At 70.7% G+C, this 56778-nt stretch carries 52 protein-coding genes, 1 tRNA gene and 2 pseudogenes (1 of these 55 only partly in view); 36 read left to right on the top strand and 19 right to left on the bottom strand.

Annotation, left to right across the window (positions count from 1 at the left end; translation table 11 throughout):
* Together ACZ5DS_RS29830 and ACZ5DS_RS29825 are read left to right on the top strand one after the other, a co-directional pair.
* Positions 1-333, top strand: the 3' end of a protein-coding gene (locus ACZ5DS_RS29830; protein WP_468244519.1) for a PucR family transcriptional regulator. The gene continues 1179 nt to the left of window position 1, outside the view; 333 of the gene's 1512 nt are visible here — the last part of the coding sequence; the start codon falls outside the window, past its left edge; it ends in the stop codon at positions 331-333.
* Between the two features lie 73 nt (positions 334-406).
* Positions 407-1195, top strand: coding sequence for a phosphatase (locus ACZ5DS_RS29825; protein WP_468244516.1), 789 nt, complete (start codon positions 407-409; stop codon positions 1193-1195).
* A 73-nt stretch (positions 1196-1268) separates the two neighbouring features.
* Here ACZ5DS_RS29825 and ACZ5DS_RS29820 read toward each other — a convergent pair whose 3' ends face one another.
* The 5 genes from ACZ5DS_RS29820 to ACZ5DS_RS29800 all read right to left on the bottom strand — a co-directional run bounded on the left by ACZ5DS_RS29820 (position 1269) and on the right by ACZ5DS_RS29800 (position 5492).
* A complete protein-coding gene (locus ACZ5DS_RS29820; RefSeq protein ID WP_468244513.1) occupies positions 1269-1625 on the bottom strand; it encodes a hypothetical protein in 357 nt (118 codons plus the stop codon).
* Between the two features lie 441 nt (positions 1626-2066).
* Entirely contained in the window at positions 2067-2933 is an 867-nt protein-coding gene (tesB, locus tag ACZ5DS_RS29815; protein ID WP_468244511.1) for an acyl-CoA thioesterase II, read from the bottom strand.
* A 35-nt stretch (positions 2934-2968) separates the two neighbouring features.
* On the bottom strand, positions 2969-4126 hold the full coding sequence (locus ACZ5DS_RS29810) for an acyl-CoA dehydrogenase family protein (RefSeq protein ID WP_468244508.1): 1158 nt from the start codon (positions 4124-4126) through the stop codon (positions 2969-2971).
* 123 nt (positions 4127-4249) lie between these two features.
* Positions 4250-4825, bottom strand: a complete 576-nt coding sequence (locus tag ACZ5DS_RS29805) for a Uma2 family endonuclease (protein ID WP_468244627.1) — start codon at positions 4823-4825, stop codon at positions 4250-4252.
* A 61-nt stretch (positions 4826-4886) separates the two neighbouring features.
* Positions 4887-5492: an SACE_7040 family transcriptional regulator gene (locus ACZ5DS_RS29800; protein WP_468244506.1), complete on the bottom strand. Its 606-nt coding sequence runs from the start codon at positions 5490-5492 to the stop codon at positions 4887-4889.
* A gap of 97 nt (positions 5493-5589) precedes the next feature.
* Between ACZ5DS_RS29800 and ACZ5DS_RS29795 the strand changes: the two genes are divergently transcribed.
* The 4 genes from ACZ5DS_RS29795 to ACZ5DS_RS29780 are packed head-to-tail and all read left to right on the top strand — an operon-like array spanning position 5590 to position 11238.
* Positions 5590-7206, top strand: coding sequence for a carboxyl transferase domain-containing protein (locus tag ACZ5DS_RS29795; RefSeq protein WP_468244503.1), 1617 nt, complete (start codon positions 5590-5592; stop codon positions 7204-7206).
* Positions 7207-7217: 11 nt separating this feature from the next.
* Positions 7218-9134: an acetyl/propionyl/methylcrotonyl-CoA carboxylase subunit alpha gene (locus tag ACZ5DS_RS29790; RefSeq protein WP_468244500.1), complete on the top strand. Its 1917-nt coding sequence runs from the start codon at positions 7218-7220 to the stop codon at positions 9132-9134.
* Positions 9131-10072: a hydroxymethylglutaryl-CoA lyase gene (locus ACZ5DS_RS29785; RefSeq protein ID WP_468244497.1), complete on the top strand. Its 942-nt coding sequence runs from the start codon at positions 9131-9133 to the stop codon at positions 10070-10072. The genes ACZ5DS_RS29790 and ACZ5DS_RS29785 overlap by 4 nt, the downstream gene beginning before the upstream one ends.
* 5 nt (positions 10073-10077) lie before the next feature.
* On the top strand, positions 10078-11238 hold the full coding sequence (locus ACZ5DS_RS29780; protein ID WP_468244494.1) for an acyl-CoA dehydrogenase family protein: 1161 nt from the start codon (positions 10078-10080) through the stop codon (positions 11236-11238).
* 92 nt (positions 11239-11330) lie between these two features.
* Here ACZ5DS_RS29780 and ACZ5DS_RS29775 read toward each other — a convergent pair.
* Positions 11331-11872 (bottom strand): annotated as a pseudogene (locus ACZ5DS_RS29775) (GNAT family N-acetyltransferase).
* Complete coding sequence (locus ACZ5DS_RS29770) at positions 11869-13149, bottom strand: XRE family transcriptional regulator (RefSeq protein ID WP_468244491.1); 1281 nt, start codon at positions 13147-13149, stop codon at positions 11869-11871. The pseudogene ACZ5DS_RS29775 and the gene ACZ5DS_RS29770 overlap by 4 nt, the downstream one beginning before the upstream one ends.
* A 232-nt stretch (positions 13150-13381) precedes the next feature.
* Here ACZ5DS_RS29770 and ACZ5DS_RS29765 point away from each other — a divergent pair, with 232 nt between their 5' ends.
* From ACZ5DS_RS29765 to ACZ5DS_RS29710, 12 genes are all read left to right on the top strand, one after another.
* Positions 13382-13828: an ATP-binding protein gene (locus ACZ5DS_RS29765; protein ID WP_468244488.1), complete on the top strand. Its 447-nt coding sequence runs from the start codon at positions 13382-13384 to the stop codon at positions 13826-13828.
* A 281-nt stretch (positions 13829-14109) separates the two neighbouring features.
* Positions 14110-15126, top strand: coding sequence for a radical SAM protein (locus tag ACZ5DS_RS29760; RefSeq protein ID WP_468244485.1), 1017 nt, complete (start codon positions 14110-14112; stop codon positions 15124-15126).
* 53 nt (positions 15127-15179) lie between these two features.
* Entirely contained in the window at positions 15180-15788 is a 609-nt protein-coding gene (locus ACZ5DS_RS29755; protein WP_468244483.1) for a dTMP kinase, read from the top strand.
* Entirely contained in the window at positions 15751-16248 is a 498-nt protein-coding gene (locus ACZ5DS_RS29750; RefSeq protein ID WP_468244480.1) for a hypothetical protein, read from the top strand. Before ACZ5DS_RS29755 ends, ACZ5DS_RS29750 begins: the two co-directional genes overlap by 38 nt.
* Positions 16245-17093, top strand: coding sequence for an STM4013/SEN3800 family hydrolase (locus ACZ5DS_RS29745; RefSeq protein ID WP_468244477.1), 849 nt, complete (start codon positions 16245-16247; stop codon positions 17091-17093). The genes ACZ5DS_RS29750 and ACZ5DS_RS29745 overlap by 4 nt, the downstream gene beginning before the upstream one ends.
* On the top strand, positions 17059-17505 hold the full coding sequence (locus tag ACZ5DS_RS29740) for an NUDIX hydrolase (protein WP_468244474.1): 447 nt from the start codon (positions 17059-17061) through the stop codon (positions 17503-17505). Before ACZ5DS_RS29745 ends, ACZ5DS_RS29740 begins: the two co-directional genes overlap by 35 nt.
* A 221-nt stretch (positions 17506-17726) precedes the next feature.
* The gene (locus ACZ5DS_RS29735) at positions 17727-18773 is read left to right on the top strand and encodes an ABC transporter substrate-binding protein (protein ID WP_468244471.1); all 1047 of its coding nucleotides are present in this window, start codon (positions 17727-17729) and stop codon (positions 18771-18773) included.
* A 42-nt stretch (positions 18774-18815) separates the two neighbouring features.
* Complete coding sequence (locus ACZ5DS_RS29730; RefSeq protein ID WP_468244468.1) at positions 18816-19658, top strand: siderophore-interacting protein; 843 nt, start codon at positions 18816-18818, stop codon at positions 19656-19658.
* Between the two features lie 114 nt (positions 19659-19772).
* A complete protein-coding gene (gene desA / locus ACZ5DS_RS29725; protein ID WP_468244465.1) occupies positions 19773-21215 on the top strand; it encodes a lysine decarboxylase DesA in 1443 nt (480 codons plus the stop codon).
* Positions 21199-22485: a lysine N(6)-hydroxylase/L-ornithine N(5)-oxygenase family protein gene (locus ACZ5DS_RS29720; RefSeq protein WP_468244462.1), complete on the top strand. Its 1287-nt coding sequence runs from the start codon at positions 21199-21201 to the stop codon at positions 22483-22485. Before desA ends, ACZ5DS_RS29720 begins: the two co-directional genes overlap by 17 nt.
* On the top strand, positions 22482-23012 hold the full coding sequence (locus tag ACZ5DS_RS29715) for a GNAT family N-acetyltransferase (protein WP_468244460.1): 531 nt from the start codon (positions 22482-22484) through the stop codon (positions 23010-23012). The genes ACZ5DS_RS29720 and ACZ5DS_RS29715 overlap by 4 nt, the downstream gene beginning before the upstream one ends.
* On the top strand, positions 23009-24778 hold the full coding sequence (locus tag ACZ5DS_RS29710; RefSeq protein WP_468244457.1) for an IucA/IucC family protein: 1770 nt from the start codon (positions 23009-23011) through the stop codon (positions 24776-24778). The genes ACZ5DS_RS29715 and ACZ5DS_RS29710 overlap by 4 nt, the downstream gene beginning before the upstream one ends.
* A 63-nt stretch (positions 24779-24841) precedes the next feature.
* Here the strand turns inward: ACZ5DS_RS29710 and ACZ5DS_RS29705 are convergent, their stop codons facing one another.
* Positions 24842-26443 (bottom strand): beta-N-acetylhexosaminidase, encoded by a 1602-nt coding sequence (locus ACZ5DS_RS29705; RefSeq protein WP_468244455.1) that lies wholly within the window; start codon positions 26441-26443, stop codon positions 24842-24844.
* A 62-nt stretch (positions 26444-26505) separates the two neighbouring features.
* Between ACZ5DS_RS29705 and ACZ5DS_RS29700 the strand changes: the two genes are divergently transcribed.
* Positions 26506-27387 (top strand): DUF4429 domain-containing protein, encoded by an 882-nt coding sequence (locus ACZ5DS_RS29700; RefSeq protein WP_468244452.1) that lies wholly within the window; start codon positions 26506-26508, stop codon positions 27385-27387.
* Positions 27388-27409: 22 nt separating this feature from the next.
* Here the strand turns inward: ACZ5DS_RS29700 and ACZ5DS_RS29695 are convergent, their stop codons facing one another.
* On the bottom strand, positions 27410-28978 hold the full coding sequence (locus ACZ5DS_RS29695; RefSeq protein WP_468244450.1) for a purple acid phosphatase family protein: 1569 nt from the start codon (positions 28976-28978) through the stop codon (positions 27410-27412).
* A 165-nt stretch (positions 28979-29143) separates the two neighbouring features.
* Between ACZ5DS_RS29695 and ACZ5DS_RS29690 the strand changes: the two genes are divergently transcribed.
* Positions 29144-29401 carry a hypothetical protein gene (locus tag ACZ5DS_RS29690; RefSeq protein WP_468244448.1) on the top strand — a complete coding sequence of 86 codons (258 nt, stop codon included), beginning with the start codon at positions 29144-29146 and terminating at the stop codon, positions 29399-29401.
* A gap of 36 nt (positions 29402-29437) precedes the next feature.
* Positions 29438-31255: a glutamine--fructose-6-phosphate transaminase (isomerizing) gene (glmS, locus tag ACZ5DS_RS29685; protein ID WP_468244445.1), complete on the top strand. Its 1818-nt coding sequence runs from the start codon at positions 29438-29440 to the stop codon at positions 31253-31255.
* Between the two features lie 145 nt (positions 31256-31400).
* Here glmS and ACZ5DS_RS29680 read toward each other — a convergent pair whose 3' ends face one another.
* The gene (locus tag ACZ5DS_RS29680; RefSeq protein ID WP_468244442.1) at positions 31401-31961 is read right to left on the bottom strand and encodes a GPR1/FUN34/YaaH family transporter; all 561 of its coding nucleotides are present in this window, start codon (positions 31959-31961) and stop codon (positions 31401-31403) included.
* Positions 31962-32085: 124 nt separating this feature from the next.
* A complete protein-coding gene (locus tag ACZ5DS_RS29675; RefSeq protein ID WP_468244440.1) occupies positions 32086-32613 on the bottom strand; it encodes a universal stress protein in 528 nt (175 codons plus the stop codon).
* 315 nt (positions 32614-32928) lie between these two features.
* Between ACZ5DS_RS29675 and ACZ5DS_RS29670 the strand changes: the two genes are divergently transcribed.
* The 5 genes and pseudogenes from ACZ5DS_RS29670 to ACZ5DS_RS29650 form a co-directional block, all read left to right on the top strand.
* Positions 32929-33186, top strand: a complete 258-nt coding sequence (locus ACZ5DS_RS29670; protein ID WP_468244437.1) for a hypothetical protein — start codon at positions 32929-32931, stop codon at positions 33184-33186.
* Positions 33187-33563: 377 nt separating this feature from the next.
* The gene (locus ACZ5DS_RS29665) at positions 33564-34781 is read left to right on the top strand and encodes a helix-turn-helix domain-containing protein (protein ID WP_468244434.1); all 1218 of its coding nucleotides are present in this window, start codon (positions 33564-33566) and stop codon (positions 34779-34781) included.
* Positions 34782-34923: 142 nt separating this feature from the next.
* Entirely contained in the window at positions 34924-35526 is a 603-nt protein-coding gene (orn, locus tag ACZ5DS_RS29660) for an oligoribonuclease (RefSeq protein WP_468244431.1), read from the top strand.
* A 115-nt stretch (positions 35527-35641) separates the two neighbouring features.
* Positions 35642-35714, top strand: a tRNA-His gene (locus ACZ5DS_RS29655).
* Between the two features lie 68 nt (positions 35715-35782).
* Positions 35783-36143, top strand: a pseudogene (locus ACZ5DS_RS29650) (Rossmann-fold NAD(P)-binding domain-containing protein); the annotation flags it as partial.
* 1 nt (position 36144) lies between these two features.
* On the opposite strand, the gene ACZ5DS_RS29645 reads toward ACZ5DS_RS29650, so the two are convergent.
* On the bottom strand, positions 36145-37203 hold the full coding sequence (locus ACZ5DS_RS29645) for a LacI family DNA-binding transcriptional regulator (protein ID WP_468244428.1): 1059 nt from the start codon (positions 37201-37203) through the stop codon (positions 36145-36147).
* Positions 37204-37516: 313 nt separating this feature from the next.
* Between ACZ5DS_RS29645 and ACZ5DS_RS29640 the strand changes: the two genes are divergently transcribed.
* From ACZ5DS_RS29640 to ACZ5DS_RS29625, 4 genes are all read left to right on the top strand, one after another.
* Positions 37517-38845: an ABC transporter substrate-binding protein gene (locus ACZ5DS_RS29640; protein ID WP_468244426.1), complete on the top strand. Its 1329-nt coding sequence runs from the start codon at positions 37517-37519 to the stop codon at positions 38843-38845.
* Complete coding sequence (locus ACZ5DS_RS29635; RefSeq protein WP_468244424.1) at positions 38842-39867, top strand: carbohydrate ABC transporter permease; 1026 nt, start codon at positions 38842-38844, stop codon at positions 39865-39867. The genes ACZ5DS_RS29640 and ACZ5DS_RS29635 overlap by 4 nt, the downstream gene beginning before the upstream one ends.
* Positions 39864-40748, top strand: coding sequence for a carbohydrate ABC transporter permease (locus ACZ5DS_RS29630; RefSeq protein ID WP_468244422.1), 885 nt, complete (start codon positions 39864-39866; stop codon positions 40746-40748). Before ACZ5DS_RS29635 ends, ACZ5DS_RS29630 begins: the two co-directional genes overlap by 4 nt.
* A gap of 94 nt (positions 40749-40842) precedes the next feature.
* The gene (locus tag ACZ5DS_RS29625; RefSeq protein ID WP_468244419.1) at positions 40843-42273 is read left to right on the top strand and encodes a GH1 family beta-glucosidase; all 1431 of its coding nucleotides are present in this window, start codon (positions 40843-40845) and stop codon (positions 42271-42273) included.
* A 21-nt stretch (positions 42274-42294) separates the two neighbouring features.
* Here the strand turns inward: ACZ5DS_RS29625 and ACZ5DS_RS29620 are convergent, their stop codons facing one another.
* The 4 genes from ACZ5DS_RS29620 to ACZ5DS_RS29605 all read right to left on the bottom strand — a co-directional run bounded on the left by ACZ5DS_RS29620 (position 42295) and on the right by ACZ5DS_RS29605 (position 47255).
* Positions 42295-43401 (bottom strand): SH3 domain-containing protein, encoded by a 1107-nt coding sequence (locus tag ACZ5DS_RS29620; protein ID WP_468244416.1) that lies wholly within the window; start codon positions 43399-43401, stop codon positions 42295-42297.
* A gap of 169 nt (positions 43402-43570) precedes the next feature.
* Positions 43571-45037, bottom strand: coding sequence for a glycoside hydrolase family 18 protein (locus tag ACZ5DS_RS29615; protein WP_468244413.1), 1467 nt, complete (start codon positions 45035-45037; stop codon positions 43571-43573).
* A gap of 110 nt (positions 45038-45147) precedes the next feature.
* Entirely contained in the window at positions 45148-46551 is a 1404-nt protein-coding gene (locus ACZ5DS_RS29610) for a sensor histidine kinase (protein ID WP_468244412.1), read from the bottom strand.
* Complete coding sequence (locus ACZ5DS_RS29605) at positions 46548-47255, bottom strand: response regulator transcription factor (protein WP_468244410.1); 708 nt, start codon at positions 47253-47255, stop codon at positions 46548-46550. The genes ACZ5DS_RS29610 and ACZ5DS_RS29605 overlap by 4 nt, the downstream gene beginning before the upstream one ends.
* A 99-nt stretch (positions 47256-47354) precedes the next feature.
* Here ACZ5DS_RS29605 and ACZ5DS_RS29600 point away from each other — a divergent pair, with 99 nt between their 5' ends.
* Entirely contained in the window at positions 47355-47861 is a 507-nt protein-coding gene (locus ACZ5DS_RS29600; protein ID WP_468244407.1) for a hypothetical protein, read from the top strand.
* Positions 47862-47877: 16 nt separating this feature from the next.
* Here ACZ5DS_RS29600 and ACZ5DS_RS29595 read toward each other — a convergent pair whose 3' ends face one another.
* Both ACZ5DS_RS29595 and ACZ5DS_RS29590 read right to left on the bottom strand, forming a co-directional pair.
* Positions 47878-48747 carry a spermidine synthase gene (locus ACZ5DS_RS29595; RefSeq protein WP_468244405.1) on the bottom strand — a complete coding sequence of 290 codons (870 nt, stop codon included), beginning with the start codon at positions 48745-48747 and terminating at the stop codon, positions 47878-47880.
* Between the two features lie 34 nt (positions 48748-48781).
* Entirely contained in the window at positions 48782-49195 is a 414-nt protein-coding gene (locus ACZ5DS_RS29590; protein ID WP_468244402.1) for a hypothetical protein, read from the bottom strand.
* A 265-nt stretch (positions 49196-49460) separates the two neighbouring features.
* On the opposite strand from ACZ5DS_RS29590, the gene ACZ5DS_RS29585 reads away from it, so the two are divergent.
* A complete protein-coding gene (locus ACZ5DS_RS29585) occupies positions 49461-50930 on the top strand; it encodes a hypothetical protein (RefSeq protein WP_468244400.1) in 1470 nt (489 codons plus the stop codon).
* Positions 50931-50990: 60 nt separating this feature from the next.
* Here ACZ5DS_RS29585 and ACZ5DS_RS29580 read toward each other — a convergent pair whose 3' ends face one another.
* Positions 50991-51587, bottom strand: coding sequence for a histidine phosphatase family protein (locus ACZ5DS_RS29580; RefSeq protein ID WP_468244397.1), 597 nt, complete (start codon positions 51585-51587; stop codon positions 50991-50993).
* A gap of 173 nt (positions 51588-51760) precedes the next feature.
* On the opposite strand from ACZ5DS_RS29580, the gene ACZ5DS_RS29575 reads away from it, so the two are divergent.
* From ACZ5DS_RS29575 to ACZ5DS_RS29560, 4 genes are read left to right on the top strand one after another with little or no spacing between them, the layout of a single operon-like run.
* Positions 51761-52705: a phosphatase PAP2 family protein gene (locus ACZ5DS_RS29575; protein WP_468244394.1), complete on the top strand. Its 945-nt coding sequence runs from the start codon at positions 51761-51763 to the stop codon at positions 52703-52705.
* Positions 52602-53792, top strand: a complete 1191-nt coding sequence (locus tag ACZ5DS_RS29570; RefSeq protein ID WP_468244391.1) for a hypothetical protein — start codon at positions 52602-52604, stop codon at positions 53790-53792. Before ACZ5DS_RS29575 ends, ACZ5DS_RS29570 begins: the two co-directional genes overlap by 104 nt.
* Positions 53783-55372 carry a hypothetical protein gene (locus tag ACZ5DS_RS29565; RefSeq protein WP_468244389.1) on the top strand — a complete coding sequence of 530 codons (1590 nt, stop codon included), beginning with the start codon at positions 53783-53785 and terminating at the stop codon, positions 55370-55372. Before ACZ5DS_RS29570 ends, ACZ5DS_RS29565 begins: the two co-directional genes overlap by 10 nt.
* Positions 55369-56706: an AAA domain-containing protein gene (locus tag ACZ5DS_RS29560; protein WP_468244387.1), complete on the top strand. Its 1338-nt coding sequence runs from the start codon at positions 55369-55371 to the stop codon at positions 56704-56706. The genes ACZ5DS_RS29565 and ACZ5DS_RS29560 overlap by 4 nt, the downstream gene beginning before the upstream one ends.
* Positions 56707-56778: the final 72 nt, after the last annotated feature.

The raw sequence follows: 56778 nt of genomic DNA, 5'->3' as shown, positions 1-56778 counted from the left end.
GACACCCAGGCGGCCCATGCCCTGGCCCGCGCCCGCGCGACCCGCGCCCCGCTGGTCCGGCACGGCGCCCGGCCGGGCCTGGAGGACCTGGTGCCCCGGGCGGACGCCGAGGCCCACGCCCAGGCGCTGCTCGCCCCGCTCGCCGCGCAGCCCGCGCTCGCCGAGACCCTGCGCACCTGGCTGTCCCTGCACGGCAGTTGGGACCGTACGGCGGTGGCGCTGGACGTGCACCGCAACACCGTGCGGCAGCGGATCGCCCGCTGCGCGGCGCTGCTCGAGGCGGACCTGGACGATCCGGACGTACGGATGGAGCTGTGGTTCGCACTGCGATAAAGGTGAGTGACCCGCGTCCCAGGGTGCGGTATGCCGAGGACGCGCCCAGCCCGCTGCCCTCACAATGGGAGGCATGCCGATATCCGGGACACCCAGCCGCGCCCAGCTCGTCGACCACCTGGTGAGGACCCGTATCGCGGGGGACGTCGCCACACCCCGCGAGAACAACCTCTCCCACTACCGCAAGCTGGCCAACGGCGACCGCCACTACTGGTTCGGTCTGGAGCTGGGCGACCGCTGGTCGGACGAGCAGGACGTGCTCGCGGTCATGGCCGAACGGGTGGGCGTCAACGACGATCCCGAGTACCGGTACGGGCAGGACACCATCGACCCCGAGCTGACGGTGGACGCCCTGGAGCGCCTCGCGCGCAGGCTGCGCAAGGCGGCCGACGCCCAGCAGCGGGTGCTGTTCGCGACCGGTCACCCGGGCGGCCTGCTGGACGTCCACCGGGCCACGGCCGCCGCGTTGCGCGCCGCGGGCTGCGAGATCGTCGTCATCCCGGACGGGCTGCAGACGGACGAGGGTTACGTCATGCAGTTCGCGGACGTGGCCGTGCTGGAGCACGGGGCGACGCTGTGGCACACCCACTCCGGCGAGCCGATGCGGGCGATTCTGACCGGACTTGAGCGCGACGGGCGTCCGCTGCCCGACCTGGTGGTCGCCGACCACGGCTGGGCCGGGTACGCCGGACAGCACGGCGTCGACTCCGTCGGGTACGCCGACTGCAACGACCCCGCGCTGTTCCTCGCCGAGTCCGAGGGCACCCTCCAGGTGGCGGTGCCGCTCGACGACCATGTGCTCAGCCCGCGCTACTACGACCCCCTGACGGCGTATCTGCTGGCGGAGGCGGACCTGGCATAGTGCGCCGACGGGCGCCGCGGGCGATGTGCGGCCCTGCCCGCAGGACCGCACACGCGCTCAGTTCGTGGTCGGGTCAGTAACCTCCGTGGCCTCCTCCGCCGTGGTCACCGCCTCCGCCGTGGTCGCCGCCGCCGCCATGGTCGCCGCCGTAGCCGCCGTGGTCACCACCGTGGTCGCCATGGTCGCCGTGGTCACCGTTGTCGTGGTCGCCGTAGCCGCCATGGTCGCCGTAGCCGCCGTGGTCGCCGTTGTCGCAGTCGTCGTCGTTCCACCAGCCGTGGTCGTCGTCGCAGTCTCTGCTGTAGGAGCCGTGATCGTCGTGGGACGAGCCCGCGAAGGCGGTGCCCGCCGTGCCCACGGCGGCTCCGCCGGCCAGCAGCACCCCGGCTGCGGACATCGCGACAAGACGCCTCGTGCGCTGTGATCGCATGGGATATACCTTCCATCTCCATCGTCTCTCGCGGCTCCTGGGTGGAGCGCGAGGTGATGGCCGTCGCCGCGACCGAGTGGGAAGAAAGCGGCGCGGTCTTCGGGTGTCACCGCATTGAGTTGAGCGGCACGGCGCATGCCAACGATGTCGACGCCTGCAGCCACCCGGGCGCGGTCGCGCGAGCGGGTGCTGCGGCTGCGGCCCGAGGGGTACGGATCCTCGCCGGCCGGGCATGCCGTGCGCTGCGGCTTTTCACTCAAAGAGCCTAGTACCCCATGCGTCACTCGTCATTTCGAGCGAGGATGCGCTGCGCGGGCCCCGGAGGGGAGCTTCGGAGGCACCCGGCCCGGGGCCGCGGACACGGCTCGCCGCCGGGTGCTCAACTCCGTTGAAACCTCGATGTGTTGAGGCTTCAACGGTTCCTTGCGGAGGTGCCCGGCCTCACCGGGGGACGCGGACCACGCCCTCCTGGATGACCGAGATGGCGAGCTGTCCGTCCCGTGTGTAGATGCGGGCCTGGCCGAGGCCGCGGCCGCCGTGCGCGGACGGCGACTCCTGGTCGTACAGCAGCCATTCGTCGGCGCGGAAGGGGCGGTGGAACCACATCGCGTGGTCCAGGGACGCCCCGACGACGTCCCCGACGGCCCAGCCGCCGCGCCCGTGCGCGAGCAGTACGGCGTCGAGGAGGGTCATGTCGGAGACGTAGGTGGCGAGGACGACATGGAGCAGGGGGTCGTCGTCGAGCTTGCCGTTGGCGCGGAACCACACCTGGCTGTGCGGTTCGCGCGGCTCGCCGAACTGCCCGTACGGCGGCTCGTCCACGTACCGCAGGTCGATCGCCTCGCGGGCCTCCAGGAACTTCTCCACGACCGCCGGGTCCAGGTGGTCGTAGCCGCGCAGCCGCTCCTGGGAGGTGGGCAGGGTCTCCGGGTCCGGGGCGGGCGGCATGGGGGTCTGGTGGTCGAGGCCCTCCTCGTACGTCTGGAAGGACGCCGAGAGGTGGAAGATCGGCTTGCCGTGCTGGACGGCGACGACGCGACGGGTGGTGAAGGACCGCCCGTCGCGGATGCGGTCGACGCTGTAGACGATGGGCACGCCCGGGTCCCCGGGGCGCAGGAAGTAGGCGTGCAGGGAGTGGGCGGGCCGGTCCGCGGGGACCGTGCGCCCGGCGGCGACCAGCGCCTGCGCCGCGACCTGCCCGCCGAAGACGCGGGGTACGACGGCGGAGCGGGACTGGCCGCGGAAGATGTCCTCCTCGATCTGCTCGAGGTCGAGCAGATCGAGGAGGTCCTGGAGTGCCTGGCTCATGGCGTTAGTTGTACCGGCCAGTGATTGCGGGGACCTTACAGACCCATGTCCTTGGCGATGATCGTCTTCATGATCTCGCTGGTGCCGCCGTAGATGCGGTTGACGCGGTTGTCCGCGTACAGGCGGGCGATCGGGTACTCGTTCATGAAGCCGTAGCCGCCGTGCAGCTGCAGGCAGCGGTCGATCACGCGGTGGGCGACCTCGGTGCAGAACAGCTTCGCAGAAGCGGCCTCGGCGGGGGTCAGCTCGCCGGCGTCGAGGGCCTCCGTGGCGCGGTCGGCTACGGCCTCGGCGGCGTCCACCTCGGCCTGGCAGGCGGCCAGCTCGAACTTGGTGTTCTGGAAGGCGGCGACGGGCTGGCCGAAGACGACGCGGTCCTGGACGTACTGCTTGGCGAACCGGATGGCGGCCTTGGCCTGCGCGTAGGCGCCGAAGGCGATGCCCCAGCGCTCGGAGGCCAGGTTGTGGCCGAGGTAGTAGAAGCCCTTGTTCTCCTCGCCGAGGAGGTCCTCGACGGGGACCTTGACGTCGACGAACGCCAGCTCGGCGGTGTCGGAGGTCTTCAGGCCCAGCTTGTCGAGCTTGCGGCCGACGGAGTAGCCCTCGGCCTTGGTGTCCACGACGAAGAGGGAGATGCCGTGGCGGCGGTCCTCGGCGGTGGGCGCTGCGGTACGGGCGCAGACGATCATGCGATCGGCGTGCACACCGCCGGTGATGAAGGTCTTGGCGCCGTTGAGGACGTAGTGCGTGCCGTCCTCGGACAGCTTGGCGGTGGTCTTCATGCCCGCGAGGTCGGAGCCGGTGCCCGGCTCGGTCATCGCGATGGCCCACATCTCCTCGCCGGAGACGAACTTCGGCAGGTACCGCTTCTTCTGCTCGTCGCTGGCGAGCAGCTTGATGTACGGCAGGCCGAGCAGGACGTGCACGCCCGAGCCGCCGAAGGTGACGCCGGCACGGGCGGTCTCCTCGTACAGGACGGCCTCGAACTTGTACGAGTCGATGCCGGCGCCGCCGTACTCCTCGTCGACACGGATGCCGAAGACGCCCAGCTCGGCGAGCTTGTAGTAGAACTCCCGCGGGGCCTGGCCGGCGGCGAACCACTCGTCGTACACGGGCACGACCTCGGCCTCGATGAAGGCGCGGATGGTCTCCCGGAACGCCTCGTGATCCTCGTTGAACAGCGTGCGGCGCACTCCGCCACCTCCACGGACTTCGGCATGTCTAAGCGCTTGCTCAGACCCGAAGATACCGGCGAGTACGTTGCGGCGTCCAGGGTGACCTTGGCCACCCGTGCGACGCGGGTGGGTGGACCGACGTCAGTTACCGGCCTTGTCGTACCGGCGGAAGGCAGAGGTATCCACGACCCAAGAACCGAACGGCACCGAGTCACCGAAGATGTACGGATCCTTGCGGGCGTAGCGACCCTTGCACGGGTCGGAGTGCACCTCGATCGTGCCCGTGCGCGGATCGACGATCAGGTAGTGGGCGATGCCCATGGCCGGGTAGTCGGAGAGCTTCTCGATGTAGTCGTCGTTCGGGTTGGACGGCCAGACGATCTCGACCACCGCCAGCACCTGCGTCGCATCGACGGCGACGCCTTCCTCGTCAAGAACCGCCTCGGGGATGACGACCGCGTCAGGAAGGCGCATACGACCGATTGCCGGGTGCTCGATCTCGGGGCCGCTCGCGCAGATGTAGCCCGGGTGCGTACCGAGAAGCTGCTCGTCCAGCTGCTTGCAGATGCGCCGGAGTGTCCCCTCCTGACGCTTCGAGGGGCACATCATGGCCAGTATCGGACCAGACGGCCCGATCTCGACGCGCGAAGCCCCTTCGAGCCGCTCAGCGTAGGCCCCGAGTTCCTCGGCGATCGCGCGCATCTTCGCGTAGTCCATGCCCATGGACTCAGCGTACTGAGGCACACCTGCGTCGGCAGGCTCATCGGCCCGCCTCGACTCAGTCCGCAGTTGCACCCGCCGCCGCGAACGCCCCCCGCGCCATCCGGTGCAGCAGGGCCGCCGTGGCGCCGCGCCCCGGCAGGGTGCCGGCGCGGCCGAGGTGGGGCGTGGAGTTCAGCAGGCCGAAGACCGAGTGGACCGCCGAGCGGGCCGCCGGCTCCGACAGCCCCGGATACACCTCGCGGACGACCTCGACCCACAGCTCGACGTACTGCCGCTGCAGCTGCCGCACCAGTTTGCGGTCGCTGTCGCGCAGGCGGTCCAGCTCACGGTCGTGGAGGGTGATCAGGGGCCGGTCGTCCAGGGCGAAGTCGATGTGGCCCTCGATGAGCGAGTCCAGCACCGCCGAGGCGCCGGTCTGCCCGTCGGCCTCCGCCAGGCGCCGCTTGGCTCCCGTCAGCAGCTGGCCGCTGATGCCCACCAGCAACTCCGCGAGCATCGCGTCCTTGCCCGCGAAGTGCCGGTACAGGCCGGGGCCGCTGATACCGACCGCGGCGCCTATCTCGTCGACACCGACACCGTGGAAACCGCGCTCGGCGAAGAGCCGGGCGGCCTCCTTGAGGATCTGCTCGCGACGGGTGGGGGCGTCGGTTCTGGTGACCATGCCAGCAATTCTAGACAGCGAGGTTAGCGGTCGTTAACCTGAAGGAAATGGTTAACGCTCATTAACAGTACGACCACTGGGTGAGGGGACCGCAGAAATGCACGAGGCACCGGAGCTGACGAGCGCGGCAGATCCCGCGTCGGAGGCCTGGCGGGCCAATGAACAAGCCCATCTCGCCCTCGGCGAGGAGCTGCGCGCCAAGCTGGCCGCCGCGGCCCTCGGCGGCGGCGAGAAGGCCCGCGCCCGGCACACCGCGCGCGGCAAGCTGCTGCCCAGGGACCGGGTGGACACCCTGCTCGACCCCGGGTCGCCGTTCCTGGAGCTGGCCCCGCTCGCGGCCGACGGGATGTACGACGGTCAGGCACCGGCCGCCGGGGTGATCGCCGGGATCGGGCGGGTCAGCGGGCGCGAGTGCGTGATCGTCGCCAACGACGCCACCGTCAAGGGCGGCACGTACTACCCGATGACGGTGAAGAAGCACCTGCGCGCCCAGGAGGTGGCCCTCGACAACCGGCTGCCGTGCGTCTACCTCGTGGACTCCGGCGGCGCCTTCCTGCCGATGCAGGACGAGGTCTTCCCGGACCGGGAGCACTTCGGGCGGATCTTCTACAACCAGGCGCGGATGTCCGGCGCGGGCATTCCGCAGATCGCCGCCGTCCTCGGGTCGTGCACGGCCGGTGGGGCCTACGTCCCGGCCATGAGCGACGAGGCCGTGATCGTCCGTAACCAGGGCACGATCTTCCTGGGCGGACCCCCGCTGGTGAAGGCGGCCACCGGCGAGGTCGTCACCGCGGAGGAGCTGGGCGGCGGCGAGGTCCACTCCCGGATCTCCGGCGTCACCGACCACCTCGCCGAGGACGACGCGCACGCCCTCAGGATCGTGCGGAACATCGTCGCCACGCTGCCCGCGCGGCAGTCCCTGCCCTGGGAGGTCCAACCGGCGGTCGAGCCGAAGGTGGACCCGTACGGGCTCTACGGCGCGGTCCCGGTGGACTCCCGCACGCCCTACGACGTGCGCGAGATCATCGCGCGCGTGGTGGACGGATCCCGGTTCGCCGAGTTCAAGGCCGAGTTCGGGCAGACCCTGGTCACCGGCTTCGCCCGGATCCACGGCCACCCGGTCGGGATCGTCGCCAACAACGGCATCCTGTTCTCCGAGTCCGCCCAGAAGGGCGCCCATTTCATCGAGCTGTGCGACCAGCGCGGCATCCCATTGGTGTTCCTGCAGAACATCTCCGGCTTCATGGTGGGCAAGGACTACGAGGCGGGCGGCATCGCCAAGCACGGCGCCAAGATGGTGACGGCCGTCGCCTGCACGCGCGTGCCGAAGCTGACGGTGGTGGTCGGCGGCTCGTACGGCGCGGGCAACTACTCGATGTGCGGCCGGGCCTACTCCCCCCGCTTCCTGTGGATGTGGCCCAACGCCAAGATCTCCGTCATGGGCGGCGAGCAGGCCGCCTCCGTCCTCGCGACCGTCAAGCGGGACCAGCTGGAGGGCCGGGGCGAGGCGTGGAGCGCGGAGGACGAGGAGTCCTTCAAGGCGCCCATCCGCGCGCAGTACGAGCGCCAGGGCAACGCCTACTACGCCACGGCTCGCCTCTGGGACGACGGCGTGATCGACCCGCTGGAGACCCGTCAGGTGCTGGGCCTCGCCCTGACCGCCTGTGCCAACGCGCCGCTGGGAGATCCCCAGTTCGGCGTCTTCCGGATGTGAGGAGGGGAACCGTGTTCGACACAGTGCTGGTGGCCAACCGGGGCGAGATCGCCGTACGCGTCATCCGTACGCTCCGCTCGCTGGGCGTGCGCTCGGTGGCGGTCTTCTCCGACGCCGACGCGGACGCGCGGCACGTCCGGGAGGCCGACACGGCGGTACGGATCGGTCCGGCGCCCGCCGCCGAGAGCTATCTGTCGGTGGAGCGGCTGCTGGAGGCCGCCGCCCGCACCGGCGCCCAGGCCGTCCATCCCGGGTACGGCTTCCTCGCCGAGAACGCGGGCTTCGCGCGCGCGTGCGAGGAGGCGGGGCTGGTCTTCATCGGCCCGCCGGCGGACGCGATCGCCCTCATGGGCGACAAGATCCGCGCCAAGGAAACGGTGCAGGCGGCCGGGGTGCCGGTGGTCCCCGGCGGACGTGATCCCGAACTGGCGCAGGCTGCCCGTGAGTTGGGTGCGCCCGTGCTGCTGAAGCCGTCGGCCGGCGGTGGCGGCAAGGGCATGCGGCTGGTGCGGGACATCTCCGTCCTGGAGGAGGAGATCGCGGCCGCCCGCCGCGAGGCCCGCGCCTCCTTCGGGGACGACACCCTGCTGGTGGAGCGGTGGGTGGACCGGCCCCGGCACATCGAGATCCAGGTGCTGGCGGACGGCCACGGGGGCGTGGTCCACCTCGGCGAGCGTGAGTGCTCGCTGCAGCGCCGGCACCAGAAGATCATCGAGGAGGCGCCCAGCGTGCTCCTGGACGAGGCGACCCGGGCGGCGATGGGCGAGGCGGCCGTCCAGGCGGCCCGCTCGTGCGGGTACCGGGGCGCGGGCACGGTGGAGTTCATCGTGCCGGGCGGTGACCCGTCGTCGTACTACTTCATGGAGATGAACACCCGCCTCCAGGTGGAGCACCCGGTCACCGAGCTGATCACCGGCATCGACCTGGTGGAGTGGCAGCTGCGGGTGGCGGCCGGGGAGCGGCTGGGCTTCGCGCAGGAGGACGTCCGGCTGACCGGGCACGCGGTCGAGGCCCGCATCTGCGCCGAGGACCCCGCCCGCGGCTTCCTGCCGTCCGGCGGCACGGTGCTGCTGCTGAACGAACCCCAGGGCGAGGGCATCCGCACCGACTCCGGGCTCAGCCAGGGCACCGAGGTGGGCAGCCTGTACGACCCGATGCTGTCCAAGGTCATCGCGTACGGCCCCGACCGCGAGACGGCGCTGCGCAAGCTCCGGGCGGCCCTCGCCGAGACCGTCACGCTGGGCGTGCAGACCAATGCGGGCTTCCTGCGGCGGCTGCTGGCGCATCCGGCGGTGGTGGCGGGCGAGTTGGACACCGGGCTCGTGGAGCGGGTGGTGGACGAGCTGGTCTCCACGGGCGTACCGGAGGAGGTCTACGAGGCGGCGGCAGCCGTACGGCTGGAGGCGCTGCGGCCGCGGGGCGACGGCTGGACCGACCCCTTCTCGGTGCCGAGCGGCTGGCGGCTGGGCGGGGCTCCGAAGCGGCCCGCCTTCGACCTGCGCGTGGCCGATCCGGTCACGTACACCCCGCGCGGCAGGCACACCGTCACCGAGGACCGGGTCTCCGTCATGCTCGACGGCGTCCGGCACTCCTTCCACCGGGCCGGTGACTGGGTCGGCCGCGACGGCGACGCCTGGCAGGTGCGCGACCACGACCCGGTGGCCGCCTCCCTCACCCGGTCCGCGCACGCGGGCGCCGACTCGCTGACCGCGCCCATGCCCGGCACGGTGACGGTCGTGAAGGTGGCCGTGGGGGACGAAGTGACCGCAGGACAGAGCCTGTTGGTGGTCGAGGCGATGAAGATGGAGCACGTCATCTCCGCCCCGCACGCCGGCACGGTCGCCGAGCTGGACGTGACCCCGGGAACGACGGTCGCCATGGACCAGGTACTGGCCGTCATCGCACCGCACGAGGAGGTGGCACCGTGACCGCCGAGGGACTGCCCATGGTCGTACCGGGCCAGGATCTGCCCGCCCGGGTACGCATCCACGAGGTCGGTGCGCGGGACGGGCTGCAGAACGAGAAGCGGACCGTACCGACCGAGGTCAAGGCGGAGTTCATCCGCCGGCTGGCCGACTCGGGCCTGACGACGATCGAGGCGACGAGCTTCGTCCACCCCGAGTGGGTGCCCCAACTCGCCGATGCCGAGCAGCTGTTCCCGCTTCTCGGCGACCTTGACGTCGAACTCCCCGTCCTGGTGCCCAACCGGCGCGGCCTGGAGCGGGCGCTGGCGCTCGGCGCCCGCCGGATCGCGGTGTTCGCGAGCGCCACGGAGTCCTTCGCGAAGGCCAACCTCAACCGCACGGTGGACGAGTCGCTGGCCGTGTTCGACCCGGTGGTGCGACAGGCGAAGGACGCGGGCGTGCACGTGCGCGGCTATGTCTCGATGTGCTTCGGCGATCCCTGGGAGGGGGCGGTCCCGCTCCACCAGGTGGCCCGCGTCTGCACGGCCCTGCGCGACATGGGCTGCGACGAGCTGAGCCTCGGCGACACCATCGGGGTCGCCACCCCGGGCCACGTCCTCGAACTGCTCTCCCTGCTGAACGAGGAGGGCGTGCCGACGAACACGATCGGCGTGCACTTCCACGACACCTACGGCCAGGCGCTCGCGAACACCTACGCGGCCCTGGAACACGGCGTGACCACCGTCGACGCCTCGGCCGGAGGCCTGGGCGGCTGCCCGTACGCCAAGTCCGCCACCGGCAACCTCGCCACCGAAGACCTCGTATGGATGCTGCACGGCCTCGGCATCGAGACAGGGGTCGACCTCGGCCGTCTGACCGCCACCAGCGTGTGGATGGCCGCCCATCTGGACCGGCCCAGCCCGTCCCGTACCGTCCGCGCTCTCTCCCACAAGGACCAGTGATCAGCATGGACCACCGCCTCAGCCCCGAGCTGGAGGAACTCCGCCGCACGGTGGAGGAGTTCGCGCACGATGTCGTGGCGCCGAAGATCGGCGACTTCTACGAGCGGCACGAGTTCCCGTACGAGATCGTCCGCGAGATGGGCCGTATGGGCCTGTTCGGGCTGCCGTTCCCGGAGGAGTACGGCGGCATGGGCGGCGACTATCTGGCCCTCGGCATCGCCCTGGAGGAACTGGCCCGGGTCGACTCGTCGGTCGCCATCACCCTGGAGGCGGGTGTCTCCCTGGGCGCCATGCCGATCCACCTCTTCGGCACCGAGGAGCAGAAGCGGGAGTGGCTCCCCCGCCTGTGCTCCGGCGAGATCCTGGGCGCCTTCGGCCTCACCGAGCCGGACGGCGGCAGCGACGCCGGGGCGACGCGCACCACGGCCCGCCTCGACCCCGACACGAACGAGTGGGTGATCAACGGCACCAAGTGCTTCATCACCAACTCGGGCACGGACATCACTGGCCTGGTGACGGTCACGGCGGTCACCGGCCGGGGGCCGGACGGCAAGCCGCAGATCTCGGCGATCATCGTCCCGTCGGGCACCCCCGGCTTCACGGTCGCCGCCCCGTACTCGAAGGTCGGCTGGTGCGCCTCCGACACCCGCGAACTCTCCTTCCAGGACGTCCGCGTACCCGCCACCAACCTGCTCGGCGAGGAGGGCCGGGGCTACGCCCAGTTCCTGCGCATCCTCGACGAGGGCCGCATCGCCATCGCGGCCCTGTCGACCGGGCTGGCCCAGGGCTGTGTGGACGAGTCGGTGAAGTACGCGAAGGAGCGGCACGCCTTCGGCCGCCCCATCGGCGCCAACCAGGCCATCCAGTTCAAGCTCGCGGACATGGAGATGAAGGCCCACACGGCCCGTCTCGCCTGGCGCGACGCGGCCAGCCGCCTGGTGGCCGGCGAACCCTTCAAGAAGGAGGCGGCCGTCGCCAAGCTGTACTCCTCCACGGTTGCCGTCGACAACGCCCGCGAGGCCACGCAGATCCACGGCGGCTACGGCTTCATGAACGAGTACCCGGTGGCCCGTATGTGGCGCGACTCCAAGATCCTGGAGATCGGCGAGGGCACGAGCGAGGTCCAGCGGATGCTGATCGCACGGGAGTTGGGGCTGGCGGGCTGAGGTAGCTCCGCTCTTGCGGAGCTACGGGGTGTCCAGGGAGCGGTTCGGTCGGACCGCTCCCTGGACCCCGCTCGCCCGATCGGCTGTGCCGGTCAACGGGTGGCGCGGATCATCACCGTGAGGACCGGCGAGGCCGGTGACGGCTGACTCTGTCCGATGTCCTCGTACCCCCATGACCGGTAGAGGGCATGGACCTTCCCGTCACCAGCAGTTGGGTTGACCATGAGCGTCACGTACGGCTCGTCGCGTGTGGCGAGGAGGGCGTCATGGATGCGGCGAGCGGTCCCCGTGCCGCGCCACATAGGGCGTACGCCGATCTCCTTCAGGGCCACGGCCGGACACTCGGTGTACTCATTCGCCGGCGCCGGGGTGGTGCGCTGCCAGTACCGGTCCCCGTGCGTGATGGTGTTGCCATAGGCGTAGCCGATCGGATGCCCGTCCGCGTATGCGAGAACGGCTGTGAAACCGGGCTCTTCGCTGTGCCGGTCCAGGCGCTCACCGAATGCGGTGGAGGCGTAGTTCGGGAGGTGGAGCAGGAAGGCGCGCACGTCGCGGCGTACACGTCGAGCAGATCACCGCGCACGGTGTTGAGGGCGGTGAGCGTGCGCAGTTCGATGGCGGGCGCCGTGGTCATGAAGCGGTCCTCCAGGCGGCGGCGTGCTCGGTCCAAGTCTGGACGATGGTGCTGCCGGGCGCGGTGGCGTGCAGTGCGGCTCCGAACTCTTGCAGCATGCGCGTCACTCGGGCGTGCCGGGTGGCGATGTCGGAGGGGACCTTCATCGCCGTGGCGATGGCTGGTTCGACGTCAGCTTGCCCGAGTTGTGCGGCGGCGAGCCGGGCGGTGTTGATGGCGCGGTCGCGCCGCATCTGAGGGCGGAGCAGGGTCAGGCTCCGGTGGGCGTGTGTTTCGGCTTGTGCAAAGTCTCCGAGGCGAAGATGCGCGGCGAGAGCGAGCGTTTCAAGCTCTGCCCCGTTGCGGACCGCAGTCATCCACACCGGTCGAGCGAGATCCGGGTCGGCGCGTTCGAGTGCGTCCTGAGCACAGCCGAGGGCACGCTGTACGGCTGCGCGGTCGCCGGTAAGGCCGAGGGTGGCGGCCTGGCGAGCATGTCCCAGGCAGGCGAACAGGGGATCACGACGCGTGATGTGCAGGTTGCGGGCAACATCGTTTGCGGCGAGCGCATCGGCAGGTCGGCCCATGTGCCGGTACATCGTCCCCGCGTGGCTCCAGATGCGGAACTTGATCGCCTGGTCGCCGGACATCTCGGCGAGGGCCTGTGCCTCGCGCATGTGCGCCTTCGCGTCGTCATAGCGGCGGCCGTCGATCGCCGCCCACATGGCCGAGCTGCGGAACGCGGCCGCGGAGGCGTACAGGTTGCTGCGTACGCGCTGACTGGCGCTTCCGGCGTTCTGGAGGTTCAGCGCCTCGTCGGCGAGCGCGGCGGCCCGTTGCTCGACGGCGAGTTGTCCGCCGTGGCGCTGGTCGCTGGCGATGATCTCGGTGAAGCGCTTCTGTAGGCGGTCGACGTCGCTCATGCCGATACGGCGGGGTGATGCGGTTGCGGGGGCGGCTGCTGCTACAGCGGCAGCGGCGATGCCGCCGACGAAGGTACGGCGCTTCATGTCGGGGTCCTCCTGCGGTGAGGCTGGGGTGGACCGTGTCCGGCCCCGTGGCACGAACCCTAAGGCGGTGGCGGGCAGGCCGGTGACGTCCTCAAGGGCCTTGCGGGTAGCCGATTTGGGCCACTTGACTCGGCCTGCTTTCCAGTCCCGGACTGATGAGCCGTCGAACCCGCCGGGCTTACCGGTAAGACGCTCAAGGGCGCAATTGACGGCGTCAGCCAGGCGGTTGGAGCTGTAGCCGTGCTCGTTCATCCATGCCTCAAGAGCGGTATTGCGCGCGCTGTCCATCCACGCACCGTAGTCTCACGACCCCCGTCCGTCATGAAAAGGATGGGTCAAATCACCCTAGGGTGTTCCGCTAGATAGCCAACTGATCGCCCTAACCCGCCTGCCACTGCTGGGAGTTGTCTGGTTATCGGCCGCCTGTCCGCCGTGCGGGTGGCTGTTGACGGCCTGGCCCGCCCCCGAATTCCCCCGAGGGGGCGAGCCGGGCGCCGAGACAACGACGAAGGCTCCCCCAATGACGAGTCTCAACAGGCCAGTTCAGGCGGCCCCAGTTGGTCACCCTGCGTACAGCCAGACCTTCCCGTGCGAGCCGGAGACGGCCGAGATAGGCCGCAAGCTCGTCCGTGAAGCCCTCGGCGTCTGGCACCTCGACTACCTCGCCGACCCCGCCGAGCTGATCATCTCGGAGCTGGTAGCGAACGCAGCCAGGCACACCCCCTGCCGTTCGATCCGCCTGGTTGTCGGGCGGCCGAGCGCGAGACGGGTACGTATTGGGGTGGTGGACCGGGCACCCTCGCGCCTGCCAGTACTCGGCCCGGCCGATGATGACGACGAGTCAGGCCGTGGCCTGGCCCTGGTCGATGCCGTCGCCGACCGCTGGGGCTACGACCTGCGCGGCACCGGCAGGCGCCCATGGGGCAAAGAGGTCTGGGCCGAACTCCTCACAAAGGGTGACCAGTGACCGGCCCGCCCACGGCGGGCCCGTCGCTGCCGGACGTCGCCCGCCTGCGCCCGCGCCAGCAGATGGCAATGGACTGCGCCTTGTGCAATGCCCGCTTGGGCGCCTCCGGCCTCATCCTCGGCGACGTACGCCATCGCGGGTTGCTGTTCCGTCTGTGGGCCTGCGCCCCAGCCTGCACGCCCTACTCCAGGGGCCCGCAGTTACCCGCCCCCACACTGCCGCCCTCTCGGGGCTGACCAACACACCAGAACCCGACGCACGCTCCGCGAAAGGAGCAGGCTTTGACCGTTCCGCTCCCGAAATCCCACGTGGACTGGACCGCGCTGCGGAACTTCTCCGCGCTGCGCGGACAGCTCAGGGTCTCGCTGACCCCCATCTGCAACCTGAAGTGCTGGTTCTGCCACAACGAGGGTGACGTCCCGCCCCCGTTCACTCACCTGCACCGGGACGCCAAGCCCCGCGCCCGTGAACTCACTGCCGACGATTACGTGAACGTCCTGCGCGAGCTGATCGGCGCCGGCCTGAAGCGGGTGTACTTCACCGGCGGCGAGCCACTGGCGTCGAAGTTGGCGCAACCGGTCCTCACCCAGCTCCCCGTCCACGGCCCGGACGTGTCCTACACGCTGATCACGAACGGCATGCTGGTGCGCACCCATCAGGACTGGCTTGCCACGACCGGCCTGGACAAGGTGAAGGTCTCCCTGCACTACTTCTCCGACGACTCCTTCCGGGCCATCGCCCAGTCACGCTCCAGCGTCACGACCGTCCTGGACGGCATCGAGGCCGCCCGCGAGATCTTCGAGCGGGTGGAGCTGAACACGCTCATCCAGCGCGAGAACGAGCACGAGCTGCGCGACATCCTCGCCTTCGCCCTCGACCGCAGGCTGCCGGTGCAGTTCATCGAACTCGTCGACACCGACTTCAACGCCGACCGGAAGTCCTCGTCCATCGGTGCCCAGGGCGTCATCGACCACCTGCGCATCCTGACCAGCGACGAAGAGGTGGAGGTCTCCGGCACCGGTCAGGGGAGGCGAATCTTCCGCGTCGACGGCATCGAGATCGACGTCATCCAACGCGAACTGGGCCGCCACCACGTCGGCCAGTGCGGCACCTGCCCGGTGAAGGCCACATGCGTGGAGGGCTTCTGGGCCCTGCGCATGGACCACGCCGGCGGAATCCAGCCCTGCCTTCTGCGGGACGACTTACGGATGGACATCCGGCCGCTGCTGGGCGATCCGGAACAGATCCCCGCGACCCTGGCCCAGCACATCGCCGCCTTCACCGAGGGCACCCTGTGAACCCCCTGAGTGCCCCGTACGCGGCTGGGGCAGATGAACACCAGGGGCCGTTCGTGGTCCTGGAGGGCGTCTCAGGGGTCGGGAAGTCAACACTCGCCCGCCTCCTGGCCAAGCGCCTCGACGCCACGGCGATCCACACCCTCACCGACCCGCACACCGACTGGTCCGAGGCGGTCAACCGGGAGCTTCGGCCGCTGCCGCAGCTCGCCTTCTACCTCTCCGGCCTCCTGCACGTCTCCGACGCCGTACGGCACGCCCTCCGCGTGGGGCCGGTGGTCGCGGACCGGTACGCCTCTTCAGTCGTGGCCTGCCACGCCGCCGTCAACAGCGTCGACCTGGACCAGGTACGAAAGTTGATCACCCCGTTCCGGCCCTACCTCGTGGCACCGGACGCCACCTTCTACCTGATCGGCTCCGACAGGTCGTTGAAGGAGCGGATGGGGACCAAGACGGACGTGAAACAGGACGACACCGACCTGTTCAACCTCCCCGGCCGCCTTGCCCGGCTCCGGGAGAACTTCACGGCCGTCGCCGAGACCGATCCGAGCGCGGTCCTGCTCCCCACCGACGGCCGCAGCCCGGACGACCTGGCCGACACCATCGTCAAGCACCTGGAGGACAAGCGTGCTCAACCCGATCAACACCGACATGGTCATCCGTGACGGCCGCGTCTCCGGCGCGTACCCGGGCGAGATCCACGAGGGTGTGGCCTGGTGGGTCGCCGCCTGCTTCGTCGTGGTCAGTCAGGCCCGGCAGATCGCCGTGACCCACGACGACCACCCCACCACGGCCGAGTTCCATCGGCGGTTCTGCCTCGGAGCCATCAACGCCGAGCACTGGGGGTGCCAGGTCTCCAGCCTCGGCACGGCTGACGAAGCCCAGCTCCTGCACGCCATAAAGGAACTCGGTGGTGTCCCCGGCGCCCTGCTGACCACGGCCGACGGCGGCGAACGGCACACCGTCACGATCCGCCTCTACGACGCGGGCGGCCAGCCGGTCACCGAGGACACCGGATTGGCCAAGCTGCGGGAGATGATCGCCTCCGACAGGGTTCCCATCCCGGTGAATGACCAGGCCAAGGGCCGCATCATCGAACGCCGCGATCTGGTGGAGGCGCTGTGATCGACGCGGCCGAGGTCATCCAAAGCGGGACCGGCATCCTGTTCATCACCCTGGACTCCCTGCGCTACGACGTCGCCCGCGCGACCCTGCACGCCGGTCAGACCCCGAACCTGGCCAAGATCCTGCCGGGCGGGGTGTGGGAGGAACGCCGTACCCCCGGCACCTTCACCCTCCCCGCGCACATCGCATTCTTCTCCGGCTTCCTGCCCAAGCTCCCGCAGCCCGTACAGCCGCCGCGGCTGTGGGAGTGCCGCCCACCCGCCTTCAAGACCGTCGATGCGGGAACGTTCGTCTTCGACGCCCCGAACCTCCTCACCGGCCTCGCACAGCACGGTTACCGCACCGTGTGCATCGGCGGCGTCACCTACTTTTCTCGGGAGACCCCGCTCGGATCGGTGCTGCCCGACCTGTTCCACGAGGACCACTGGCGACCCGAGTTCTGCTCCCCCGAGGCGGACTCCACGCGCCATCAGGTCGACCACGCCCTGACCGTCGCGAACAAGTACCGGGACCGACCGCTGTTCCTGTTCGTCAACGTCTCGGCCACTCACGTCCCCCACGGACACTACGTTGGACGCAGTGAGGACTCCTGGCAGTCGCAGGCTGCGGCCCTGGCGTACGCGGACGAACACCTCGGGCGGCTCATCCAGACACTGACCAGCTCACGGCCCTGGCTGGTCATCATGTGCGCCGACCACGGCGACGCCTTCGGCGAGGACGGCTACCACGGCCGTGGCATCGCGCACCCCACCGTGCTGAACGTGCCGTTCGCCGCCATGCTCACGGAACCCGCAGGTACGCTCGCGGAGCATGACCCACGCCCACGGCAGCGATTCGAAGCCTGACGCCTCCGTGATCGTCGCCCGCGACGATCACGGACAGATCGCCATCCTGACCACAGACTTCCCCCGGCACGGAGGCGAGTACCTGTTCCTCCCCGGAGGCAAGGCGGAGTCCGGCGAGACGCCGGAACAGTGCGCCCGCCGCGAACTCCTCGAAGAAGCCGGCATCACCGCCAAGTCCTTGCGGCACCTCGGCTCGTACGCCATGACACTCGGCTCCACCGCCAGGGTGCACCTCTTCGAGGCCACACAACTCACCTGCGGCGCCCAGCAGCTCATGCCATGGGAAGCCGACTTCAAGCTCATGTGGTGGTCGATGGAAGACGCACTCAAGGCCATCAGCGAGGGCCGCTTCCTCTTGCAGGGCGGCCCCTTGGCGCTGCTCCTCGCTAGCAGGACAGTCTCGGAGTCCTAGCCTCGTGCTCCCGAATGTGATCAACGGCGTCCGGACTGACGACCCGCCATGAGTCCAGGTGGCCAACCCTCAGGCCATCACGCAGCTCGGAGCCACGCAGGCAGAGGGCGATTACGGCCGACCCTCGCGCCCCATCCCCCTGGACATCAGATGAGGTTAGGCTAACCTATCTTCGAACTTGTCCGGCGGGCGCCTCGCCCCGTTCGAAAGCAGTCATACCCATGCCCCATGCCCGTGCCACCCACCTCACTCGCCGCGGCATCCTCGCCGCCGGAGGCGCCCTCGGTCTCGGTGCCGCGCTCGCCGCCTGCGGGGACGACAAGGGCAACGACGGGGACTCCGGCAAGGCCGCGAAGAGCGGCAAGTCCGGTCCCTGGAGCTTCAAGGACGACCGCGGGACGACCGTGAAGCTGGACAAGACCCCCGCGAACATCGTCGCGTTCACCGGTGTCGGCGCCGCGTTGTACGACTACGGCATCCAGGTCAAGGGCGTCTTCGGACCCACGAAGACCACCGCAGGCAAGGCCGACGTCCAGGCCGGCGACATGGACATCAGCAAGGTGACGGTCCTCGGCAACACCTGGGGCCAGTTCAACATCGAGAAGTACGCGGCCCTCGCACCCGACGTGCTCGTCACGACGATGTTCGACAACGCCGGCACCCTCTGGTACGTCCCCGAGGAGTCGAAGAAGAAGATCGGCCAGCTGGCCCCCAGCGTCGGCATCTCCGTCTTCGACCGTCAGCTCACCCAGCCGCTGCAGCGCATGTGGGAGCTGGCCGAGTCGCTCGGCGCGGACATGAAGGCCGCGAAGGTGACGGACGCCAGGAAGCGGTTCGAGGATGCGGCCGCCCGGCTGCGCGCCGCCGCCAAGGCCAAGCCCGACCTCAAGGTGATGGCCGGTTCCGCGAGCGACCAGCTCTTCTACGTCTCCGGCACCAACCTCTCCATCGACCTGGAGTACTTCAAGTCCCTCGGCGTGAACTTCGTCGAGCCCCCGGAGAGCGCCAAGAAGCAGGGCGGCGGCTGGTACGAGTCGCTGAGCTGGGAGAACGTCGACAAGTACAAGGCCGACATCATCATGATGGACGACCGCTCCTCGGCGATCCAGCCCGCCGGCATCACCAAGGCCACCTGGAAGAAGCTGCCTGCGGTGAAGGCGGGTCAGGTCATCGCACGCTCTCCCGAGCCGATCCTGTCGTACGACAAGTGCGTGCCGCTGCTGACGAGCCTGGCGGAGGCCTTGGAGAAGGCCAAGAAGGTCAGCTGATCCCCCTCACATCCCTTCCTGAATCCAGCCTCAGGAGCCCATATGACTACGGCCGTAGCCGCCCCGTTCCGGTTCTTTTCCCTTCAGGTCGTACGGACGAGGCGGCTCGGGCCGTCTCTGGTCCGGGTCACCTTTGCCGGTACCGACCTGCACGCCTTCCACTCCGACGGGCGCGACCAGTCCCTGTCGCTGTTCCTGCCGCATCCCGGGCAGGCCGAACCCGTCGTACCGCTGGAGCTGGGGGACGGGTGGTGGCAGGGGTGGCGTGAACTGCCGGACGACGTACGGGCCGTGATGCGCTCGTACACGCTGCGCGCCCTGCGCCGGGACCCCGACGAGATCGACATCGACTTCGCGCTGCACGGCGTCGAACCCGGCGCGCCCACCCCGGCCGGACCCGCCTCCCGCTGGGCCTCGCACGCCGCCGCCGGTGACCGTGTCCTGCTGCTCGGCCCGGCGATCGCCGACAACCGGGCGATACGGTTCCGGCCCCCGCAGGACACCGATCTCGTCGTTCTCTGGGGCGACGAGACCGCCGTGCCCGCGGCCACCGCCATCCTCGAATCACTCCCGGCCGGCACCCGGGCCCGCGCCTGGCTGGAGGTGCCGCACGCCGGCGACATCCAGGACGTGGCGACCGAGGCGGATGCGGAGATCACCTGGCTCGTACGACACGGCGGCTCCCCCACGGCCGTCGACGCCGTACGGCACGCCCAACTGCCCGCCGCCGCCGAGCCGTACGTGTGGATCGCCGGTGAGTCGGGCCGGGTGAAGGAGCTGCGCCGGCACTTCGTCGGTGAGCGCGGGATCTACCGGCGGCGCATCACCTTTGTCGGTTACTGGCGGCAGGGCATGACGGAGGAACAGCTCCGCGCGGCCGAGTAACTCCCCCTGACGTGATGCCGGTCACGGGAGAGGTGTGCCTCCAAGCTCAGAACTTAGGTTAGGCTAACCTAAGTTCACTCCCCCGCACGGACAGTCCCCTCGGAGGACCCCCACATGCGCTCGCACCTGCTCAATGGCCTCACCGCGGAGCACTACCGCCGCTCCGTGACCGAAGGAGTCGAGCGGGTGGCGGCCAAACTCGCCACCACCGACCGTCCGTTCACCGGTGTCACCGTCGACGCCCTCGCCCCCCGCATCGACACGATCGACCTCGACCGGCCGCTGGGCGACACCGCCGCGGTCCTGGACGAGCTGGAGGACGTCTACCTCCGGGATGCGGTCTACTTCCACCACCCCCGCTACCTGGCCCACCTCAACTGCCCGGTCGTCATCCCGGCGGTGCTCGGCGAGGCCGTGCTGTCCGCGGTCAACTCCTCGCTGGACACCTGGGACCAGTCGGCCGGCGGCACCCTCATCGAGCGCAAGCTCATCGACTGGACCACCGCCCGCATCGGCCTCGGCCCCGCGGCCGACGGCGTGTTCACCTCGGGCGGCACCCAGTCCAACCTGCAGGCGCTGCTGCTGGCGCGGGAAGAGGCCAAGAGCGACAGCCTCGGCGAACTGCGGATCTTCGCCTCCGAGGTCAGCCACTTCAGCGTGAAGAAGTCCGCGAAACTGCTCGGCCTCGGCCAGGAGTCCGTGGTCGTCATCCCCGTCGACCACGACAAGAGGATGCAGACCGTCGCCCTCGCCCACGAGCTGGAACGCTGCCGTCGCGACGGCCTCGTCCCCATGGCCGTCGTCGCCACCGCCGGCACCACCGACTTCGGCTCCATCGACCCGCTGCCCGAGATCGCCGAGCTGTGCGCCCAGTACGGCGTCTGGATGCACGTCGACGCCGCCTACGGCTGCGGACTGCTCGCCTCCCTGAAATACCGGGACCGCATCGACGGCATCGAGCGCGCCGACTCGGTCACCGTCGACTACCACAAGTCCTTCTTCCAGCCGGTGAGTTCGTCCGCCGTACTGGTCCGGGACGCGGCCACCCTGCGCCACGCCACCTACCACGCGGAGTACCTGAACCCGCGCCGCATGGTGCAGGAGCGCATCCCCAACCAGGTCGACAAGTCCCTGCAGACCACCCGCCGTTTTGACGCCCTCAAGCTGTGGATGACCCTGCGCGTCATGGGCGCCGACGGCATCGGCGAGCTCTTCGACGAGGTCTGCGACCTGGCCGTGGCGGGCTGGAATCTGCTCGCCGCCGACCCGCGCTTCGACGTCGTCGTCGAGCCGTCCCTGTCCACCCTCGTCTTCCGCTACATCCCGGCGGCCGTCACCGACCCGGCCGACATCGACCGCGCCAACCTGTACGCCCGCAAGGCCCTGTTCGCCTCCGGCGACGCCGCGGTGGCGGGCACCAAGGTCGGCGGCCGCCACTACCTGAAGTTCACCCTGCTCAACCCCGAGACGACGCCGGCCGACATCGCCGCCGTCCTCGACCTGATCGCCGGCCACGCCGAGCAGTACCTGGGAGAGTCCCTTGACCGCGCGTCCTGAAGCCCCGAACAAGACCTACGACTTCGTGGGGATCGGGCTCGGCCCCTTCAACCTCGGGCTCGCCTGCCTGACCGAGCCGATCGCCGAACTGGACGGCGTCTTCCTCGACTCCAAGCCCGACTTCGAGTGGCACGCGGGCATGTTCCTGGACGGCGCCCACCTCCAGACCCCGTTCATGTCGGACCTGGTCACGCTGGCCGACCCGACCTCGCCGTACTCCTTCCTCAACTACCTGAAGGAGAAGGGCAGACTGTACTCGTTCTACATCCGCGAGAACTTCTATCCCCTGCGGGTCGAGTACGACGACTACTGCCGCTGGGCGGCCGGCCGGCTCAGCAGCATCCGCTTCAGCACCACGGTCACCGAGGTGACGTACGAGGACGACCGCTACGTCGTCCGCACCGACACCGGCGAAACGTTTCGGGCCCGGCGCCTGGTCCTCGGCACGGGGACGGTCCCCCATGTTCCTCAGGCGTGCCGCGGGCTGGGCGGCGACTTCCTGCACAACGCGCAGTACATGCACCGCAAGGCGGAGCTGCAGGAGAAGACGTCCATCACGATCGTCGGCAGCGGCCAGAGCGCCGCGGAGATCTACTACGAGCTGCTGTCCGAGATCGACGTACGCGGCTACCAGCTCAACTGGGTCACCCGCTCCCCGCGGTTCTTCCCGCTGGAGTACACCAAGCTGACCCTGGAGATGACGTCCCCGGACTACATCGACTACTTCCGCGCGCTGCCCGAGGAGACCCGCTACCGGCTGGAGAAGCAGCAGAAGGGCCTGTTCAAGGGCATCAACTCGGATCTGATCGACTCGATCTTCGACCTGCTCTACCAGAAGAACGTCGAGAGCGGCGACCGCCCGGTCCCCACCCGCCTGCTCACCAACTCCTCGCTGTCCGGTGCCCGTTACGAGGACGGCGCGTACACGCTCGGCTTCCACCAGGACGAGCAGGACAAGGACTTCGAGATCCGCACCGAGGGCCTGGTGCTGGCCACCGGCTACCACTACGAGCCGCCGGCCTTCCTCGACCCGATCCGCGACCGCCTCCGCTTCGACGGCCACGGCCGCTTCGACGTCGCCCGCAACTACGCCATCGACACCACGGGCCGCGGCGTCTTCCTCCAGAACGCCGGCGTCCACACCCACAGCATCACCAGCCCCGACCTGGGCATGGGCGCGTACCGGAACGCGTACATCATCCGGGAGCTGCTCGGCACGGAGTACTACCCGGTCGAGAAGACGATCGCGTTCCAGGAGTTCGCAGTATGACTTTCACTTTCCGTACGGTCGATCCACTGAAGGACGGCGAACTCCTGCACTCCTGGGTCACCCATCCCAAGGCGTCCTTCTGGATGATGCAGGACGCGAAGCTGGAGGACGTCGAGCGGGCGTACATGGAGATCGCCGCGGACGAGCACCATCACGCGCTGCTCGGGCTGCGCGACGGGACGCCGGTGTTCCTGATGGAGAAGTACGACCCTGCGCACCGGGAGCTCGTGGGGCTGTACGAGCCGCAGCCGGGTGACGTCGGCATGCACTTCCTCACCCCCGCGACCAGGACACCCGTGCACGGCTTCACCAGGTCCGTCATCACCGCCGTGATGTCCCACCTCTTCGAGGACCCGGCGACCCGGCGCGTCGTGGTCGAGCCGGACGTGCACAACAAGGCCGTGCACGCCCTGAACGAGGCCGTCGGGTTCGTGCCCGAGCGGGAGATACAGAAGCCGGAGAAGAAGGCGTTGCTGAGCTTCTGCACGCGGGAGCAGTTCGTCGCGGCGACGGGGGTGGCCGCATGAGCCTCGCCGACGCCGTGGCCCATCTGTCCCCCGAGCGCTGGGCGACCGCCAACCGGCTGCTCATACGCAAGGCGCTCGCCGAGTTCGCTCACGAGCGCCTGATCACACCCGAGCAGGAGGGTGACGGGTACGTCGTCCGCAGTGACGACGGACTGACCTCCTACCGTTTCTCCGCCGCCCGACGCGCCCTGGACCACTGGCAGGTCGACGCCGGCTCTCTCACCCGGCACCGCGACGGCACCGAACTCCCCCTCGCCGCCCTGGACTTCTTCATCGAACTGAAGGAGTCCCTGGGCCTGAGCGACGAGATCCTGCCCGTCTATCTGGAGGAGATCTCCTCCACCCTGTCCGGCACCTGCTACAAGCTCACCAAGCCGAAGGTCCCCTCCGCCGAGCTGGCGGCGAGCGGCTTCCAGGCGATCGAGACCGGGATGACCGAGGGCCACCCCTGCTTCGTCGCCAACAACGGGCGGCTCGGGTTCGGCGTCCACGAGTACCTGTCGTACGCGCCGGAGACCGCGAGCCCGGTCCGGCTGGTGTGGCTGGCCGCGCACCGCTCGCGGGCCGCGTTCACGGCGGGTGTCGGGATCGAGTACGAGGACTTCGTCCGGCAGGAGCTGGGCGCGGAGACTGTCGAGCGGTTCCACGAGACGCTGACCGGCCGGGGCCTCGACCCCGCCGACTACCTGCTCATACCCGTCCATCCCTGGCAGTGGTGGAACAAGCTCTCCGTCACCTTCGCCGCCGAGGTCGCCCGGCAGCACCTCGTCTGCCTCGGCGAGGGCGACGACGAGTACCTGGCGCAGCAGTCCATACGAACCTTCTTCAACACCTCCGACCCGCACAAGCACTATGTGAAGACGGCCCTGTCCGTGCTCAACATGGGCTTCATGCGCGGGCTGTCGGCCGCCTACATGGAGGCGACCCCGGCGATCAACGACTGGCTCGCGCAGCTCATCGAGAACGACAGCGTGCTGAAGGCGACCGGCCTGACGATCATCCGGGAGCGGGCGGCCGTCGGCTACCGGCACCTGGAGTACGAGCAGGCCACCGACCGCTACTCGCCGTACCGCAAGATGCTGGCCGCGCTGTGGCGGGAGAGCCCGGTGCCGTCGCTGCGGGAGGGCGAGTCGCTCGCGACCATGGCGTCCCTGCTGCACGTGGACCACGAGGGCGCCTCCTTCGCGGGCGCGCTGATCGAGCGGTCGGGCCGTGCGCCCGCGGAGTGGCTGCGGCAGTACCTGAGGGCCTACTTCACCCCGTTGCTGCACAGCTTCTACGCCTACGACCTGGTGTTCATGCCGCACGGGGAGAACGTGATCCTGGTGCTGAAGGACGGGGTCGTGCAGCGCGCGATCTACAAGGACATCGCCGAGGAGATCGTCGTGATGGACCCGGACGCGGTGCTGCCGCCCGAGGTGTCGCGGATCCGCGTCGAGGTCCCGGACGACACGAAGCTGCTGTCCGTCTTCACGGACGTTTTCGACTGCTTCTTCCGGTTCCTCGCGGCGAACCTCGCCACCGAGGGGATCCTGGAGGAGGACGACTTCTGGCGCACGGTCGCGGAGGTCACCCGTGAGTACCAGGAGGCGACGCCCGAACTGGCCGAGAAGTTCCGCCGGTACGACATGTTCGCGCCCGAGTTCGCGCTGTCCTGCCTGAACCGGCTCCAGCTGCGCAACAACAAGCAGATGGTGGACCTCGCCGATCCCTCGGGCGCCCTTCAGCTCATCGGCACCCTGAAGAACCCGATCGCCGGCCTCTGACGGCTCGCACAGACGGACGGGCACGCCGGAGTACGGTCCTCCGGGGTGCCCGTCAGCCTGTGCTCAGCTCGCCGGCCAGGGAACCTGGGGCGACTTGTAGTACCTGATCCCGAGGGCGTCCCAGCGCGGGCCCTGGGCGGCCAGGCGGACCGTGTAGCGCGCCCAGTCGTGGGTGGCCGCCGGGGACCAGCCGAGCTCGGCCGCGCCCGCGAGGCGCGGGAAGGCCATGTACTCGATGTCGGCCGACCGGGTGAGGGTCTCGGACCACAGGGGTGCCTCGACGCCCTTGACGGCCGAGGCGGGTGCACCGGGGAGGTAGGCGCCCGGGTTCCAGTCGTAGGAGCGCTTCACCTCCACCAGGCCCGCCCACTTCGTGCCGAGCCTGGTGTCCTTGGTGTACTTCATGTCGAGGTAGATCCGGTCGGCCGGGGAGAGGATCAGCCCGGTGCCGTTCTGGGCGGCCTTGGCCACCTGGGCCTTCTCCGCGGCGCTGGTGCCGTCCACGCCCCAGTACTGGGCGAGGGCGCCCTGGGCGGGTGTGGCGCCGGTCAGCTGGTGCCAGCCGATGACCGTCTTGCCGTACCGGGCGACGATCGGCTGCACGCGGTCCATGAACGTCACGTAGTCGGTGTGGCTGGTGGAGTGCGCCTCGTCGCCGCCGATGTGCAGGTAGCGGCCGGGGGTGAGCGCTGCCAGCTCGCGGATGACGTCGTCCACGAAGGTGTACGTCACCTCCTTGGGCACGCACAGCGAGCTGAAGCCGACCTCGGTGCCGGTGTACAGCGGGGGTGCGGTGCCGTTGCAGTTGAGGTCCGCGTAGGAGGCGAGGGCCGCGTTGGTGTGGCCGGGCATGTCGATCTCGGGGACGACCTCCAGATAGCGGGAGGCGGCGTAGCGGACGATCTCCTGGTAGTCGGCCTTGGTGTAGGAGCCGCCCCTGCCGCCGCCGACCTGGGTGGAGCCGCCGTAGGCGGCCAGCCGGGGCCAGGAGTCGATGGCGATGCGCCAGCCCTGGTCGTCGCTGAGGTGCAGATGCAGGGTGTTGATCTTGTACAGGGCCATCTGGTCGATGTAGCGCTTGACCTGAGCGACCGTGAAGAAGTGCCGGGAGACGTCCAGCATCGCGCCGCGGTAGCCGTAGCGGGGGCTGTCCTCGATGGTGCCGCCCGCGATCTGCCAGGGGCCGGGCTGGGCGCTGTTCTTCTCGACGGAGGCCGGGAGCAGCTGACGCAGCGTCTGGACGCCGTGGAAGAGGCCGGCGGGGGCGTTCGCGGTGAGGGTGACGCCTCCGGGTCCGCTGGTGAGGCGGTAGCCCTCGGCGCCGAACGGTCCGTCGGTCAGCTGGAGTCGGATGCCGCCCGTGCCCTGCCCGGTGACCGGCAGCGGGTAGCCGGTGGAGGGCCGCAGGATGCCGGCGAGGTAGGTGCCGATCCGGCGGACCTCGGCCGAGTCGTCGACGCGGACCTGGGTGGCGCGGGTGATGCGGTACGGGGATCCGCCGGGCTTGACCGAGGCGGGCGCCGGGACCACCTGGTCCAGCGGGGTCGCCGTCGCGGCCTTCGGTGCGGGCGCCGCGCCGACGGTGGACACGCCTGCCGCCGCCAGAAGCAGCAGCGAACCGAGGACGCGGGTCAGTCGGGGAGTCGTGCTGTGGTTCCGTCTCACATGCGCTCCCTTCACGAGTGGTAAAGACCACTCTCCCGCAGATCCGGTGAAACAATCCCCGCATGGCGGAAATCATCCAGAAGGACGGCACCTGGACCTTCGACGGCGACGCCCTGCGGCTGACCCCGGGGCGGGACAAGAACGTCGGCCTGCTGCGCCGGACGCTGGGTGAACTCGTCGTACCGCTCGGCGCCTTGGCGGGTGTCTCCTTCGAGCAGGGCAAGAAGTCGGGGCGGCTGAGGCTCAGGCTGCGCGACGGCGCCGACCCGCTGCTGCACGCCACCGGCGGCCGGCTCACCGAGCTCCACGACCCCTATCAGCTGACCGTGGAGTCCGACCGGTACGGCGTCGCCGAGTACTTCGCGGACGAGGTCCGTAACGCCCTGCTGCTGGACGGGGTTTCCCCGGAACCGGTCGCCGAGTACCTGCTGTCCGGGCCGTCGGTGCCGCTGTCCGCCTCGGCCGGGGACGGCACGGCTGGCTTCGACGGCGAGCAGGTGCGCCTGGAGTGGAACTGGAAGACGGAGGACGCGAAGGCCGCCACCGGGCCCCGTACGATCCCCGTGGCGGAGATCACCGCCGTGGAGTGGCAGCCGGCGGCCGGGCTGGAGAACGGCCATCTGCGGTTCACCGTGCGCGGCGCACCCGCCACGGCACCGCCGAAGTACGACCCCAACGCGGTCGAGCTGTGGGGCTTCAAGAAGGACCCGCTGATGGCCCTGGTCGCGGCCGCCGTGCAGGCCCGGCTGCCGCACCCGTCGGCGCCGGCCGCCGGAACGGACGTACGGCCCGAGCCACCGCAGCTCATGAAGGCGTCCCCGGCCGAGGACGACCACGACGCGCTGCTGCGCCGGCTGCGTGAGCTGGGCGAGCTGCACCGCTCGGGGGTGCTGACGGACGAGGAGTTCGCCCTGGCGAAGCAGGCGGTCCTCAAGCGCATGTGAGGACCGCCCGCTCCGGGAAGGTCTACTTCGCCCGGCGCGCCACCGTGAAGTGGTCGATCCGGTCACCGGTCTCGGCGATGCCCTGGACCTGCAGGGTGGTGTAGCGGCCACTCGGCGCGGGAGTGACGTCCACGCGCAGGAAGGAGTAGTTCAGGTAGCGGACGCGCGACCAGGTGACGGTCTCGGGCTGCCGGGCGCCGTCCTTGAGGCAGATGAACGAGGACACGGAGTCGACCTCGTTCTCGTGACCCTCGTAGGAGTCCGGGGCGGTGAACGCGTACAGGCTGCGGCCCGCCGCGCCGGCCGTGACGTAGACCACGCCCTCGGTCTCGGGGTAGGCGGTGCCGCCGATCGGCAGCTTCTTGGTGACCTCGCCGCCCTTGATGACGTCGGTGCGCTCGTACTGGTGGTTGTGGCCGTTGATGACCAGGTCCACCTGGTACTTGTCGAACAGCGGCACCCACTCCTGGCGCACGCCCCCCTCCGAGGCGTGCGCCTTGGACGTGCAGTACGCACAGTGGTGGAAGAAGACGACGATGAAGTCGATGTCGTCCGCGGCACGGAACTTCTTCAGCTGGTCCTCGAACCACTTCGTCTGGGTTCCGCCTGATATGCCCAGGTTCGCCGGGATCTCGAAGGAGATGTCGTTGGGGTCCAGCGAGATGATCGCCGTGTTGCCGTAGACGAAGGAGTAGACGCCCGGCAGGTTCTTGGCGTCCGGGCCGTTGTCAGGAAGGGTCCAGCGGGCCTCCTCGCCGCCGTAGCCGTTGGGCGAGTACCAGGCCTCCATGTCGTGGTTGCCGTAACTGACCATCCACGGGATCTGCTTGGCGACCGACTCGGTCTGGTACAGGAACTGGTCCCAGGTGCGCGAGTCGAACCCGGTGTCGGTGGTCTTGCCCGCGCCGGACGGGTCGCCGTAGGCGATGTCACCGGCATGCAGGTGGAAGGCCGGGTTCTGGCCGAGGATCAGGCTGTCGTTGGCCAGGGCGTGGTAGCTGACGCCCTGGTCGCCGAAGGCCGTGAAGGTGAACGGCTCCGCGCAGCCGGGGGCGGTGGTGAAGGTGCCCAGGGTGCCCAGCAGGTGCCGCTCGGCCGGGTCGAAGCCCTGGTGGCCCACGCCGTAGTAGTACGTCCTGCCGGGGCGCAGGTGGGTGAGCTTGGCGTGGAGGTAGTACTGCGTGTGGTCGCCGCTCGCGCCGACACCGGCCGGGGTGTAGAGGGAGCGGACCTCGGCGGGGATCTTGCGGGAGAGGTCCCACGGGTGGGCGCCGATACGGATGAACGGGTCCTTCACCGCGACCGGGACCTGCCAGGAGACGGTGATCTCGGTGCGCGGGTCGTTGCCCCACGCGAGGTGGCGGCCGAAGGGGGCGACGTAGGCGCCGTCGACCGTCTCCGTGGCGGGGGCGGTCCGCTGGGTCGGTACGGCGGCCTGGGCGGTGCCGCCCGGAACGAAGGCGCCGCCCGCGACGGCGCCCAGCGTGACGGCGCCGCCCCTGATCATGGTGCGTCGTGAGAATCTGGCGCGCAGGTACTCATGCTGCTCGGCCATGCTCATGCGCTCGGCCAGCTTCTCGGGTACTCCCATACGAGGAATGTCCATGGCGTCTGAAACTCGTGCCCTTGAGCAACAGCGCGCAAGACGACGGATGGACAGTTTGCAAACAGAGCCCCATAAGAGTTTCAACACACCCGTGCCCGGAATCGGGCAGGATTCTTGCGAAACTCGCGCCGGTACCCCAGGATCTACCGGGTGCACGAGGAACTTGTCGATCATCTGACGCGGTCCACGCCCCTGAACCGGGGCGAGGCGCTGCGGGTGATCCAGGACGTGCTCGCCTACTTCGACGAGACGACGCAGGACTTCGTCCGTCGCCGCCACCGCGAACTGCAGGCCCAGGGACTGCAGAACACGGAGATCTTCGAACGGATCGAGGCGGACCTGACATACCGGGCGGTGGCGCCGCCGGAGCTGACGCTCAGGCAGCTGCGCCGCATGGTCTACGGCTGAGAACCAGTCGGACGACAGGCTGAGGGATACCTATATATGTGCGGAATTGTCGGATACATCGGGAAGCGTGACGTGGCTCCCCTGCTCCTGGAGGGCCTGCAGCGCCTGGAGTACCGGGGCTACGACTCGGCGGGCATCGTCGTCACCTCCCCGAAGACGGCCGGCCTGAAGATGGTCAAGGCCAAGGGCCGGGTGCGCGACCTGGAGGCGAAGGTCCCGGCGCGCTTCAAGGGCACGACCGGCATCGCCCACACCCGCTGGGCCACCCACGGCGCCCCCTCCGACGTGAACGCCCACCCGCACATGTCGGCCGACCAGAAGGTCGCCGTCGTCCACAACGGCATCATCGACAACGCCGCCGACCTGCGCCGCAAGCTGGAGGCGGACGGCGTCGAGTTCCTCTCCGAGACCGACACCGAGGTGCTCACCCACCTGATCGCCCGCTCCCAGGCCGAGACCCTGGAGGAGAAGGTCCGCCAGGCCCTGCGCGTGGTCGAGGGCACCTACGGCATCGCCGTGATGCACGCCGACTTCGCCGACCGCATCGTGGTGGCGCGAAACGGCTCCCCGGTGGTCCTCGGCATCGGCGAGAAGGAGATGTTCGTCGCCTCGGACATCGCCGCCCTGGTCGCCCACACCCGGCAGATAGTGACGCTGGACGACGGCGAGATGGCCACCCTGAAGGCCGACGACTTCCGCACCTACACCACCGAGGGCACCCGCACCGCGGCCGAGCCGACCACCGTGGAGTGGGAGGCCGCCTCCTACGACATGGGCGGCCACGACACCTACATGCACAAGGAGATCCACGAGCAGGCCGACGCCGTGGACCGCGTGCTGCGCGGCCGCATCGACGACCGCTTCTCCACCGTGCACCTCGGCGGACTCAACCTGGACGCCCGCGAGGCCCGGCAGATCCGCCGCGTGAAGATCCTCGGCTGCGGCACCTCGTACCACGCGGGCATGATCGGCGCCCAGATGATCGAGGAGCTGGCCCGCATCCCCGCCGACGCCGAGCCGGCCTCCGAGTTCCGCTACCGCAACGCGGTCGTGGACCCCGACACCCTCTACGTCGCCGTCTCCCAGTCCGGTGAGACGTACGACGTCCTCGCCGCCGTGCAGGAGCTGAAGCGCAAGGGCGCCAGGGTCTTCGGCGTCGTCAACGTCGTCGGCTCGGCGATCGCGCGCGAGGCGGACGCCGGGATCTACGTCCACGCGGGCCCCGAGGTCTGCGTGGTCTCGACGAAGTGCTTCACGAACATGACGGTGGCCTTCGCCCTCCTCGCCCTCCACCTCGGCCGCACCCGTGACCTCTCGGTCCGCGACGGCAAGCGGATCATCGAGGGCCTGCGCAAGCTGCCGGAGCAGATCACCGAGATCCTCAAGCAGGAGGAGAAGATCAAGGAGCTGGCCGAGCTGTACGCAGACGCCCGCTCGATGCTCTTCATCGGCCGCGTCCGGGGCTACCCGGTGGCCCGCGAGGCCTCCCTGAAGCTCAAGGAGGTCTCCTACATCCACGCCGAGGCCTACCCCGCCTCCGAGCTGAAGCACGGCCCGCTGGCCCTCATCGAGCCGGCCCTCCCCACGGTCGCGATCGTCCCCGACGACGACCTGCTGGAGAAGAACCGCGCGGCCCTGGAGGAGATCAAGGCCCGCAGCGGCAAGATCCTCGCGGTGGCCCACCAGCACCAGGAGAAGGCCGACCAGACGATCGTCGTCCCGAAGAACGAGGACGAACTGGACCCGATCCTGATGGGCATCCCGCTCCAGCTGCTGGCGTACCACACGGCAAAGGCGCTCGGGCGGGACATCGACAAGCCGAGGAACCTGGCGAAGTCGGTAACGGTGGAGTAGGAAACCGCCCGACCACGGCAGCGATAATTGAGCAACCCCCGCGGCGAGCAACCACGTCCGCGAGAGCGGCGCCGGTTTAGGCGCAAAAAGGGGACCCCCACGTGTGCCACCCATCACGTGGGGGTCCTTTCAGTGCCGCTGCGGATCAGCCGGTGGCCGTCACCCCCCGGCGGGCGGCACGCCCGGGAAGCGCCGTCGGCCAGTGAGCCAGCGAGGCCGTCGCCGCGTACCAGGCCACCGCCCCGGAGACGGCGGCAACCCAGCCACCCACCTTGGTCAGACTGGAGCTGTCCGCGAACTGCGCGACAGCGAGCACCAGCATCGCCAGGAACAGCAGCCCGTGCATGGCCTGCCCCAGGGTGTCCCCACCCGCCAGGGTCAGTGTGAGCGCCACGAGGGCGAACAGAAGCAGGAAGAGTCCGGCCGCGTTGGCCGACATCTGGCCCGCGACGGCCCAGGTGAACCAGAGAGCGCCGAGGGCCACGAAGCCCGTGCCGGAGCCGCTGTCACCGGCACGGAAGGCCAGTAGACCGACGAGGAAGAGGGCGACGCCGCCCACATAGTGCGCCAGTGACACGGCGTCGGAGGCTCCCACGCCGTCGATCACGCCGGTCGTACCGAGCCCGAACGCCAACAGGGTGACACCCAGGGCGAGTCGGCCGACCACGGTAGTGCTTCCGATTCCCGCAGAGACGTCGTTGTCCACGGCGGGCTCCCTTCATGCTGTGCAGTTGCGCGGTGACCGATATATGCCCTTCACAAGGGCACAAACACCTCTACGCACAAGTAGTTTCGCGCTGTACAAAGGGAGTTGACCGAGAGTCGGAAGCTCAGGGGATGACGATCACGGGCCGCTGCGCCCGCTTGGCGAGCCGTCCGGCCACGGAGCCGAAGATCCGGCCCACGATCCCGTGCGTCGAGCCGACCACGATCGCGTCGGCCTCGTACTCCCGCCCCACCTCTTCGAGCTCGTGGCAGATGTCGCCGCCGCGCTCGACCAGGATCCAGGGCACCTCGGCCAGATAGTCCGCGCAGGCCAGCTCCAGACCGAGCACCTCGGTGCGGTGGTCCGGCACGTCGACGAAGACCGGCGGCTCGCAGCCGGCCCACACGGTGGTGGGCAGCCGGTTGGCCACATGGACGATGATCAGGCCCGAGCAGGAGCGGTGGGCCATGCCGATCGCATAGGCGAGGGCGCGCTCACTGGACGTCGAGCCGTCGAAGCCGACGACCACGCCGTGCTTGAAGGCGGGGTCGCAGGAAGGGCGTGACTCTTCCGCCGCCAGGGGATCGGCCGCCGTGGGATCGGCGACCGGCCGCTTGCGGTCCGCGGGTTCGAAGAATTCGTGACCGGCCATGGCTGTCTCGGCGTTGTGATCCTTTGTGGGTGGGGGGTGACATCGTGCTACGGAGCTGTGTCCGGGATTCGTCTTCCCAACCCCATACCCCCAAGGGTACGGCGGCACGCCTCCTCTGCCCAGATCCTGCGCACGCTCCGTAAGCGCCCCCCTGATGTCCGTAGGGGTTCCCCGGAGCATGCACGAGCCGCGCCCGTAACGCAATGGTTGCTGCCCCGTACAGGCGGTTTGCACGGGATTCCCGGGGCGGCGCCCGGTGACCCACCGATCGAACAGGCGTTGAACCCGGTGAGTCATCGCCACAGGGAGTACGAGATGTCCGGACGCCGCTCCACCACCGACCCACGCCCCGCTCCGGACACCACGAGCGACGTGATCCGCTGGGCGGCCTTCAGCTGCGTCCTCGTACCCGTGATCCTCCTCTGGTACGGCACCTCGCTCGCCGGTGCCGCCGGCACCGCCCTCGGTCTCGCCGCCGTCACGGCCGCCTGCCGCGTCCTGCTGCGGCGATCCGAGCGTTGCGCCCAGCAAAGAGGCGGACGTCACACCAGGGGGGAGACACCGGTCGACTGACCGGTTTTTGCGCCTCTGAACGCATCTTTTCGGCCAACTTCCCGATAGGCCTCGGGAGGGGTCGTAACCACCCCCCAACCCCCGTTCCACCTGCACGGACAGGGTCCGGGGCGACCTGCGCACCCTACGCGGATTGGCCACTGCGACAAGGCGCACTTCCCTGCACGGCCCACGAGTGCAACCCTTCGTGATCGAATGCTTCACGCCAAGTTGTCATGTCGACAATGCCCGGCGTGTCGAACCGGCCACCGTGAGACCGCGGTAGCCAGTAGATTCGATCTTGATGTCTTACGGCGGGGGACTCGTGCAGGACCGAGGGGAAACGTGCAGGAGCGACACAACCGAGGAGCCGCGACCACCGAGGGGGGCTTAGCAGGATGAGCCACGACTCCACTGCCGCGCCGGAATCCGCGGCCCGGAAACTCTCCGGGCGACGCCGCAAAGAGATCGTCGCGGTGCTGCTGTTCAGCGGCGGCCCCATCTTCGAGAGTTCCATACCACTGTCGGTGTTCGGGATCGACCGCCAGGACGCCGGCGTGCCGCGCTACCGACTGCTGGTGTGCGCCGGCGAGGAGGGCCCGCTGCGGACCACAGGGGGCCTGGAACTCACCGCACCGCATGGGCTCGAAGCGATCTCACGCGCGGGGACGGTCGTCGTACCGGCCTGGCGCTCGATCACTTCGCCGCCGCCGGAGGAGGCGCTCGACGCGCTGCGCCGCGCGCATGAGGAGGGAGCCCGCATCGTCGGGCTGTGCACGGGCGCGTTCGTCCTCGCGGCGGCGGGCCTGCTGGACGGCCGCCCGGCGACCACGCACTGGATGTACGCACCGACGCTGGCCAAGCGCTATCCGTCGGTCCACGTGGATCCACGCGAACTGTTCGTCGACGACGGCGACGTACTGACCTCGGCCGGTACGGCCGCGGGGATCGACCTGTGTCTGCACATCGTGCGGACGGACCACGGCAACGAGGCGGCCGGCGCGCTCGCCCGGCGGCTCGTGGTCCCGCCGCGCCGCAGCGGCGGTCAGGAGCGCTACCTCGACAGGTCTTTACCCGAAGAGATCGGCGCCGACCCGCTCGCCGAGGTCGTCGCCTGGGCGCTGGAGCACCTCCACGAGCAGTTCGACGTGGAGACCCTGGCGGCACGCGCCTACATGAGCCGTCGTACGTTCGACCGCCGGTTCCGCTCGCTCACCGGCAGCGCACCGCTGCAGTGGCTGATCACCCAGCGGGTGCTCCAGGCGCAGCGGCTGCTGGAGACGTCGGACTACTCCGTGGACGAGGTGGCGGGCCGCTGCGGCTTCCGCTCACCGGTGGCGCTGCGCGGGCACTTCCGCCGCCAGCTCGGCTCGTCCCCCGCCGCCTACCGGGCCGCCTACCGGGCCCGGCGGCCGCAGGGCGACAGGCCGAGTGACCCGGAGGCGCAGATGGCACAGCCAGGGCTGGCGGGCTCGCCCGGCCTGCACGGCCCCGGGCCGCTGGGCCACACGCCGCCGATGCTGCACCCGGACCGGGAAAGCGGGGTTCCCATGCAGAGCCGCCGCCAGCACGCCGGCGCGGTGAGCCTGCTGCCGGGGCCGCGCAGCGGCAGCTGAGCGAGGTGCGCGCTCGAGGGGGCGGGGTACACCCGCCCCCTCGGTGTTTTCAGCAGGCGGAGGTCCGGAGATGGCAGCCCCCAGCAGGCCCACCGGCAACACGGGGCACCCAAACAGGCGACGCCAGCTTTAGGGTGGTCGCATGAACGATCGCATGGTGTGGATCGACTGCGAGATGACCGGCCTCTCGCTGTCCGACGACGCGCTCATCGAGGTGGCCGCCCTCGTCACCGACTCCGAGCTGAACGTACTCGGCGAGGGGGTGGACATCGTCATCCGCCCGCCGGACTCGGCGCTGGAGACGATGCCGGAAGTGGTGCGTCAGATGCACACCGCGTCCGGGCTGCTGGACGAGCTGGCCGGCGGCACGACGCTGGCCGACGCCGAGGAGCAGGTCCTCGCCTATGTCCGGGCGCATGTGAAGGAGCCCGGCAAGGCCCCGCTGTGCGGCAACTCCGTCGGCACCGACCGCGGCTTCCTGCTGCGGGACATGCCGACCCTGGAGGACTACCTCCACTACCGGATCGTCGACGTGTCCTCGATCAAGGAGCTGGCCCGCCGCTGGTATCCGCGGGCGTACTTCAACAGCCCGGAGAAGAACGGCAACCACCGGGCCCTCGCCGACATCCGCGAGTCGATCGCCGAACTGCGCTACTACCGCGAGGCCATCTTCGTCCCGCAGCCCGGCCCGGACTCCGACACCGCGAAGGCGATCGCCGCCAAGCACGTCCTGCCTGCTCAGTAGGGCTTTGAAGGACCCCCGCACGGGTGCCGTAAAACCTGTGCGCGAGCACCCCTTCGGACCCTGTAGACTTCTTCTCGGCCGGTCGGGGAAACGACAAGTTCCACCGCCGGTCGTGGTGGGTGTAGCTCAGCTGGTAGAGCACCTGGTTGTGGTCCAGGATGTCGCGGGTTCGAGTCCCGTCACTCACCCTGAGTGATCAGCCGGTGACTCCGTCGCAAGACGGGGTCACCGGCTGATTCGTTTCCGGCGCCTTCCGCTCCGGAGGGCGGAGCCGCACCTCGACGGTCTGATCAACAACGCGGTGGCGGGCGGCGGTGCCGAACCACTCACACGCGAGGTGAGCCACCAGGGCCATGAACTCCGCTTCGCCGTGAACCACCTCGCCCCCTATGCCCTCACCCGCGGCCTGCTGCCCGCTGGAGCGGGACTACAAGGGTCTGCGCGCCTACTGCAGAAGCAAGCTGGCCATGATCATGGCGACCTTTGAGCTGGCCGCCGAACTGCACGGCACCGGAGTCACGGTCAACGCCCTCCACCCGGCCCGTCTGATGGACACGAACGGCGTCCGCGCATCCGGCCTCACCCCTGTCACCAGCACGGACGAAGGATCGAGGCCCCTCAAGACGACGCCCGCACCACCAGCTCCGTGGGCAGCACCGCATGCCGCCGCTCCAGCCCCCGGGACACCGCCGGGCGGCGGTCGGCGATCTCGGTGAGGAGGAGGTCGATCATCGCGCGGCCCATCTCCTCGATGGGCTGGCGGACGCTGGTCAGCGGGGGGTCCATGTGGCGGGCGATGGCCGAGTCGTCGTATCCGACCAGCGCCACGTCGTCGGGGATGCGGCGGCCCGCCTCGCGCAGCACCTGGCGGGCGCCCGCCGCCATGACGTCGGAGCCGGCGAAGACCGCGTCCAGGTCGGGGTGGCGCGCGAGCAGGGTCGTCATCGCGCGGCGGCCGCCCTCCTCGGTGAAGTCACCGGGCTCGACGAGGAGTTCGTCCGGCTCCCGGCCCGCGTCCCGCAGTGCGTCGCGGTAGCCGTCGACGCGGCACTGGGCGCCGTAGACGTCGAGGCGGCCGGTGACGTGCGCGATGCGGGTGCGGCCCCGGAGGAGCAGGTGCTCGACCGCCGAGCGGGCGCCGCCGTAGTTGTCCGAGTCCACCGAGGTGAGCGCCTCCGCGGCCGAGCGCGGACCGCTGATCACCGCCGGGATCTCCAGCTGGGCGAGCAGGTCGGGGAGCGGGTCGTCGGCGTGGACCGAGACCAGCAGGACGCCGTCCACGCGGTGGGCCGCCAGGTACTGCGCGAGGCGCTGGCGCTCGCGGTCGCTGCCCGCGAAGATCAGCAGCAGCTGCATCTCCGTCTCGGAGAGCTCGGCGCCCACGCCGCGCAGCATGTCCGAGAAGTACGGCTCCGCGAAGAACCGGGTCTCCGGCTCGGGGACGACCAGTGCGATGGAGTCGGTGCGGTTGGCCGCGAGGGCGCGGGCCGCGGTGTTGGGGACGTAGCCGAGTTCGGCGACCGCGGCCTCGACCGCCGCACGGGTCGCGTCGCTGACCCGGGGCGAGCCGTTGATCACCCGGGAGACCGTGCCGCGGCCCACCCCGGCCCGGGCGGCGACCTCCTCGAGCGTGGGCCGGCCCCCGCTGCGGCTGCCCCGCGCTCCGTGGCTCGCCATGGACTCCGCCTCCCTCGACACCCGATCCCGGCTGGCTGGAATGTAACAGTCCTGGCCAGAACGGTGAGCGCCAACAGGCGGCCGGGACGGGCCGGTTAACGCTCGGATATCTGAACGCAGCCCTCCTCGTCCGGTCCCTTGACACCCCGCTCCGAACCGACGACTCTTCAACACATCACTTGTGGGAGCGCTCCCACAGTACCTGACACCTACACATCCCGCACGTTCCCCGCCCGAGCCGCAGCGAACCGAACGGGCCCGATGTCCATGCAGTTGGCCGGGGGGTCGGCACGTCAGGCAACAGGAGGACTCAATGCGCACGAGCATCCGCGGGTCCCGCAGGCTGGGGGCCGTCGTGGCCGTCGCCGCGCTGGCCACAGGGCTGCTGGCCGGCTGCGCCAACGACTCGGACGACGGCTCGTCGAACGCGGACGGCGGCAACGGCAGTGGCAAGGGCAAGATCACGCTGACCATCGGGACCTTCGGCGTCTTCGGCTACAAGCAGGCCGGCCTCTACGACGAGTACATGAAGCTCCACAAGGACATCAGCATCAAGGAGAACGTCACCACTCGTACCGACGTGTACTGGCCGAAGGTGCTCACCCGCCTCCAGGCCGGCTCGGGCACCGACGACATTCAGGCCATCGAGATCGGCAACATCACCGAGGCCGTACAGACCCAGGGGTCCAAGTTCGTCGACCTCGGCAAGGACGTCGACAAGTCCCAGTGGCTGGACTGGAAGAACGCCCAGGCCACCACCAAGGACGGCAAGCTCATCGGGCTCGGGACCGACATCGGCCCGATGGCGATCTGCTACCGCAAGGACCTGTTCCAGCAGGCCGGCCTGCCGACCGACCGCACCAAGCTCGCCGAGACCTGGAAGGGCGACTGGGCGAAGTACGTCGACCTCGGCAAGCAGTACATGAAGAAGGCGCCGAAGGGCACGAAGTACGTCGACTCCGCCGCCTCCGTGTACAACGCGGCCCTCGGCGGCGGCGACGAGCGGTACTACGCCAAGGACGGCACCGTCGACTGGGACAAGTCCGACGGCGTGAAGAAGGCCTGGGACTCCGCGATGACCGTGGCGACCGGCGGGATGTCGGCGAAGCTGAAGCAGTTCGACCCGACGTGGGACCAGGGCTTCGCCAACGGCACCTTCGCGACCGTCGCCTGCCCGGCCTGGATGATCGGCTACATCGAGCAGAAGTCCGGTGACTCCGGCAAGGGCAAGTGGGACGTGGCGGCGGCCCCGACCGCGGCCAACTGGGGCGGCTCGTTCCTCGGCGTGCCGACGGCGAGCAGGCACCAGAAGGAGGCCGTCGAGCTGGCCAAGTGGCTGACCGCGCCCGAGCAGCAGGCCAAGGTCTTCGCCAAGCAGGCGAGCTTCCCGTCGACCCCGGCGGCGTACACGAGCCTGAAGCCGGCCGCGGACACCACGGCGTACTTCTCGAACGCGCCGCTCACCCAGATCTTCTCCGACTCGGCGAAGACGATCCCGTCGCAGTACTTCGGCATCAAGGACCAGCCGATCAACACCGCGATCACCGACGTCGGCATCCTCCAGGTCGAGCAGAAGGGCAAGTCGCCCGCGCAGGGCTGGGAGGCGGCCGGCAAGGAGATCAAGGACGTGCTCGGCCAGTGACCAGCCCCAAGCAGGCTCTCGCGCACTCCGCGTCGAGCGCCGAGGCCGCGTCCGGCACCCCGCCGGGCGCGGCCCGGGGCGCTCGCGGTCGCGGTGCGCCGGCGGGCGCCGACTCCTGGCGCAGCCGGCTGTACCGCTGGGACATGAAGGCGTCGCCGTACGCGTTCGTCGCCCCCTTCTTCGTCCTGTTCGGTGCCTTCACGCTGGTCCCGCTGCTGTACACGGCCTGGTACTCGCTGCACAGCGTGCAGCTGTCGGCCCTCGACCACCAGACCTGGGCGGGCCTGGACAACTACCAGAACCTGTTGTCCTCGGACTTCTTCTGGAACGCCCTGGAGAACACCTTCACCATCGGTCTGATCTCCACGGTTCCGCAGCTGATGGCGGCCATCTGGCTGGCCCACCTGCTGAACTACAAGCTGCGCGGCTCGACCGTGTGGCGTGTGGTGATGCTGACGCCGTACGCCACGTCGGTGGCGGCCGCGACCCTGGTGTTCACGCTGCTGTACTCCTGGGACGGCGGGATGGTCAACTGGATCCTGCACTTCTTCGGGGTGAATCCGGTCAACTGGCGTGAATCGGACTGGGGTTCGCAGTTCGCGGTGTCGTCGATCGTGATCTGGCGCTGGACCGGGTACAACGCGCTGATCTATCTGGCGGCGATGCAGGCGATCCCGGCCGATCTGTACGAGTCGGCGGCGATCGACGGAGCGAACCGCTGGCAGCAGTTCCGGCATGTGACGATCCCGCAGCTCAGGCCCACGATCCTGTTCACGATCGTCGTCTCCACCATCGGCGCCACCCAGCTCTTCGGTGAGCCGCTGCTGTTCGGCGGGGTCAGCGGGTCCAAGGGCGGCTCCGAGCACCAGTACCAGACGCTCGGTCTGTACATGTACGACCAGGGCTGGATCATCGGCAACCTCGGCAAGGCGTCCGCGATCGCCTGGTCGATGTTCCTGATCCTGCTGATCGTCGCCGCGGTCAACCTGCTGCTCACCCGACGGCTGAGGAAGTCCCAATGACGACCGGTGAAGTGACTCTCCCTGCGACGAAGGTGCAGCGCCGCCGGGTGATGGGTGCGGGCAAGCAGCTGCACGCGGGCCCGGTGACGTACGTCGTGCTGACCGTGTTCGCGCTCGTCTCGCTGGCCCCGCTGGTGTGGACGGCGATCGCGGCCTCGCGCACCGACCGGCGGCTGGCCCGGACCCCGCCGCCGCTGTGGTTCGGCGGCAACCTGTTCAAGAACCTCGAAGCCGCCTGGGACCAGGCCGGGCTCGGCACCGCGATGTTCAACTCGCTGATCGTGGCGGGCACGATCACGGTGAGCACGGTGCTGTTCTCCACACTGGCCGGCTTCGCCTTCGCCAAGCTGCGGTTCCGGTTCTCCAGCCTGCTGTTGCTGCTGACCATCGGCACGATGATGATCCCGCCGCAGCTGGCCGTCGTACCGCTGTATCTGTGGATGTCCGACCTCGGCTGGTCCAACCAGCTGCAGACGGTGATCCTGCCGAGCCTGGTGACCGCGTTCGGCACGTTCTTCATGCGGCAGTACCTGGTGCAGGCGCTGCCGTCGGAGCTGATCGAGGCGGCCCGGGTGGACGGGGCGAGCAGCCTCCGGGTCGTCTGGCACGTGGTCTTCCCCGCGGCACGGCCCGCCATGGCCGTGCTCGGCCTGCTGACCTTCGTGTTCGCCTGGAACGACTTCCTGTGGCCGATCATCGCCCTGAACCAGCAGAACCCGACCGTGCAGGTGGCCCTGAACTCGCTCGGCACCGGCTATGTCCCGGACCAGGCGGTGATCATGGCGGGCGCGCTGCTCGGCACGCTGCCGCTGCTGATCGCCTTCCTGCTGTTCGGCAAGCAGATCGTGGGCGGGATCATGCAGGGCGCGATCAAGGGCTGACCGTCCTTCCCAGGGGCCGGGCCACCGCCGTCCCGGCCCCTCTCCCCCTCCGCCTCGTTCTCCGATCTCGTACGACCCTGATGGGAGCGCTTCCATGCCTGAACCCATTACCGCCGTGACCTTTCCCCCCGCCTTCCTCTGGGGCGCCGCGACCTCCGCCTACCAGATCGAGGGGGCGGTGCGCGAGGGCGGCCGCACGCCCTCGATCTGGGACACCTTCAGCCATACGCCGGGCAGGACGGCCGGCGGCGAGACCGGTGACACCGCCGTCGACCACTACCACCGCTACCGCGAGGACGTGGCACTGATGGCGGAGCTGGGCCTCACCGCCTACCGCTTCTCCGTCTCCTGGTCCCGGGTGCAGCCGACCGGCCGGGGCCCGGCCGTCCAGGTGGGCCTGGACTTCTACCGGCGCCTCGTGGACGAGCTGCTGGCGCACGGCATCAAGCCCGCGGTCACCCTCTACCACTGGGACCTGCCGCAGGAGCTGGAGGACGCGGGCGGCTGGCCGGAGCGGGACACCGCGTACCGGTTCGCCGAGTACGCGCAGCTGGTCGGCGAGGCGCTGGGCGACCGGGTGGAGCACTGGATCACCCTCAACGAGCCCTGGTGCAGCGCGTTCCTGGGCTACGGCTCCGGGGTGCACGCCCCCGGCCGCACCGACCCGGCGGCCGCCCTGCGCGCGGCCCACCACCTCAACCTGGCCCACGGCCTGGGCACGGCGGCCCTGCGCTCGGCGATGCCGGCCCGCAACGAGATCGCCGTCAGCCTCAACTCCTCGGTCGTACGGCCCCTTACACAGGACCCGGCCGACCTGGCGGCGGCCCGCCGGATCGACGACCTGGCCAACGGCATCTTCCACGGCCCGATGCTGCACGGCGCGTACCCCTCGTCGCTGCTCGACGCGACGGCCTCGGTCACCGACTGGTCGTACGTCCTCGATGCCGACGTCCGCACGATCAACGCGCCGCTGGACGCGCTCGGCCTGAACTACTACACCCCGGCCCTGGTCTCGGCGGCCCCCGGCACGATCGAGGGCCCGCGGGCCGACGGCCACGGCGCGAGCGACCACTCCCCCTGGCCGGCCGCCGACGACGTGCTGTTCCACCAGACCCCGGGCGAGCGCACGGAGATGGGCTGGACGATCGACCCGACGGGCCTGCACGAGCTGATCATGCGGTACACCCGGGAGGCGCCGGGCCTGCCGCTGTACGTGACCGAGAACGGCGCGGCCTACGACGACAAGCCCGACCCCGACGGCCGGGTCCACGACCCCGAACGCATCGCCTACCTGCACGCCCACCTCTCGGAGGTCCACCGCGCCCGCACCGACGGCGCCGACGTCCGCGGCTACTACCTGTGGTCCCTGCTGGACAACTTCGAGTGGGCGTACGGCTACGGCAAGCGGTTCGGGGCCGTGTACGTGGACTACGGGACGCTGGAGCGGACTCCGAAGTCGAGTGCGCGGTGGTACGGCGAGGCGGCCCGGACGGGCGGGCTGCCACCGGTGGACGCCGCCTTCTGACGGGCCGGGCGCGCCCTGGGTTCAGCAGGTTGCGGGTGCGAGGGTCTCGGGTTCGCCGGCGAACGCGGTTGCCGTGGCCCAGCCCGTCCCGCCGGCGGCGAGGCGCAGCTGGACCCAGACGCCGCTCGTCCTGCCGTTGGCGGTGACCTCTTCGCCCTGCTGGATGCAGAGCGCCGGGTAGTCGTTGCCGGCCACGACACTGCCGACCTGTGCGCCCGTGGTGCTCGGCGCCGAGCGCACGGGCGCACCCGCGTCGGCGTGGACGGCGGTGGTGTCGGTGGGGGCCGCGTCCGCGGTGTCCTCGGGCGAGGGGCCGCTGTCGGTCGGGGAGGGCGAGGTCGAGTCGTCGGTCGCCGAGGGACTCGGTGTGACCTCGGGGGCGGCGACGTAGACCGTGGCCGCCTGCTGCGTGCTCGCGGTGACCTTGTCGCCGGGGCCCGGGTCCCCGTCGGCGGCCGGGGGCAGCTGTACGGAACCCTCGGGGGCGGTGGGGATGACCACGCGGGTCACCGTGCCGTCCTCCTGGTCGGCCGTCTCGGTGGCGTACTGGACCGTGAGGCAGGCGGCGGACAGCTTGGACGCGGTGTCCGCGACGGAGTCGCCGGCCGACACCTCCGGCAGGGTGACCGGAACGGTCTCGCCGGCGGGGCAGGAGGACGCCGAGACGGTGGGGACCGGCGTGTTCTGCCGGGTGTCGGAGATCTTCAGTTCTCCGCCGGACTTCCGGTGCGTGAAGTCGGCTCGGAGAATGCCTTTCGCCGGGGCCAGCGCGACTCCGTCGAGCGCCGGTTCGACCTTGTGTTTGGTGTGGACCAGATAACCGGATTCGACCAGTCCGAGTTTCTTGTCGAAGTACCGGATGACGGCGGTGAGATATCCCTTGGGGCTGTCCCCGAACTGGTGCTCAACACCGGTGCTCACGCTGAAAGTGCCGATCGGTGTCACGAAGTTCTTGGCCGCGGAGACGCTGATCTTTCCCGTGGAGTCGAGGGTGAAGGTCACCGGCACGAAATCCGGGGTGAAGGAGACGGACGGAGGCTGCTTGTCGCAGCCCGCCGCGCCCACCAGAGTGCATACGGATATCCCTGCCAGAAGCAGGGCGGTCACACGCGTGCGTATCGAGCCCATGACTCTCCCCCCGATTCTCCGCCGGCGCACAACGGCTCGGGCATCGTAGCGGCGCAATTCACGGCGCTGCCACTGGAATTGTCCGGTTGCGACGGCAGGGGCGCATGGGGCGAGGCCCGGCGAATACGATCCGCCGGGCCCGTTATGCACGCATCGGCATTTCGCGCGACTACTTGTACGCCCCGAACGCCTTCGAGAACGCGAACTTGTCCTGGGTGATCGAGCTGCATGTGGCGTCGGCGGTGGGCTTGGTACCGCCGTCGCACTGCTTGTCGCGGGTGGCGGACCACATGGAGAGCCCGCCGAGGCCCCTGGACTTGGCGAAGGTCACCAGCTGGGTGGCGTCGTCGACCTTGAAGACCTCGGAGGAGACGTCGTTGACGCCGATCATCGGGGTGACCGCGACCGCCTTCCAGGCGGCGGAGTCGGACAGGCCCAGCACGCTCTTGACCTGGGCCTGGGTGGCGGTGGCCGCCTGCTCGGCGTAGGTGCCCATGTCGCCGCTGTAGGAGGCGCCGTAGTCCATCGCCATGATGTTGACGGTGTCGGTCTTCACGCCGTTGGACTTGGCGTTGGACAGGAGGTTCACGCCGTCCTGGGTCAGGCCCTCGGGCATCACCGGGAGGGTGAAGGAGACGTCCAGGTTCGGGTGCTGGGCCTGGAGCTTGGCGATGGCCTGCGCGCGGCGGGTGTTGGCGGCCGTGTCGGGCAGCGCACCGCCCTCGACGTCGAAGTCGACCTTGGTCAGCTTGAGCGCGTCGACGACCTTGCCGTACGCCGCCGCCAGCGCGTCCGCGGAGGAGCAGGTGGTGGCCAGCTCGGAGCCGGAGGCACCGCCGAACGAGACCCGGACGTCACCGCCGTTGGCCCGCAGGGAGCCGATCTGCGCGGCCACGCCGTCGCTGGTGACGTCCGTGACACCGCCCCACTTGGGGGTGCAGCTGCCGCCGTCGGTGATGAAGGCGAGGTTGAAGTTCTTCACGCCGGTCGCGTCGGCCGCGGCGAGGAGGTCGAAGGCCGGGTAGAGGGAGGTGTCGACGTACGGCGCGAAGCCGGCGGAGGCGGTGGTGCCGCTGCCGGTGCTTCCGGTGGGGGTGGGCGTCGCGCTCTGGGTGGGGGTGGCGCTGTGGGTCGGGGTCGCGGTCTTGGTGGGGGTCGGGGTCGCCGACCGGGTCTGGGTCGGGCGGCCGCTCGGCTCGGGGGTCGCGCCGCCGTCCGCGGAACAGCTCGCATTGTCGATACGGCAACCGGTGGGATCCCCGGCGCCGTTGACGACGAAGCCGACGGTGACCGACTTGCCCGGCGCGAGGCCCGCCGTGTCCCACTTCGCGGGCTTCACGGTGACGTGCCGGCCGCTGACGCTCGACTCGCCGTTCCACAGCGAGCTGAGCTGCGCGCCCGCGGGGAGGTCGAACTCCAGCGTCCAGGTCTTCTCCGTCTGGTCGCTGTTGTTGGTGACGACGTACTGCGCGGTGTAGCCCGTCGACCAGTCGCTGGTCTTGGTGTACGCGGCGCCGACGCCGGCCGCGTGGGCGGTGCCGGTCAGCAGGACCGCGCCGCCGCCGACCACGGCCGCTGCCACCAGGCCGCCGATCGCCTTGTTCCTGCCACTGATCCTGCGCCGGTGCGTGCTCATGCGCGTGCCTGCCTTCGGTGTACACGGGGGTGGGGTGCGGCAGCACGCTAGCGGGCGAGAATCGGACAAACGGCTTGATAAGGGCGACTGTTGGGGATCTTATGGTGCGCTTAAGGAAGGGATCGGGGACGGTTAAAGGTCGAGACCAATTTGCCCGATCGGCGTCTGCGCACTCGCCCCCGGTGTCCCCGGCCCCCGGGCCCCCGCCCGTCCAGCTGGAACCAGATCCGGACCTCCGTGCCGCCCAGCACCGAGGAGCCGATGCGGACGTCACCGCCGGTGGACTCGGCGAGCCGGCGCACGATGTCGAGGCCGAGGCCGGTCGAGCCCGCGCTGCCGGAGCCGCGGCCGCGGGCCATCGCCGCCCCGGGGTCGGGTATGCCGGCCCCCGCGTCGGAGACCAGCACGATCACCGCGTCCTCGCCGTTGTGCACGTCGACCGCGAAGGCGGTGCCCTCGGCGGTGTGCCGGAACACGTTGCCGAGCAGCGCGTCGAGCGCGGCGGCCAGGTCGGCGCGGGCCACGGGTATGCGCACCGGCCGCTCCACACCGGCCACGCGCCACTTGCGGCCCTCGTCCTCGGCGAGCGCGGACCAGAACTCCATCCGCTCACGGACCACTTCGGCCGCGTCGCACCCGGCGCCGGGCCCGGCCGCCACGGTCTGCGGCTTGGCCTCCCGGGCCGTGCGGATGATGGTGTCGACCTCCCGCTCCAGCTGGGCGACGGCGGCCCGGGTCTGCTCGGCGGCCGGACCGCCGCCGAGGGAGGCCGCGTTCAGCCGGAGCACGGTGAGCGGGGTGCGCAGCCGGTGCGAGAGGTCGGCGGCCAGCTCGCGCTCGTTCGCCAGGAGTTGGACGACCTGGTCGGCCATGGAGTTGAACGCGACCGCCGCGAGCCTCAGTTCGGTGGGGCCCTCCTCCCGGACCCGGGCGCCCAGCTTGCCCTCGCCCAGTTCGTGCGCGCCCTCGACCAGCCGCTGCGCGGGCCGCACCATGCGCACCCCGAGCCGGTCGGCGACGGCGACCGAGCCGACGATCAGCGCGAGGCCGACGGCGGCGAGCACCGCCCAGGCCGTGCCGACACCGTTGCTCACCTCGGACTCGGGGACGTACACCTCGACGACCGCGATTGCGCCGGAGCTGAGCGCGACCGGCTGGAGCAGCGTGGAACCGCCGGTGACCGCTGTGGTGGAGGCGCGGCCCAGCTTCCGTACGGCCTCGATGTCGCGGTGGGCGGCGCGCTGCCGGCCGAGGTCGAGCGCGGTCCGGCCGTCGCCGGCGGGCAGGTGCACGGCCATCCCGGAGTCCGCGCCGGCGGAGGCCACCACCCGCTCCAGCTTGTCCCGGTCGGTGGTGATGGACAGCGCGGGGGCGGCCGCGGCGGCCTCCCGCTCGGCGCCTGCGAAGGCCCGGTCGCGGGCCATCTCCTGGACGACGAGACCGAGCGGCACGGCGAAGGCGACCACGACCATCGTGGTGACCGCCAGGCACACCTTGACCAGGGCCCATCTCATCGCGGCGGCTCCCCTCCCGCGGGCGGCTCCAGCTTCACCCCGACGCCCCTGAGGGTGTGCAGATAGCGCGGCCGGGCGGCCGTCTCCCCCAACTTCCGGCGCAACCAGGACAGATGGACGTCGATGGTCTGGTCGTCGCCGTAGGACTGCTGCCAGACCTCGGCGAGGAGTTCCTTGCGCGGCACGACGACACCGGGCCGGCCGGCGAGGAAGGCGAGCAGGTCGAACTCGCGGCGGGTGAGGTCGAGCCGGACGCCGTCCAGTTCGGCCTGGCGGCGCAGCGGATCGACGGTCAGCCCGCCGACCCGCAGGACGCTGGACGGCGGAGCCTCTGCGCCGCCGGCGCGAGCCCGGCGCAGCACGGCCGCGATCCGCGCCGAGAGGTGCTCGACCGAGAACGGCTTGGTCAGGTAGTCGTCCGCCCCGGCGTTGAGCAGCCGGACGATCTCCGTCTCGTCGTCCCGGGCGGTGGCGATGATGACGGGCACGTCGGTGATGCCGCGCAGCATCTTCAGTGCCTCGGAGCCGTCCAGGTCGGGCAGTCCGAGGTCCAGGATGACCACGTCGAAACGGAGATGGGCGACCTCGCGCAGCGCCTCCAGTGCCGTACCGACGCTGCGCACGGTGTGCGAGGCGTCGGTCAGATGCCGGATGAGCGCCGAGCGTACGAACTGGTCGTCCTCGACCACGAGCACACTTGCCATGCGCCGCACCGTACGCCATGCGGCCGAAGGGGGTCCGGCGCCTGTGGATAACTCGGGGCAAGTGCGCACGGCCGTACCCCTGAGGCAGTATGGCCCGCGATGCGCAGAGGACTCGTACACGTACTGGCGTGGCTGCTCGCGACGGGAGCGGCGGTCACGCTGTCGTGGTGGGGTGTGCACACGGTGATGGCCGGAACGGCGTACGACCCGCCGCGCGCCCTGCCGATCGCGGCGGCGGACACGACCGCGCAGCGCTCGCAGCCGTCGGACACGGCGCCGGCGCGGCGCTCGCCGTCGAAGAGCCCGTCGTCCAGGCCTGCGGCCCCCACGCCCTCCCGAACGCCGGTCCCGAGCACCAGCCCCTCCCCCACGGCCACCGCCTCCGGCCGGGTCAAGGCCTACGACACCGACGGCGGCCGGGCGGTCTTCGACCTGGGCAGCGCGAGCGCGACCCTCGTCTCGGCGACTCCGGGGACCGGCTGGTCGATGCAGGTGTGGAAGACGCAGACATGGATCCGGGTGGAGTTCGGCAGGGGCGCGGACCGGGTCTCGGTGTTCTGCACCTGGCACGACGGGCCGCCGCGTGTCGAGGTGGGCACCTACTGATCTGGGCCGGACGGGCTCAGCGGAACACCGAGGGCGGCGGGGCCGGTGAGGCGACCGCCGCCGCGTCCGTCACGGGTACGGCCCCGCCGGTGAAGTCGATGAGCTGCTTGCCGTGTTCGACCCGGGCGGGGTGCGGGTCGGAGGCGGCGCGGCGGGTGAGTTCGGCGAGCGGGAGCGGGAGATCGGAGGCGGCCAGGATGGCGTTGCCGAAGCGTTTGCCGCGCAGCACGGCCGGATCCGCGATCAGCGCGAGTTCCGGGAAGCGGGCGGCCGCGGTGGCGATCTGGCCGCGCAGATGGGCGAGCGGCGGGCCGTCGGCGAGGTTGGCGGCGTAGACACCGGAGGGCTTCAGGGCCCGGCGGACCTCGTCCAGGAACTCGGCCGAGGTGAGGTGGGCGGGGGTCCGGGCGCCGCTGAACACATCGGCGACGACCAGGTCGGCCCAGCCGTCGGGCACCTTGGCAAGACCCTCGCGCGCATCGGCCGACCTGACCCGGATCCGGGCGTTCGGATCCAACGGCAGCTCGCGGCGGACCAGTTGGACGAGGGCCGCGTCCCGCTCGACGACCTGCTGGGTGGAGCGGGGCCGGGTGGCGGCGACGTACCGGGCGAGAGTGAGGGCGCCGCCGCCGAGGTGGACGGCCTGCACGGGCTTCCCGGGCGGGGCGACGAGGTCGATGACATGGCCGAGGCGGCGCTGGTACTCGAAGGACAGGTACGCCGGGTCGTCCAGGTCGACGTGCGACTGGGGCGCCCCGTCGATCAGCAGCGTCCAGGCCCGGGAGCGGTCCGGGTCGGGTATGAGCTGCGCGAGCCCGCCGTCGACCGCTTCCACCACGGCCTCGACGGCGGCCGATCTGCGCCGGGTGTTCCTGGACCTGCCCATCGGTCCATTTTCGCAGCTGCCGAGGGCATGCGCTTCACCGGCAGCTGTCGGCCGCCTCGATCAGCCGGGCGGCCTCCCCGAGGGCCCGGCGCAGCACCACGGGGTCGGTCGCGAGGTCGGCGTCGCCGGGCGGGAGCAGCCAGTCCGATCCCTCCACCGGAGGCTCCGGGTTCAGCCGCAGCCCCTGCCCGTTCGTCTCGGTGCAGGTGCTGCCCGGCACGTCCCAGCAGGCGGCGGTGCCCGCCGGTACGAGGAAACCCAGGGTGTCGCATCCGTCGTCGTGCAGTACGGGCCCCACCGCCTCCGCGGCCCCCCGCCGCAGGATGTCGACCGCCTCGAGGCCCTGCCGGGCGGGCACCGTCACGAGGTCGCACGCCGTGTCGCCCGCCGTCATCGACGGCGACGTACCCGACGACATACAGGGATCGTTGCTCTGGCTGGTCTCCATTCCGACCTCCACCACGCTGCCCTCTTGCAGTCCGTCGGGTCCAACGCGCGAGCGCGTCAACGGCTACGGTGCAAGTGCGCCGCAAAGGATGGCAGTTCATGGCAGATCGTGGATGAGATATCCGGTTTGTAGCTAAACACTGCGTGGCGGGTCCGACACAGCAGGTACGTTCTTGCTCGCCGGAACCGGGGTGTCACACGGACAACTCAGCCCGAATCCACCCTGGATCCGGCATGGTTCGACGGTTCGCACGAGAGGACCGGCCATGGCGTCGTCAACCGAGACCTCGTCGCAGCCCGAACGGCCACCCCGGCCGAACCTCGCCTTCCGGCAGCTGCGCGGCCGGCGCTCACCGGCCGAGTTCGCCGCGCTGGTGCGGCGGGCCGCACGCGAGATCGGCGAGCGGGTGAGCTGTGACGCTCGCTACATCGGCAGGGTCGAGGCGGGTGAGATCCGCTGCCCGAACTACGCGTACGAACGGGTGTTCCTGCACATGTTCCCCGGTCGCACGCTCACCGACCTCGGCTTCGCGCCGCGCTCGTCCGTCCGCGGACGCGCGGCGCGTACGACCGGGGACGCGCCCCCGGTGCTCGACACCGCTGAGACACAGGGGAGTCGCGAGCCGTATGACACGCAGGACCGGCACGACCCGCAGAACCCGTACGACCCGCACGAGCCGTACGAGAACGACCCCCTGAACCACGAGGAGAGCGACGTGCTGCGTCGCGCATTCATGACCGGCGGAGGCGCCACGGTTGCCGCCGCCACGCTGAGCCCGCTGGGGCTCACCACCGACGCCGCGGCGCCGGTCCGGCCGCCGCGCCGCGCCGGATCCCCCGAGGCGGCCGCCCTGGAGGAAGCCGTCCGCCGCATCCGGCTGCTCGACGACCGGCACGGCGCGGACGGCCTGTACCGGCGCGCGGCGGCCCCGCTGCGCGCCGCCTACGCGCTCCTGGACGCCGGCGCGACCCGGCTGACGACCGCCGAGCGGTTGCACTCCGGCGCCGGTGAACTGGCCATCTCGGTGGGCTGGCTGGCCCATGACTCCGGCCGCTTCGACGACGCCCGCTCGCACTACGCGGAGGCGCTCGCGACCGCCCGGATGACCGGCGACCCCGCTCTGGAGGCCCACGCCTTCTGCAACACGGCGTTCCTGGCCCGCGACGCCGGCCGGCCCCGCGAGGCGGTGCGCGCCGCGCAGGCCGCCCAGCGCGTCGCCCGCCCCCTGGGCTCGCCGCGTCTGATGTCCCTGCTCGCCCTGCGGGAGGCGGGCGGCTGGGCGGGGCTCGCCGACCGCGCCGGCTGCGAACAGGCGCTGGCCCGGGCGCAGGCCCTCTTCGAGCGAGGCCACTCGGACGCCGACCCCGAGTGGATGAGCTTCTACGGAGAGGCCGAGCTGGAGGGTCTCGAGGCGCAGTGCTGGTCGACGCTGGGCGACTGGCGGCGCGCGTCCCGCCATGCGCGCCGGGCGGCCCAGCTGCAGGACCCCCACTTCACCCGCAACATCGCCCTCTACACCGCCGAGCTGGCCGACGACCTGGCGCGCGAGGGCCGTCCCGACGAGGCGGCGAGCGCCGCGCTGCACGTCCTGTCCCTCCTGGACCAGGTCCAGTCCTCCCGTATCCAGACGATGCTGGCGGGGACGGCACGGGTGCTTCTTCCGCACCGGCGGGCGTCGGGAGTCTCGGACTTCCTGGACCGGCATGCGTCATTGCCACGGGTGGGGCGGGCGTAGCGAAGAGACTGCGGCTGCGGCCGGTGATGCCGCCGTAGCTGCGGGCAATCGCGCAACCGGTCAGCCCGCCAAGTGCCCCAAGTCGTTCCAGCTCTCGATCGCCGGCTCCCCGTACGCCCAGCCCAGCACCGACAGCGAGGTCGGGTTCAGGCGTATGCGGGCCGCGAAGTCCAGCGGGAGCCCCAGCCAGCGCGCGCCGATCGAGCGCAGGATGTGCCCGTGGGCGAAGACCAGCACGTCACGGTCGGCCGACCGGGCCCACGCCACGACCTCGTCCGCGCGCGCGGTGACCTCGGCGAGGCTCTCCCCCTCGGGCACGCCGTCCCGCCAGATCAGCCACCCCGGCCGCACGGCCTGGATCTCGGCGGGCGTCATGCCCTCGTACGCGCCGTAGTCCCATTCCATGAGCGTGTCCCAGGACTCGGCGCGCTCACCGAACCCGGCCAGCTCGCACGTCTCACGCGCGCGTGCCAGCGGACTGGTCCGCACCTCCACCCCGGGCAGCCCCTCCAACGGCGCCCGGTGCAGCCGCTCGCCGAGCAGCTTGGCGCCGCGCCGGCCCTCCTCCAGGAGGGGCACGTCGGTCCTGCCGGTGTGCTTGCCGGCCAGCGACCATTCCGTCTGTCCGTGCCGGGCCAGCAGGATGCGCGGTGCCATGGGAGACCTTTCCGGAAGGAGGGAGGGGTCCCTCCATCATCGCAGGGGCAACCCGCCGGGCGATCGCGGCGTCTTTGAGGGCTGAAGCGCCCGCATGGCCGGGATATGGACCACGTAAAGTGACACGGTCGCCCGGCGGGGGCGCCGCACAGCAGTAGGGGGAGGGCGATCGGATGCCGCAGACCGAGGCACCGGGCACCGAGGTGGCTCCGCGAACCCGGCTGCGGTGGTGGACCGAGCTGCCCCTGATCCTGCTGGTCTACGGCTGCTATTCGGCCGGCCGCCTCCTCGCCCGCGGCGACGTCTCCTCCGCCGTCGACCACGGCCTGGCGATCCTGCGCATCGAGAAGGCCCTGCACCTCGACGCCGAGCACCCGCTCAACCGGCTGTTCACGCGCGAGGCGTGGCTCGGCGTACCCGCCGACTTCTGGTACGCGTCGCTGCATTACCTGGTCACGCCCGTCATCCTGGTCTGGCTGTTCAAGGCCCGCACCGAGCACTACCGCGCGGCCCGCACCTGGCTGATGACGTCCACCTTCATCGGCCTGATCGGCTTCACCCTGCTGCCCACCTGCCCGCCCCGCCTGCTCGCCGACGGCCACGGCTTCGTGGACACGATGGCCCAGTACAGCTCGTACGGCTGGTGGGGCGGCGAGGCCAGCGCGCCGCGCGGCATGGGCGGCATGACCAACCAGTACGCGGCGATGCCGAGCCTGCACGTCGGCTGGGCGCTGTGGTGCGGGGTGATGCTGTGGCGGTACGGCGGCACGCGCCTCATGAAGGTCCTCGGCGTCGTCTACCCGCTGGTGACCGCGCTGGTGGTCATGGGCACCGCCAACCACTACTTCCTGGACGCGGTCGCGGGCGTCGCCGTGATGGGCGTGGGCCTGCTGCTCGCGCCGCGCGTGATCCGCGGTGCGGATCTGGTGCGAACCCGCCTCACCCGCCGCACCCCGGCGGCCGCCGCCGGCACGGGTTCCCCGATTGTCAGTGGCGGATGCCAGACTTCCGCGGGTGAGCGAATTCCACGGCAGCGCGAGTCGCAGCCCGCGTCCGCAGCCGGACCGGACGCCTCCCCGAGCGACGCAGGGGACGAGGCTCCGGCAACGGCTCGCTGAGCTGCGCGGCCCCGACGTACCGGCCAAGGCCCTGGACGCGCGCGCCCTCGCGGCGCTCGCCGCGAACCCCGGGTGCCGCAGGCGGGCGATCCTGGACGGCGCCGGAGTGGACAAGGCGGCGCTCGCCGGCGCGCTGGGCGCGCCGTCCGGGTTCGGGCAGTCGCAGTTCGCACTGACCCGGGGCAACGCGTTCGAGGCGCGGGTGAAGGCCGACGGCGGCGCGGAGCTGCTGCGGCTGGTCCACGCCCGGCTCGACCCGGGCGCCGAGCCGCCCGCCGGGGCGGCCGTCCCCGACCTGTCCGCGCAGGGGCCCGAAGGCCGTACGGCCCGTACGGCGCTGGCACTGCGCGAGGCCACCGGTGTGAACGGCTGGACGCTCCTGGACCACCCGATGCTGGCGCTGGACGTGGCGGGCTCGCTCGCCTTCCTGGAGCCGGACGCGGTGGTGGTGCACCCGGACGGCAGCTGGACGGTCGTGGAGATCAAGTCCTTCCCGATGCTGGACGGTTCGGCCGACCCGGCGAAGGTGGGCGCGGCCGCCCGCCAGGCGGCGGTGTACGTACTGGCCCTGGAAGAGGTCGCGGCCCGTCTCGATCCCGCTCCTCGGGTACGGCACCGGGTGCTGCTCGTGTGCCCCAAGGACTTCTCGAACCTGGCCACCGCCTCCGCCGTGGACGTGCGCAAGCAGCGGGCGGTCGCCGCGCGGCAGCTGGCCCGGCTCACCCGGATCGAGGAGATCGCCGACGCCCTGCCCGAGGGCATGTGCTTCGCACCGGACCGCCCGGCCGAGGAGCTGACGGCGGCCGTCGAGGCGGTCCCGGCGACGTACGCGCCCGAGTGCCTGTCGGCCTGTGAACTGGCCTTCCACTGCCGGGAACGCTCCCGCGCGGCCGGCGCGGTGACCCGCCTCGGCCGCCCCCTGCGGGCCGACCTCGGCGGTCTGACCACGGTCGAGGACGTCCTCGCGGCGGCCCGCGGCGCGAGCGGCGACCCCGACGACCCGGCGGTGGCGGCGCTGCGCCGGGCGGCGGCGCTGCGCGCGGAGGCCCTCGCCACGGCCGGCCGGGCGGTGGCCGCGTGTCCCTGATCGCCACCCTGGCCCGGCTCGAGGCCGTCAGCACCGGCCGTGCCCAGCCCGCCGCGACCGTCCGCCACCGGCACCTGTCCGACCGCCCCCTGGTGTTCGTGCCGCTCACCACCGCCGGTGAGGCCGGTGCCCCGCTCGGCGCGCTGGTCGGCACCGACCGGGACGCCCCGCGGCTGCTGGTGGTACCGCAGCCCCGCGACCGCGACCTGCGCTTCGCGTTCCTCGCCGACCTGGCCGACGTGGTCCTGCCGTACCTCGACTCCTGTGCGGAGGCCGTCGAGGCGGCCGAGCGCACGGAGACCGACCCGGAGACCGGCAAGCGGGTCAAGGTGGAGGTCGAGCTGTGCGCGGACGCGCCCCAGCTGATCGTGCCGAGCCGGGCGGGCCTGGACTACGTACGGCTGCTCGGCCGCTCCATGCGCTTCCGCCGCACCGCCGAGCAGGACCCGGAGACACCCCACCCGGCGCCTCCCCGTATCCCCCTGCTCGGCCGCTGGCTGACCCACTACGGCGAGCGCGCCCGCGTACCCGGCTCCTCGCTCCTGCTGGCCCTCACCGATGTGCTGTCCCGGCACTGGGCGACCGGCCAGTCCAGCCTGGAGGACCAGCACCTGGGCGCGCTGCTCGCCTGGATCGACCCTCCCGAAGGCAGCACCGGCGCCGATGCCGCCCGCAGGGCCGAGCTCGCGCGCGATGCCGACGGCCAGCTGCTGTGCCCGCCGGCCGGCCCGGCCACCGACCCGGCGTTCGACAACAAGCTCCTTGCCCCGGCCATCGAGCGCTACGACCGCGCCCGCACCGCCCTCGCCGCCGCCGAGGACGCCCTGGAGGCGGACGACCGGCTGGCCGCGCTCACCGCGGCCGAGCGGGAGATCCGCGACCTGGTCGACAGCCGCACCCGGCCCACCTGGGACGCCGTGTGGCAGGGCCTGGACCTGCTGCGGGCGCTGCCGGAGGGCGCGCACGTCGAGGAGCGCTGGACCCGGGACCGCTGGTCGTTCACCGGTCACCGGGACCGGGTCGTGGCCGGCGAGCCCCCGCAGCCGCGCCGCGACGACGCGGTGACGGCGGCGAACAAGCTGGCCACGCGCGAGCGTGAGCAGGCCCGCCTGGAGGCGCAGGAGGCGCTGGACGACCCGCTGGTGATGGCCGGGCGGCGGCTGGCCGGGGAGGCCTTCGCGGGCGAGGTGACCGATGTCGTCATGGCGTACAGCGAGGGCAAGCGGCCGAGCCCGCGCCCGCTGGTGACGGTCCGCACGGACGACCGGCCGCATCTGGCGGAGCGCGCGAAGGTGTACCGCTCGCTGGGCGGCAAACCGCAGGCGGCGGAGTTCGCCGGGTACGAGGCCGAGGGTGTGCTGGTCCTCCGGATCGTGGACAAGATGGGCCGGGGCAAGGAGCCCGAGCCCGGATCGGTGCCGGAGAAGGGCGACGCGGTCTGCTTCACGCTCTTCGAGCACGAGCAGCGCGGCGGCGCGAAACTGCCCGACCCGGAGGAGACCCCGTGGACGCACGGCGGCCCGCCGGGCGAGGCCGCGCCGGAAGCCCCCGACACCGTGACCAAGGAGGACGTCCTGTGACGACGGTCGACTTCGACCCCGGAGCCGCTGCCGCCCGCGCCACCGACGCGATCCTCCACGACACCCTGCACGGCACCGAGCGGGGCGTGGTCGTCGACTCCCCGCCCGGCGCCGGCAAGTCCACGCTGGTGGTCCGGGCAGCACTGGAACTCGCCGACGCGGGCCGCCCGTTGATGGTGGTGGCACAGACGAACGCCCAGGTGGACGACCTCGTCCTGCGGCTCGCCGAGAAGAACCCCGAGCTGCCGGTCGGCCGCCTGCACAGCAGCGACACCGACCCGTACGACAAGGCGCTGGACGACCTGCCGAACGTCCGCCCGTCGGCGAAGGCGGCCGGGCTGACCGGCCTCCCGGTGGTCCTCTCCACTGCCGCGAAGTGGGCGCACGTCACGGTGGACGAGCCGTGGCGGCACGCGATCGTGGACGAGGCGTACCAGATGCGCTCGGACTCCCTGTTGGCCGTGGCCGGTCTGTTCGAGCGGGCGCTGTTCGTGGGCGACCCGGGCCAGCTGGACCCGTTCGCGATCGTGGGCAGCGAGCAGTGGGCGGGACTGTCGTACGACCCCTCGGCCTCGGCGGTCAGCACGCTCCTGGCGCACAACCCGGGCCTGCCCCAGCACCGCCTCCCGGTGTCCTGGCGCCTGCCGGCCTCCGCGGCCCCGCTGGTCTCGGACGCCTTCTACCCGTACACCCCGTTCCGCAGCGGCACAGGCCACGAGGACCGGCGCCTGGCCTTCGCGGTCCCCTCCGACGGCTCGGGCCCGGACCGGGTGATCGACGAGGCGGCGCAGTCCGGCTGGGGCCTGCTGGAGCTGCCCGCCCGGCACACCCCGCGCACGGACCCGGAGGCGGTACGGGCGGTGGCCACGGTCGTACGACGCCTGCTGGCCCGCGAGGGCGCGGCCGTCTCGGAAACCTCCCCGGCCCCCTCCCCCCTCACTCCCGACCGCATCGCCGTCGGCACGGCCCACCGCGACCAGGCGGCGGCGGTCCGCTCGGCGCTCGCGGAGCTGGGCGTCACGGACGTCACCGTCGACACGGCCAACCGCCTCCAGGGCCGCGAGTACGACGTCACGGTCGTCCTCCACCCCCTGTCCGGCCGCCCCGACGCCACCGCCTTCCACCTGGAGACGGGCCGCCTGTGCGTCCTGGCCTCCCGCCACCGCCACGCCTGCATCGTGGTGTGCCGCGCCGGGGTGGGCGACCTGCTGGACGAATACCCCTCCACGGAGCCGGTCCAGCTGGGCACGCTGGTGAAGTTTCCGGACGGGTGGGAGGCGAACCATGCCGTGCTGGCGCATCTGGCGGAGCACAGGGTGAGCTGGCGGCCGTGACCGCCACCCCGGCATCCGGGCCGATGAGCGCCGAGCTCATCGCCGCCACTTCGCCGGACGGAGTCCGGCACG

This window comes from Streptomyces sp. NPDC031100, assembly GCF_055570785.1.
Note: the sequence above shows the minus strand (reverse complement) of the source record. Positions and strands in the feature narration are given on the sequence as shown.

Coding starts and splice junctions, on each gene's coding strand:
- ACZ5DS_RS29710 (WP_468244457.1), top strand. CDS start 23,009: ATGAGCCTCGCCGACGCCGTGGCCCATCTGTCCCCCGAGCGCTGGGCG.
- ACZ5DS_RS29590 (WP_468244402.1), bottom strand. CDS start 49,195: ATGGAGACCAGCCAGAGCAACGATCCCTGTATGTCGTCGGGTACGTCG.
- ACZ5DS_RS29630 (WP_468244422.1), top strand. CDS start 39,864: ATGACGACCGGTGAAGTGACTCTCCCTGCGACGAAGGTGCAGCGCCGC.
- ACZ5DS_RS29695 (WP_468244450.1), bottom strand. CDS start 28,978: ATGGGAGTACCCGAGAAGCTGGCCGAGCGCATGAGCATGGCCGAGCAG.
- desA (WP_468244465.1), top strand. CDS start 19,773: ATGCGCTCGCACCTGCTCAATGGCCTCACCGCGGAGCACTACCGCCGC.
- ACZ5DS_RS29805 (WP_468244627.1), bottom strand. CDS start 4,825: ATGGACTACGCGAAGATGCGCGCGATCGCCGAGGAACTCGGGGCCTAC.
- ACZ5DS_RS29765 (WP_468244488.1), top strand. CDS start 13,382: ATGACGAGTCTCAACAGGCCAGTTCAGGCGGCCCCAGTTGGTCACCCT.
- ACZ5DS_RS29585 (WP_468244400.1), top strand. CDS start 49,461: ATGGCGTCGTCAACCGAGACCTCGTCGCAGCCCGAACGGCCACCCCGG.
- ACZ5DS_RS29600 (WP_468244407.1), top strand. CDS start 47,355: ATGCGCAGAGGACTCGTACACGTACTGGCGTGGCTGCTCGCGACGGGA.
- orn (WP_468244431.1), top strand. CDS start 34,924: ATGAACGATCGCATGGTGTGGATCGACTGCGAGATGACCGGCCTCTCG.
- ACZ5DS_RS29825 (WP_468244516.1), top strand. CDS start 407: ATGCCGATATCCGGGACACCCAGCCGCGCCCAGCTCGTCGACCACCTG.
- ACZ5DS_RS29740 (WP_468244474.1), top strand. CDS start 17,059: ATGACCCACGCCCACGGCAGCGATTCGAAGCCTGACGCCTCCGTGATC.
- ACZ5DS_RS29665 (WP_468244434.1), top strand. CDS start 33,564: ATGAGCCACGACTCCACTGCCGCGCCGGAATCCGCGGCCCGGAAACTC.
- ACZ5DS_RS29820 (WP_468244513.1), bottom strand. CDS start 1,625: ATGCGATCACAGCGCACGAGGCGTCTTGTCGCGATGTCCGCAGCCGGG.
- ACZ5DS_RS29715 (WP_468244460.1), top strand. CDS start 22,482: ATGACTTTCACTTTCCGTACGGTCGATCCACTGAAGGACGGCGAACTC.
- ACZ5DS_RS29800 (WP_468244506.1), bottom strand. CDS start 5,492: ATGGTCACCAGAACCGACGCCCCCACCCGTCGCGAGCAGATCCTCAAG.
- ACZ5DS_RS29700 (WP_468244452.1), top strand. CDS start 26,506: ATGGCGGAAATCATCCAGAAGGACGGCACCTGGACCTTCGACGGCGAC.
- ACZ5DS_RS29795 (WP_468244503.1), top strand. CDS start 5,590: ATGCACGAGGCACCGGAGCTGACGAGCGCGGCAGATCCCGCGTCGGAG.
- ACZ5DS_RS29675 (WP_468244440.1), bottom strand. CDS start 32,613: ATGGCCGGTCACGAATTCTTCGAACCCGCGGACCGCAAGCGGCCGGTC.
- ACZ5DS_RS29615 (WP_468244413.1), bottom strand. CDS start 45,037: ATGAGCACGCACCGGCGCAGGATCAGTGGCAGGAACAAGGCGATCGGC.
- ACZ5DS_RS29580 (WP_468244397.1), bottom strand. CDS start 51,587: ATGGCACCGCGCATCCTGCTGGCCCGGCACGGACAGACGGAATGGTCG.
- glmS (WP_468244445.1), top strand. CDS start 29,438: ATGTGCGGAATTGTCGGATACATCGGGAAGCGTGACGTGGCTCCCCTG.
- ACZ5DS_RS29735 (WP_468244471.1), top strand. CDS start 17,727: ATGCCCCATGCCCGTGCCACCCACCTCACTCGCCGCGGCATCCTCGCC.
- ACZ5DS_RS29730 (WP_468244468.1), top strand. CDS start 18,816: ATGACTACGGCCGTAGCCGCCCCGTTCCGGTTCTTTTCCCTTCAGGTC.
- ACZ5DS_RS29610 (WP_468244412.1), bottom strand. CDS start 46,551: ATGAGATGGGCCCTGGTCAAGGTGTGCCTGGCGGTCACCACGATGGTC.
- ACZ5DS_RS29575 (WP_468244394.1), top strand. CDS start 51,761: ATGCCGCAGACCGAGGCACCGGGCACCGAGGTGGCTCCGCGAACCCGG.
- ACZ5DS_RS29780 (WP_468244494.1), top strand. CDS start 10,078: ATGGACCACCGCCTCAGCCCCGAGCTGGAGGAACTCCGCCGCACGGTG.
- ACZ5DS_RS29620 (WP_468244416.1), bottom strand. CDS start 43,401: ATGGGCTCGATACGCACGCGTGTGACCGCCCTGCTTCTGGCAGGGATA.
- ACZ5DS_RS29770 (WP_468244491.1), bottom strand. CDS start 13,149: ATGGACAGCGCGCGCAATACCGCTCTTGAGGCATGGATGAACGAGCAC.
- ACZ5DS_RS29625 (WP_468244419.1), top strand. CDS start 40,843: ATGCCTGAACCCATTACCGCCGTGACCTTTCCCCCCGCCTTCCTCTGG.
- ACZ5DS_RS29640 (WP_468244426.1), top strand. CDS start 37,517: ATGCGCACGAGCATCCGCGGGTCCCGCAGGCTGGGGGCCGTCGTGGCC.
- ACZ5DS_RS29645 (WP_468244428.1), bottom strand. CDS start 37,203: ATGGCGAGCCACGGAGCGCGGGGCAGCCGCAGCGGGGGCCGGCCCACG.
- ACZ5DS_RS29595 (WP_468244405.1), bottom strand. CDS start 48,747: ATGGGCAGGTCCAGGAACACCCGGCGCAGATCGGCCGCCGTCGAGGCC.
- ACZ5DS_RS29605 (WP_468244410.1), bottom strand. CDS start 47,255: ATGGCAAGTGTGCTCGTGGTCGAGGACGACCAGTTCGTACGCTCGGCG.
- tesB (WP_468244511.1), bottom strand. CDS start 2,933: ATGAGCCAGGCACTCCAGGACCTCCTCGATCTGCTCGACCTCGAGCAG.
- ACZ5DS_RS29670 (WP_468244437.1), top strand. CDS start 32,929: ATGTCCGGACGCCGCTCCACCACCGACCCACGCCCCGCTCCGGACACC.